Here is a 56317-nt window from a genome sequence, read left to right on the forward strand (position 1 = left end):
CTTGACCCGAGGACCCATGCCGGTTCCGGTGATGCCGTCCGATCCTTCGACGGAAGATCCCCTATCCACAAAACACACCGCAGCAGAGCATCGCGCTGCCCTCAGCGCACGACCGCGCCGGTCGACGGCGACGGACCGTGGCGGTTGGCGGCGTCGCTGGGCTGGACGGCGAAGTAGAGGAATACCAGCCAGCCGATCAGCGGCACCAGATTGACGAGGAACCACCAGCCGCTGCGGCCGGTGTCGTGCAGGCGGCGCACCGAGACGGCCAGCGACGGGATGAAGATCGCCAGCGAGAAGATCGAACCGAGCGGCTGGTAGCCCTCGCCCGAAAAGGGCGCGAGGCCCATGGCCGGGCCGACGAGGATCGCATCGAAGATGCCAAGGACGAAATTGCCGAGCAGCGTGAACAGCGCGAACCACCAGAATTCCGAGCGTGGCGCCCGGCCCCGGAAGGTCGCGTAATTTGCAAAGACCGAACGGATGGCTTCGGTGAACGACATGGCGTGCCCCCTTGCGTCTGCCGGCCGCTTGCCGGCGGCGCCAGCCTGCCCGATCGAGACGCTGGACGCCACCTGTGCCGCTGGGTTGGTCTTCGAGGGAGTGGTCACGGAGGCGCGGAGGCATGGGTCCTCGGGCCGAGCCCGAGGATGACGCGCGTTGGGGGTGGGGGAGCCTCGGATAGGGCGTCACGCGGTAGGTAACGTCGCGCGGGTGGTAGCGTCGAGCAACCGCCAACCTCGGCGGAAGGGCCACTCCATCAAACAAGATCGTCATCCTTGTCTGTTGACGGCCTCTTGCAATTGGAGAGGCTGATCGGCGGGCAGCGCACCGTGTCATCCTTGGTCGTTGGAGACCGTGCCCGAGCAAGGTTCGCCGCCCGCCTTTCGTCATCCACCCCGAACAGTTGCCGGGGCCGGCGTGACAGCGCCGAGCCCGCAGGACAAGGATGGGACCTATGATGATAGACCGGACCGTGCTGGGTATCGATATCTCTGGAGCGCATCTCGACGTCTTTGCTCATCCCGAAGGACGGGCCAGACGCCTGACCAACGATGCCGACGGCATCGCTGCCGTGACGGCCTTGGCGGCAAGGCGGCAGGCTTTCGTCGTGATCGAGGCCACCGCGCCGTTCGACCAGCCGCTGATCCGTGCCCTGGAGGCGGCGGGCCTGGTGTTCCACCGGGCCAATCCCCGCCGCGCCCGCGACTTCGCCCGGTCGGCCGGCCTTCTGGCCAAGACCGATGCGGTCGATGCCCGCATGCTGGCCCTTTACGGCACGGCTCTGGCGCTGCGGCCGACGGAGAAGGTGGCGCCCGCGCGGCTGGCGCTGCAGGGCTTGGTCAGCCGCCGCGACCAGCTCGTCGCAATGCGCAAGGCCGAGCGGGTGCGGTTGCGGACCATGAGCGAGCCGTGCATCGCCGAAGTCACCTCGCGGTGATCGCCCTCCTCGACGCGCAGATCCGCACCATCGAGCGCCGCATCGAGGCGACGGTCGCGGCCGATGCCGCTTTGGCCCGCCAGCGCCGCGTGCTGCGCGCAGCTCCCGGCATCGGACCGGTCGCCGCTTCGGTGCTGCTGGCCAGCCTGCCCGAACTCGGCCGCGTCAGCCGCCGGGCGATCGCCGCCCTGGCGGGGCTTGCCCCCATTGCCCGGGACTCCGGCCTGCTGCGCGGCAGACGCTGCGTCCAGGGTGGCCGCAAGCGCGTGCGCGACGCCCTCTACATGGCGGCGCTCGCCGCCGTGCGAACAACGCCGTGGAAGGCCCTCTTCGCCACCATGACGACCGCCGGCAAACCAGCAAAGCTCAGCCTGATCGCCATCGCCCGCAAGCTCCTCGTCACGCTCAACGTGGCAATCCGAACCGGAGAATATCAGCCGCGCCCAGCCCCCCCCTTGACGCATACTCACACAGTTGCTTGGGCTTGACCCGAGGACCGATGCCGTTTCCGTTGGTGCAGCCCCATCCTCCGACGGAGTGGTCACCGAAGCGCAGAGGCATGGGTCCTCGGGTCAGCCCGAGGATGACGCGCGTCGGGGGTGGGGCACGCGTGTGAAACGTCGTGCGGGTTGCGGGCGGCGCATCTGCCGAACGTGCCGCAGAGCTGTCACCGCGAACGGCCGTTCGCGTCATTCCCAGCAGCAGCGTCAGCGATGCGTGGCGGCGCCTTCATCATCAGCCGCCGGACACGCCGAGATCCGCACCGGGGCGGCGGCGGTTTCGCCGAGGGTGAGGCAGGCGTCGGTGTCCGGGACGCCCATCGCGTCGCCTAATGGGCAGAGCGTCCAGCCGGAGCCGGTGGCGCCGGAGGCGGCGAGGACGAGTTCGGGGATCGGCGCCAGATGCGGCGTGTAGACATAGGCGCCGTCGCGCAGGACGGCGTCCGGCGGCGGCTCCATGCCGGCGCCCGAGCCCTCGACGCGGCCCTCGACGACCGTCAGCCCCTGCGGCCCCGCCAGCCAGCGCTCCTCCCAGCGGGTCTTCTCGACCGAATGGGTCCAGGACAGCGAGAAGGCGGTGGCGGCCAGGGTCAGCGTCTTGGCGCCGGCGGCGATGCAGATCATTCGGCCGGCGACACCGTCTCGTCGCGGGGCGCGGCACCGGTCGCGGTGGTGCTGCTGCCGCCGCCGGTGCGGTTGACCACTTCGGGCACGCCGTGCCGGCGGATTTGCAACGCATGCCAGCCGATGATCAGCGCCGCGAGAGCGAAGCCGATCTCGTCGGTAATCGGCATTGCGGCGATCAGCGTGAAGGCGGCGACGGTCGCCACCGCCCGTTCCCACCATTTGAGCGGTGCGACCAGATAGCCGATCGCCGCGGCACCCCACAGCCCGATGGCGAGGCACGCCTTGAAGACGATGTAGACGACGGCAGGCCAGTAGCCGATGGCTTCGGCCAGCGGACCGCCATCCTGCAGCATCAAAGCGGGCGTATAGACGGCCATGAAGGGGATGACGAAGCCGGCGAGTGCGACCTTGACCGCCTCGAAGGAGATTCTCAGCCCCGGCGCCTTGGCGATGGGCGCGGCCGCGAAGCAGGCCAGTGCCACCGGCGGCGTCAGGTCGGCGAGAATGCCGAAATAGAAGACGAACATGTGGCTGACGATCAGCGGCACGCCGAGGGCGAGCAGCGCCGGGCCGGCGATCGACGAGGTGATGATGTAGTTCGGGATCGTGGGGATGCCCATGCCCAGGATCAGGCAGGTGATCATGGTCAGCACCAGCGACAGGAACAGCGAGGTGTCACCGACCGCCACGATGAACTGGCCGAAGGTGTTGGCGACGCCGGTCAGCGTCATCGTGCCGACGATGATGCCGACGATGGCGCAGGCGATACCGACCGGCAGCGCCGTCTTGGCACCCTCGGCGAGCGCGTCGCGGGTCAGGAGCAGCGTCTCGCGGCCGCCCCGGAACAGGGCGCAGAGGGCAATCAGCACGGCCAGCGCGATGACCACCGGCAGGATGCCGTATTCGAAAAAGGCGGCAGCCGAGATGCCGAGACCGATCCAGAAGACGTAGCGCAGCGCCTGCACCGAGATCCGGCGGGCCAGCGGCGCGCCGAGGATCAGCAAAGCCGTCAATGCGAGGCCGATCGTGCCGGCATAGAGCGGCGTGTAGCCGGTGAACAGCAGGTAGACGAGCACGCCCAGCGGCAGGAGCAGGTACCAGCCCTTCTTCAGCGCGTTCAGCGCCGAGGGCAGCTCGCCCTTCTTCAGGCCGATCAGGCCGCGCTTGCCGGCTTCCAGATGCACCATCCAGAACACCGAGCCGAAATACAGCACCGCGGGAATGACCGCGGCCTGGACGACGGCGGCATAGGGCACGTTCAGCGTCTCGGCCATGATGAAGGCGACGGCGCCCATCACCGGCGGCATGATCTGGCCGCCCATGGAGGCGGTCGACTCGACGCCGCCGGCAAAGGCGGCGCGGTAGCCGAAGCGCTTCATCAGGGGAATGGTGAACTGGCCGGTGGTCACCACATTGGCGACGCCCGAGCCGGAGATCGTGCCCATCAGGCCTGAGGAGATGACAGCGACCTTGGCGGCGCCCCCCTTCGCCCCGCCGACAAGCCCGAGCGAGATGTCGGTGAACAGCTTGATCATGCCGGCCCGCTCCAGGAAGGAGCCGAACAGGATGAACAGGAAGATGTAGGAGGACGAGACGTAGGTCGGGATGCCGTAGATGCCCTCGGTGCCGAAGGACATGTGATCGACGATCTGGCTGAACGGGTAGTAGCGGATCACGAAGGGCGACGGCAGGTAGCGGCCGAACAGGCAGTAGGCCAGGAACAGGCCGGCGATGATCGGCAAAGCCGGTCCCATGATCCGCCAGGTGGCGATGAAGAGCACGGCCAGCGCGGCGACGCCGACGATCGTGTCGGCCAGCGACGGCATGCCGGCCCTGAAGATCAGCGCCTCGTATTCCCACCATTGATAGACGGCGACGCCCATGCCGGCGAGGCCGAGCAGCCAGAACAGCGCCCTCAGGCCGGCATTCTCGCCCTTGATCGCGGCGACCAGCGGCAGGCCGAGCAGGCAAAGGAAGCCAACATGGACGGCCCGCACGATCTGGCTCGGCAGGTCCCACAGATGCGCCGCCGTGGCGAGCTGGAAGATCGAGAAGGCGAAGGCGATCCAGAACAGGATCCGCCCTTCCGTGCCGAGCGGGAAGCCCGAGGACAAGGGATCGTGGTGGCTCACGGGCTCGCCGTCCGGCGCCAGCTCGTGATGCTTCTCCAGTTCTCCCGGCGTACCCTGACTCATCTACGGCTCCTCCCAGAGGCCTGTCACGGCCGGGACATTACATCATCGACCTCGAAAGGCGATCGCCCTTTCCGGCACGATGGCCTCCCCCGTCAAGGCCTGCCGTAGATCCGGGCGATCTCGTCCACCACCGGCGCCGAGCCGAAGCGCACCGGATCGGTGGCCGGCAGGCCATGTTCCTCGGCCAGTTCGGCCAGCAGCGCCCGCGCCGCCTCCTCATCCAGCTTGGCGGTGTTGACGCAGAGACCGACGCAGCGAATATCCGGATTGGTCAGCCGGCCCATGGCGATGGTCGCCTCGATCACCGCCGCGATAGTCGGCAGCGGCGTCGCCACGCCGCGCATCGTGGTGCGGGTCGGCTCGTGGCAGACGACGAAGGCATCGGGCTGCGAACCGTGCAGCAGACCGAGGGTCACGCCGGCAAAGGACGGATGGAACAGCGAGCCCTGCCCCTCGACGACGTCCCAGTGGTCGTCCGCGGCGTCGGGCGTCAGCCATTCGGCCGCGCCGGCGATGAAATCGGCAACCACGGCGTCCAGCGGCACACCGCGACCGGCGATCAGGACGCCGGTCTGGCCGGTGGCGCGGAACTCGGCGTCGAAGCCGGCGGCCTGCATGTCGCGCTCCAGGCAGAGGGCGGCGTATTTCTTACCGACCGAACAATCGGTGCCGACCGCCAGCAGGCGCTTGCCGGTGCGCTTGTGGCCCTTGCCGGTGGCATAGCTGCGATCGGGCTGGCGCAGGTCGGTCAGCTTGCGGCCGTTCGCTTCGGCCGCCGCCGCGATGCGCGCAATCGAACCGAGGCGCACATGCAGGCCGCTGGCCACGTCCAGCCCGGCTTCGAGCGCCGTCACGATGGTGTCGATCCAGTGCTCGGGCAGAACACCGCCGGCATTGACGACGCCGACCACCAAGGTCTTCGCGCCGGCCGCGACCGCCTCGGGCACCGTCATCTCGTCGAGGCCGAGATCGGCGCCGCAGCCCGGCAGCCGCAACTGGGCAAGACACCAGTCCCGACGCCAGTCGACGACGCCCTGTGCGGTCTTGGCGGCCAGCGCGTCCGGCACGTCGCCGAGGAACATGAGATAGGGAGGGGTGACGTTCATGGCGCGACTTTCGGGAAGGGGATCTTCTGCCCGCAGACTGACCGAGTTGGCACGGCTTGTGAAGCGGGGCGACGGCCGCGAATGCGGCAGTGCACATCTGTCTGTGACGATGGACGACAGCGGGTTGTCCGGCTTGCCCGGGCAAACGCGAGCGGCTTGTGGTCTGCGCGGATGCTGGCCCGCTTCGGCAGCTCAAGCCCAGACGGAATGCCGCGAGCGCCGGCGTTCGCCTCACGGCGATTTCCCCCAGTGCAGCGGACGGCGATCCACTTTCATTTTGCAAGTGGTTGCCCGTCAAGTAACTTCGGTGCGGATGGAGGAGGAGCAGCGAATGGGGCAGGATGGCCGAAGTGACACGACGCGAGAGCATTTTCGCTCGCGCTGCTCGATCGCCCGCACGCTCGACATCTTCGGAGACAAGTGGACGCTGCTGATCGTCCGCGACCTGCTCTGGCACGGCAAGCACACATTCGGCGCCCTGCACGAAAGCGCCGAGCGCATTCCGACCAACATCCTCAGCGACCGGCTGCGCCGGCTCGAGACCTGGGGGCTGGTCGAGCGGCGCCCCTATGCCGACCGGCCGCTGCGGCACGAATATCACCTGACGGCGCGTGGTCGCTCGCTGGAGGATGCGCTCCTCGGCGTCATGGCCTGGGGTCATGCCCATCTGGACGGCGGCTTCTTCGATCCGCGAACCGGCTGGAGCACACCGCCCCGCAGCCGGGTTTCCAACGACGGCAACGCCTGACGGCGGTAGGCCGAGGCCACCGCGCCGCTCAGAACGCCGAAGACCTTTGGCCTCGCCGGCGAAATCCGGTAGAGCCAAGCAGACATTTTCCCCTGAGCGAAGGCGATCCATGACCATCCGCGTCCACAAAGGCGATCTTCCCGACATCTCCCGCTACACCGGCCCGGTGGCGATCGACACCGAGACCCTCGGCCTCGACACCCGCCGCGACCGGCTCTGCGTCGTCCAGCTGTCGCCGGGCGACGGCACTGCCGACGTCGTCCAGATCGCCAAGGGCCAGAGCGAGGCGCCGAACATCACGGCGCTCCTCAAGGACCCGGCCAAGACCAAGATCTTCCACTATGCCCGCTTCGACGTGGCGGCGCTCTACCATGCCTTCGGCGTGATGACCGACGGCATCTTCTGCACCAAGATCGCCTCGCGCCTGACCCGCACCTACACCGACCGGCACGGTCTGAAGGATCTCGCCCGCGAGATGGTCGGCGTCGACATCTCCAAGCAGCAGCAATCGTCGGACTGGGCCGCCGAGACCCTGTCGCAGGCGCAGGTCGAATACGCCGCCTCGGACGTCCTCTATCTGCACGACATCATGGGCGGTCTCTACAAGCGGCTGGAGCGCGAGGATCGCATGGAACTAGCCAAGGCCTGCTTCACCTTCCTGCCGACCCGGGCCAAGCTCGACCTCGCCGGCTGGGACGACGAGGACATCTTCTCCCACTCGGCCTGAGGGTCTCTAGATGGTGTTCGAGGGCTGCCGCATGGGCGGCCCTCAGCCCTTGTCAGGCAGGCGATTGACGGCGTTGCTTGCGGGAAACTGACGACGCTCGACAGAATGTCTCTGGCGCGGCATGGCGTGTCGCAAAACGGACTGGATCGACCCCTTCGTCCAACGCATATGCCCGGCATCAGCAACGCGCTCGACGAAAGGCGCACACCATGACCCGCAGCCCTCTCATGCAGTCCCTCGCCGTCTCCGGCATGCTTACCGTCGCGCTGCTTGCGACCGTCGCGTTGCTGAAGCTCGTCGGCTAATTCCCGCCTCCCGGCGTCGCGCTGAGAACAGCCAGCCGGATGGGCGACACAGGCCGACGCAAACGCGTCGGCACACAGACATGCAAGAAGCGCGGCGCACCTTGAGGTTCGCCGCGCTTCTTTCGTTTGGGATGACCTGCCCGGAGACGGATGGGCGTCCCATCTTGCGCCGCCCGTCAGGCGGCGACAGGCTGCCCCTGGCTGGGTTCCTCGTCCGGCCGGCGCCGGCGCTGGGCCCAGACGATCAGGCCGAGCACCGCCAGTGCCGGAATGAACATCCAGTATTTTGACGGCTGGTCGGTGGGCGTGCGCACCAGAGTGATCTCCTGGTCCCAGTCGAGCCCGGCCTTTTCGGCCGCCGAGCCGAAGGCGACATTGTCGATGATCTTCTTGCCGTCGCGGTCGACCAGTTCCAGCCCGGCATTCTGCAACCGTTCCTCGCCGGTGGCCCCGGCCGGCAGATTGAGCTCCACCGAACGCTGTGACGGCTCGCCGAAGGCGTCGAGATAGTCGATGCGCAGGCGCAGCGGCTCGTTCGCCGGCGTCTCAGCCGCCGCCTCGGCGACCTCGCTGCCCGGCCGCTCGGAATAGGGCGCGACCAGCATGTCCATCCAGAAGCCCGGCCGGAACAGGGTGAAGGCGATCAGCAGCAGCGCGACGGATTCGTAGATGCGGTTGCGGGTCAGGAACCAGCCCTGCGTCGCCGCCGCGAACAAGAGCATGGCGACCGTCGCCACGATGGCGATGAAGATGCCGTGCGGAATGTCGACATTGATCAGCAGGAGGTCGGTGTTGAAGATGAACAGGAAGGGCAGCGCCGCGGTGCGCAGCGAGTAGAAGAAGGCGATGGCGCCGGTCTTGATCGGATCGCCGCCCGAAACGGCTGCCGCCGCGAAGGAGGCAAGGCCGACCGGCGGCGTCACATCGGCCATGATGCCGAAATAGAAGACGAAGAGATGCACCGCGATCAGCGGCACGATCAGGCCGTTGGCCTCGCCGAGCGTGACGATGACCGGGGCGAGCAGCGCCGAGACGACGATGTAGTTGGCGGTCGTCGGCAGGCCCATGCCGAGGATCAGCGACAGGACGGCGGTCAGAAGCAGGATCGCCATCAGATTGCCGCCGGAGAGCACCTCGACGACTTCCGCCAGCGCCGAGCCGACGCCGGTCTGCGACACGGCGCCGACGATGACGCCGGCCGTGGCCGTCGCGATGCCGATGCCGATCATGTTGCGGGCGCCGGTGATCAGGCCGTCGATCAGGTCGAGGAAGCCACGGGTGGTCTGGAACCCGTAGTCGCCGGTGCCGCGGAAGAAGGCGGTGATCGGGTGCTGGGTGATCAGGATGAAGATCATGAAGGCGGCCGCCCAGAAGGCCGACAGGCCCGGCGACAGGCGATCCACCATCAGCGCCCAGACGAGGACGACCACCGGCAGGATGAAGTGCAGGCCGGATTTCACCGTCGGGCCGGGACGCGGCAGTTCGGTGATCGGCTTGTCCGGATCGTCCATCTTCGGCGCCGGGTATTTCGCGCCGTACCACAGAAGGCCGACATAGACCGCGACGAGCAGCGCGAAGACCACCCAGCCGGCATTGTCGCCGAAAGCCGGGCGGATCCAGCCCATGCCGTAATAGACGCCGAAGGACAGGGCGCACAGGACGAGAATGCCGAAGACGACGCCGACCAGCCATTGCAGCCAAGGCTTGGGCTCGTAGGAGCGCGGAAGGCCCTGCATGCCGGCCTTCATCGCTTCCAGATGCACGATGTAGACCAGCGCGATGTAGGAGATGATCGCCGGCAGGAAGGCGTGCTTGACCACGTCGAAATACGGGATGCCGACATATTCGACCATCAGGAACGCCGCAGCGCCCATCACCGGCGGCATGATCTGGCCGTTGACGGAGGATGCCGTCTCGACGGCGCCGGCCTTTTCGGCCGAGAAGCCGACGCGCTTCATGAGCGGAATGGTGAAGGTGCCGGTGGTCACCACATTGGCGATGGACGAGCCGGAGATCAGGCCGGTCATGGCCGAGGAGACGACGGCGGCCTTGGCCGGTCCGCCGCGCATGTGGCCCATCAGCGAGAAGGCGACGTTGATGAAGTAGCTGCCGGCCCCGGCCTTGTCGAGCAGCGAGCCGAACAGCACGAACAGGAAGACGAAGGAGGTCGAGACGCCGAGCGCGATGCCGAAGACGCCCTCGGTGGTGATCCACTGGTGGTTGACCACCTCCGACAGCGAGTTGCCCTTGTGGGCGATGATCGACGGCATGTAGGGGCCGAGGAAGGTGTAGACGAGGAAGACGGTCGCGACGACCATCAGCGCGGGTCCGAGCGCCCGGCGCGTGCCTTCCAGCAGCACCATGAGGCCGACCGTGCCGACCATGAAGTCGGTCATGTTGGGCGCGCCGACGCGGCCCGAAATCGAGGTATAGGCGAAAAACAGGTAGGAGGCGGTCGCCGCGCCGGCGATCGCCAGCACCCATTCATGGGGCAGGACGCGGCGCGACGGCGAGGGCAGCAGCGCGAAGACGACCATCGTCACCGTGATGACGGGAATGTACCAGCCGGGCAGGACGCCGGTGGCCCCTTCCAGGAAGAGATAGCCGAGCAGCAGCGGCACGCCGGCGCCCAGCACGAGCTGGGGGATCGAGCGCGAGGCCGGGAAGGCGAGAAACGCCAGGAACAGCGCGAAGGCGAGATGGATCGAGCGCGTCTCGGTGTCGTTGAAGACGCCGAAGCCGACCATGAAGGGGATCGGCGAGGCGATCCAGAGCTGGAACAGCGACCAGACCAGCGCGACGCCGGAGATCAGATAGGCAACGGGTCTGGCGGGGCTGCGTCCGCCGGTGTCGGAGGAGGCGACGAGCTCGTCGAGCTTCTCCTGCCGGGAGGTGGCGGATTCGACGTCGACGGAATCGATGGTGCGGTCGCGCTCGTCGTCGAGGCTGTCGGAATGACGTGGGTCTCGGGCCATCGCAGCTGGTCACTCCGCCTGTCTGATACGCGACTACAGGAACATTCTGGCACGACCGGCGGCGGGTCGCACGACCGGCCTCTCGTCGTCGCCGACGCCCCGCATGGGCGGGGCGCAAGGGAGCCGGCCGACGGACATCTGCCGCCGGCCGGCTGGATGGCGGGCCTTACAGGAGGCCGGCTTCCTTGTAGTAGCGCTCGGCGCCCGGATGCAGCGGCGCGGAATTGCCGGCCGAGATCATCTCTTCCTTGGTCAGGTTCTCGAAGGCCGGATGCAGCTTCTTGAACCGGTCGAAGTTCTCGAACACGGCCTTGACCACCTGGTAGATGGTCTCCTCGTCGACCTGGTCGGACGAGACCATCGTGGCGCGCACGCCGAAGGTCTCGGTGTCCTCGGCATTGCCCTCATAGAGGCCGCCCGGGATGGTCGCCTTGGAATAGTACGGGTTCTCGTCGACCAGCTTGTCGATTTCCGCGCCGGTCACCGGGACCAGCTTGGAAGCGCAGGAGGTGGTGGCCTCCTGGATCGAGCCGTTCGGATGGCCGACAGTGTAGATGATGGCGTCGACCTTGTTGTCGCACAGGGCCTGCGACTGCTCGGCGGCCTTCAGCTCGGAGGCCAGCGAGAAATCGCCCATCGACCAGCCCTTGCGGTCCATGATGATTTCCATCGTGGCGCGCGAGCCGGAGCCCGGGTTGCCGATGTTGACGCGCTTGCCCTTCAGGTCGTCGAAGCTCTCGATGCCGGCATCGGCGCGGGCAACGACCGTGATCGGCTCGGGATGGATGGAGAAGACCGCACGCTCACCAGCGAAGGGATCGCCCTTCCAGGGGTCCTGGCCCTCGAGCGCGTTGTACTGCATGTCCGACTGGGCGACGCCCATGGTCTGGTCGCCGGCCTTGATGGCATTGATGTTGGCGACCGATGCGCCGGTCGACGGGGCCGTGCAGCGCAGGCCGTTCTTCTCGCTCTCGCGATTGACCAGGCGGCAGATGGACTGTCCAACGACGTAGTACACGCCGGTCTGACCACCGGTGCCGATGGTGATGAACTTTTCCTGCGCGGTGGCCGCGCCGGTCGACATGGCAAGGGCAGCAAGCCCGGCTGCGACCCATCCGGTTTTCTTCATTGGGAGCTTCCTCTCTAGGTTCGGTCAGACCCTCAATCCTAGCGGAGAGTTCGGTCGGGCCAAGTGCCGGCAGTAAGACAACTTTCCCCCTCATGCGCAAGATGGCGGTCCGCAGCCGGCCCCGAACGCCGTCCGGGCGGTGCGGGTGGTTGCCAAGGTCCGGCGGCGCCCTTTCTTCGACCACGCAGATGGTGGAAGAGGACCCCATGACACGCTGGACACGCACAGGACGCGGCATGGGCCTGGCCGCGCTGACGACGGCCCTCTGCGGGATCGTCGCCGGCGGACCGTCCGTCGCCGCGGCGGCGCCTGACGGGGCCGTGCCGCCCATCGTCTTCGTGCATGGCGACAGCGATTCCGCCGCCTTCTGGATGCCGGTCCTGTGGCGCTTCGAAAGCAACGGCGTGCCGGCCGGGCGCCTGTTCGCCGTCGATATCGACCACCCGGCGGCGCGGCTCGACGACCAGGTGGCGCAGGAGAACCGCTCCTCGACCGAGGACGCCGCCCGCGCCGTTGCGGCAACGGTCGATCGGGCGGTCGCCGAGACCGGCGCCGACAAGGTCGCCATCGTCGGTCACTCCCGCGGCTGCCAGAGCGCCCGCAACTACGTGAAGAATTTCGGCGGGGCGGCCCGGACGGCGACGATGGTGCTGGCCGGCTGCGTCCACCACGGCGTCTATGTGAACCCGGAAGAGCGGACCGGATCGGAATATAATGGCGCCGGAGCGTTCCTGACCGCCCTCAACTCGCCGCCCGCCATTCCCGACGGCATTGATACGACGATCCTGCGGTCCGACCGCTTCGATCTCTACGCCCAGCCCAACGGCCGGTTTCTCGGCCTGCCCGAGCAGGAGACCGGGATTTCCTACGACGCGCCGGAACTGGACGGCGCGCCGACGGTGGTGCTCGACGGCGCCGACCATCGCGAGACGGCCTCTTCGCCCGAAGCCTTCATCGCCATGTACACGGCGATCACCGGCAGGCCGCCGGCCCGGCTGGAGATCACGTCGGAAGAGCGGCCGCAGATCGGCGGGGAAATCTCCGGCTTTGCCAGCGGCGCCCCCACCAACCGCCCCCTCGCCGGCGCCACGCTCGACATCTTCGCGGTGGACGCACGGACCGGCGAACGCCTTGGCGACGCCGTGTTCAGCCAGACGGTCGGCGAGGACGGGCGCTACGGGCCGTTCCGCGCCGCGCCGGACGCGGCCTACGAATTCGTGATCGCCGCGAAGGACTATCCGCTGACGCGGATCTACCGCGCGCCCTTCCCCCGCTCCACGGCGCTCGCCCATCTGCGGCTGTATCCGGCACCGGACCTGTCGGCCCCCGGCGAGATCGTCGGCATGATGCGGCCGCGCGGCTATTTCGGCATCGACGACAACGCCACACTGGATGCCTTGCCGATCGCCGGCCGCCCGGAAAACGAGCCGGTTCCCTCGGTCTGGAGGGCCGCCGTCGCGATCCCCGGCGACGCGCCGCAGACGGTGACCGGCGGTTTCGACGGCGAGGTCATCGCGGCCCGAACCTCGCCCGACGACCCGAACGATGTCGTCTGGATCGAGCTGACCGACTGACGCAACGGGTCCCGGAGAGGTCTCAGTCGACATTTGTGCCGCAGCCATTGTTCGGCGGCACAACCCCCTTACTCTTGCGATGACAGGGGGTAGACGGCTACTTCCGTTCCATGACCTTCGAAGAATGTGCCAGCGGCCCGTATCAGCATTGACCTCCCTCTCCCCCAACTACACCGAAGCCGAGCGCCTCGACGCCCTTGCGGCGTACGAGATCGTCGACACGCCCCGCGAGGAGGAGTTCGACGATCTCGCCCGGATCGCGTCGGAGGTCTGCGGCACGCCCATCGCGGTGGTCAATTTCGTCTCGGACACCCGCCAGTTCTTCAAGGCCGAGGTCGGGCTCGGGGTGCGCGAGACGCCGGTGGACATCTCCTTCTGCAAGCATGCGCTGCTGGCCGAAGACATGATGATAGTGCCCGACGCGACGCAGGATTCCCGCTTCGACAACAATCCGCTGGTCTATGGCGACCCGCCGCTGCGCTTCTATGCGGGCGTTCTCGTGCGCTCGGCCGAAGGCCTGCCGCTGGGCACCATGTGCGTCCTCGACCACACGCCGCGCGAGCTCGACGCCCATCAGATCCGCACGCTGCGCCTTCTCGCCCGGCAGGTCTCCATCCAGCTCGAGCTGCATCGCTCCCTGCGGCGCACCAAGGCCGCCCTCGGCGACGTGCGCCGGCTAGAATCGCAATACCGGCAGATCGTCGACAGCGCCGTGGACTTCGCGATCATCACCACCGATCTCGACGGCGGGATCACCTCCTGGAGCCCGGGCGCCCAGCAGATCTTCGGCTGGAGCGAGACCGAGACGCTGGGCCGGCCCGCCGCCCTGGTGTTCACGGCCGTGGATCGCGAGGCCGACCTTGCCGTCCGCGAGATGGCCACCGCGCGCGAGACCGGCCGCGGCATCGGCGAAGGCTGGTACCAGCGCAAGGACGGCAGCCGGTTCTGGGCGTCGGGCGAGATCATGCCGCTGATGGGCGAGGACGAGGTCCAGATCGGCTATCTGAAGATTCTGCGCGATCGCACGGTCGAGTATCAGGCCGAGGAACAGCGCAAGGAACTGACCCACGAATTGTCGCACCGGATGAAGAACGTCCTGGCGACCGTGCAGTCGATCGTCACCCAGAGCCTGCGCACCGCCGAATCCCTCGATGCGGGGCGCGACGCGATCTCCAGCCGGGTGCAGGCGCTGGCGCGGGCGCAGGACATCCTCACCCAGACGAGCTGGTCCGGTGCCGGAATCCGCCAGGTCGTGGACGAGGCGCTGGCGGCCCACCGTGCCGAGCAGGGCCGCATCGTGATTTCCGGTCCCGACGTCGTCCTCAGCCCGCAGCAGGTGCTCGGCCTGTCACTGGCGCTGCACGAGCTGGCGACGAACGCCGCCAAATACGGCTCGCTGTCGATGCCGTCCGGCAAGGTCGAGATCAGCTGGGACGTCGGGCCCGACAAGGACTTCCGCTTCGACTGGATCGAGCGCGATGGCCCCCATGTGAACGCGCCGAGCCGGCGGGGCTTCGGCTCGCGGCTGATCGAGCGGATCGTCGGGTCGTATTTCGACGGCGGCGGCCAGCTCGACTTTCCGCCATCCGGCGTCGTCTTCCGGCTGACGGGATCACTCGGTTGAGCCGGCAGCCGCGCCGCTGATGACCGGCCCGAACTCGCCCCTGCGCTGGTTCGCGAGCCTTCTTTGGCACAGTTTCTGGGGCCTGCCGGTCCTGATGATCGCAGCGGCGATCGGCATCGCCTATACCCTTCTGATGCTCGATGCCGGCGGCGCATCGGCCTGGATCGGCAGTTTCGGCTACCCCTTGGCCCTGTCGGGCGGCACGGCCCGTGAGCTGGCGAACACCTTCGCCGCGGTCCACGCCACCTTCGTCTCCCTGTATTTCTCGATCACGCTGCTGGTGCTGACACTCGCCGCCGGAAATCTCGGCGTAAGGCTGATCGACCGCTGGATCGGGCATGGCCGGGTCCGCTTCACCATCGGCCTCCTGCTCGGGTCGCTCGCCTGGGCACTGATCGCGCTGGCCGCCGTCGATGCCGGCGACGGCGAGGGCGGCTATGCGCGCCTGACCCTGTTCACGCTGCTCGTCGTCACGATCTTCGTCATCTCGTGGCTGGCCTTCGCCCTGCACGATCTCGGCCGCATCATCCATGTCGACACCGACATCACGGCACTCCGCATGGACGCGGTGGCCGACGCGACGCCGCTCCGCAGATTGGCGGCTGCCGCCCCGACGATCGACTGGGCCGCCGGCCGCGGGCTCGCCGCACCCAGCGACGGCTATGTCGAGACGGTCGACCGCCTGGCGCTGGCCGACGGGATGGGCGAGGCGGGCGGGCATCTGAAGCTCGTCGTGAGCGTCGGCGACTATGTGATGCAGGGCGAGCCGCTGGCCCTTCTCGCAGGCGACCCGCTGGGCGTCGGGCAGGCGACAGCTCTGACGCGCGCCTTCGGCATCGGCCGGTTTCGCAGCGGCGCGCAGGGCGCGCCGTTCCACGTGAATCTTCTGGTCGAGATCGCCGGCCGGGCCCTGTCGCCGGCGGTGAACGATTTCTACACGGCCTTTGCCTGCATCGACGGGCTCGGCCCGATCCTGGTCGCGCAGGGCCAGCTCCCACAGCACCCGCAATGGGTGGCCGACGCGGCCGGCACGGCCCGCGTCCTGGCGGTCGAGAAGCCCTTCATCCGCCTGTTCCGGATGCCGCTGGACGCTCTGCGGAACGCGGCAGCGCCCAATCCGCAGGTGGCCATCCGGCTGATCTCCATGATGCACCGTGCGTCCGGCATGATCGATGACGCCGGGATCCGGCACTTCCTGGCCGATCAGGCGCGCGCGCTTATCGATCAGGCGATGGCGAAAGCGGCAACCGATCGCGACCGCGCCGCGATCGCCGCGGCATGGGACGGGACGGCCGTCCTTCAGGATGGGTGACGGCGCGCCTGTCGGCTGCAACCGGCGGCGTGGCTCGCCGTTTCGTCAGCATGAGGCGCATGGTCCGATTGTCTCGCAACGCCGCGACGGCGATAGTCGCACAGAAGCGCCCGGCGGCGCGGGAGGAACGCAGGTGACATCCATCAGGCGAAGGCCGGCCATGAGCGACGCGGCAGCGATCGGCTCGGGCAATTCGCGGACGGTGGGCGCCGCGCTGTTCGGCGGTGCCATGGGGCTGGCCCTCGTTCTCGGGGCCCCGTCCGCACTGGCCGCCGACTGCAAGGCCTCGGCCGAGCCGGGGATCGACTGGAGCCATTGCGACCGCAGCAATCTCATGCTGTCGGGCGTCAGCCTGGCGGGCGCCGACCTGAGCGATACCGATTTCACCCTCACGGATTTGCGCAATGTGAATCTCGCGGAAGCCAATCTGGAGAAGGCGACGCTGGTGCGCGCATCGCTGGCCGGGGCACAGGCCGACGGGGCCAGCTTCCGCAAGGTCGAGGGCTACCGCGCCAATCTGTCCTATCTGGCGGCCAGGGACGCGGCCTTCGAGGGCGGCGAATTCCAGCGGGCGAGCTTCGACGCCGCCAAGCTGCCCGGCAGCCGCTTCGACAAGGCCGAGCTCGGCCGCGCCTCGTTTCGCGGCGCCGAGCTCACCGGGGCCCGCTTCAGTTTCGCCAATCTCGCCCGCGCCCAGTTCACCGGCGCGACCCTGACCGGACAGCTCGATTTTACCGGCGCCTATCTGTACCTGACCCGGTTCGACGGGCTGGATCTGTCAACGGCGACGGGTCTGGAACAGGCCCAGCTCGACCTCGCCTGCGGCGACGACGCGACGCGCCTGCCCGACGGCCTGCAGCATCCGGCCAACTGGCCATGTCCGGTGGAGTGAGGGCTGAGACTACGGCCGGCAGAGCCTGACTGAGGGCCGAGAAACAATCGCGCGACCGGCGCATGCCATGGCAAAGGCCAGGACAGGAGACAGCCAGCATGGCACGGGGACGGATCGCCCGGTGGCGCGCTGCTTATTCAGAATGGCGAGGGAAGAATTTGGTGGAGCCAAGCGGGGACACCACCAGTCTTTAAAACACGATAAAATTCAGATACTTGCCTATAAGCAACTAGGCTTGTGTGCCTGTTTTGTGTACCAACTCCGACAAGATTTTAAACCCCTCTGTACCCTGGTACATCCGCACAATCGCTGGATTCGGTTCCATGGGCGGTAGCAGCGACCTCTTCTTCCTTGGCTTAGTGTCGAGGATTCTCTCTAACGTGGCGCCTTGGGACACCAGCCTCGCAACCCGATCTTTGGAGAGATCAAATCGTCGATCTAAAAATTTGATTAAATCCCAAAGATCATTCGCGATTACCTTATCGCCGCCGAACACAATGTATCTATTGTCCCGTTTGTTACGAAGGTTTCTCCGCTGAGGCACGAGATTTATGTTATCGAACTCGTAGTTTCCATCATTATCTATACGATTTAGCTGGCCCGTTATCAGGTCATCATATTTGAATTTATCTAACCCCCATCTTACGAATTCGTCGCGTATAAAGCATACCTTGATACCTCTTCCCCCGTAATCCGCATAGGCCGTGTTATTTGGGTTTTCACATCTCTGCTTCATGGCATCAAACCGTTCACCCAAAAGGGAGGCGGTTTTATTCCTCAGTACTCCAACCGCCTCTCCTCCATTTTTTACGTGATTTACGCCCCGAGGGCCGCGGGATTTGCCGGATAACAAATTGTCGAGGAGCACCTCTCTCTCTTTTTGCGTAACGACACACCTACACTGGACGTAGGATCGGCTCCTTTCTCTCATTATGATCTCTTGACCGATCACCTCCCACGTCCCCCAGCGCTTCTCTTTCAAAGAAGCCAATAAGCCAACTCGGTTCTTCCACCTCGGGTGGTTTTCACCATTACCAAAACCAAATTCGTTTGGATTTCTGTCCATCTCTAAGCCTCGATTTCAGGTCACGGCGTGAATTTATCGAGGCTGCCAATAGTATTCAATATGGTATTTTCTAAACTGTAGACGGCAAGATAGTGAACGGCGGTCTAGTGACAGGCTCCCCTTTTTGACGTTGGGGCTTGAGGTACTTGGCGACGGTGGCGGAGTTGCACTCGCCTGCCACCAACGGCGCAAGGTACTCTTGCGCGCCGTAGAAGTCCTGCACGACGTCCGCAAGGATGGCGTCGGAATTCTTGTGCTGTGCGAAAAACTCGTCCGTCCAGCCGGCGGTTGCCGCGCCCGTCGAGGCGTGAATGTCACCGTCGGCCCGGTAGATGCGCAGCATTTCCGGCTCGTTCGCCATCCACGCGGCGATGCGCAGCTCGATCTGCGACAAGTCGGCCGAGACCAGCTTGTAGCCCGGCCGGGCCTTGAAGACCTTGTTGTAGGACTTGGCGAACCGGCCGCGCTTCGGGAAGTTCTGCCCGTTCGGGTTGTCCGATGCCGACCGGCCGGTGACCGTGGCGTGGAGCTTGTAAGACGGATAGATCGCGCCGTCCGGGGCGATATACTGCCAGAAGCCCGATTGCTTCTCCTCCGACCCGATATAGGTCGTGATGAGCTTCTGCTGTTTCAGGAAGTCGATGTAGCCCGTCACGAAGCGCCCGGCATTGCCCGGGGCGTCCTCGAAATAGGGCATGTGATCCTTGGTCGAGACCGACGGGACGCGCTGTGCCGGCGGGAGCTTGGCGGTCGACTTCGTGAAGACCTTGGGCGTCAGGCCGAAGCCCTTCTTGCCGAACAGGATGTCGCGCATGACGACGTCGCGGGTGAAGCTGATCTCCTCGCCCCTGCGCAGATAGTCGCGGCGGAGGGCCGGCGGGATGAGCCGGACGATCTCGTCATATTTCGCGTCGGTGTATTGCGCGACCTGATCGGCCAGCGAGCGCAGATGCTCCTTGTCGACGGACAGGCCGTAGCGTTCCACCACCTTGGCGAAGGCGATGATGGCCGGCATCTGGATGCGGCGGTAGCACTGATATTGGCGGGGGTCTTCGCGGAGGATTTTGTCGAGCCGCTGCGCGAGCCGCAGGCAGGCATCGGTGTCACCGCCGGCATAGTTGCGCATGCCGTACTGCACGACCTTGCCGTCCGCGTCGAGGATGTCATCCGGCGGGACGTCCATCATCTTGGACTTGTCGATCGCCATGTTGAAGTTGTCCGCGTAGCCGGCCATTTCCGGCACCCATACGCGTGTGCAGTCGTCGAGGCTCTTCGACATCATGTTCTCGTCGGCGAAGAACGCCATGAGCTGTGTGTCGTGGAGCCATCCCCGGACTTCGATACCCTCGCGAGCCGAGACCTGATGATCGAATTTCAGGTTGTGCGCGAGCTTGCGGACCCGTTCATCCTCAAGGAACCGCTTGACCTGCCCCTGCAAGGCTTCCGCCTTGGCGCCCGGGTTCGGATCGTTGAAGACCTTCTCGTAATAGAGCGGGTGCGTCGGCGCCATGAAGCTCTCGCCGGGCCGGTAGGAGAACTGGTTGAGGATGACGCGGGTGGAGCCCTTACACCAGACGAGGCCGGTGCCCTCCGCATCGAAGGCCATCACCGGCGTGCGGTTCTTCGCGAGCATCGCTTCGAGCGGATCGGTGAGCTCCGTGAGGTCGGACACGTACCGGTAGCTGGGCTCCGACGGCGCGATGGCCGCCACGTCGTAGTTCGCCTGCTTCAGCCGCGCGAGCGTGCCGATGTCGGCCCGGAAGGTTGGATCGTGCTCGGGGATGCGCCGAATGAAACCGGGTGCAAGATCATCCGTTTTTGAAACCAGGTGCAAACTGCGGCGTATCGGATAGCACAATGCAGCAAATACCATGACGACGATGTCAGGGTACGATCTTTCCTGGAATTCCGACGTTAAGGGCGCGAGCTTCGAAGCTCTCATTCGGCGTCGGTACGTCGTTGTGGCTTTGCACGCATCATTGGTTACCTCTGTGCGGGTGCGCACCACCCGATTTTTGCGCTTTGACTTCGTATCGGTTCGAAGCCGAGACTGGCCTAGCGGCTCTGGCTCCCTCATAGTCTTCGCGGGAGGGGCTACATGGATATTAAAGTTCAGACGCACGCTTACGATGAGGTGGTCCCACACAGCAGGGAGCCGAGTGGCGTGGAGGCAAGCTGGCATCCACCGCGGGAGCGGGTGGGGGCACCGGTTGTGCAGATCGACATCGCGGCGGTGGTAGGCGGGTTCCTCAAGGAGCTGTCGCCGATCGATGTCATCGTGGAGCTTATCCAGAACGAGCTTGATGCCGGCTCCACCTCCACCGAGATCGTGTTTGGCGACGAGGCCCTCGTCTGCACGGGCAACGGGAAAGGGATCGACGCGAAGGGTTGGAAGCGCCTCGTCTACGTCCTCGGAGCCGGCGGAGAGGTCGACGCTAAGGTCGATGGAATAGGGGCGAAAAACCACGGCATCCGCTCATGCTTCCTCCTCGGCGACGACATCGTCGTTCAATGCCACGGATATCGGGTGGAGCTAACGCTCCGCGGCGACATGCTAGACCGAGAACGCTTTTATCCCGCCGCCTGGCCAAGGGAGCCGGATGAGGCGGCGCCGCCCGCTGGCACTCGGGTGAGTGTTGGATATCGAGGCAAAACGAGGCCGGTGCCAAGCCATAACCCGCTGCTTCCCCCAGACAGCGCCGCACTTGATTCGCTCTTCGGCGAGGCGCTCGAGTCTTGCCCCAACCGGTTCCTTTTCGCATCCCCACCGGGGCGGTCTTGGGACTACGAGCTGGTCCTAGTCCGACGGGGGTCCCGCATTGCATTCCGTTACCAGGCCCGGCCGTGGGGCAAAGGTGGGCTTTACCTCCGTACCTGCACCCGGATCGAGGGGACGCGGAGCCGGCGGATCATCCAGCGGAAGTTGTGCTCCCCCTTCCTTCACCCGCTGGCGCCAAGCGACACGGCGAAGGTGCCCCGACTCTTCAGGAGACGGAATAAGGTCGCGGGCGAAATCGGCTGGCGCTGCGACGCCAAGGGCCTGCCGCTCCCCGGCAGCGGCGAGCTTCGCTATCCAATCGCCTTTCCGGCAGGCGACATTCGAAGCGCATCCGGTTTCGACATATCGGCTCCCTTCGTCGCTGGCCGAGCCCGGCACTCGCTCGGGGAGGATAGCCGCAACGAGGATCTTCTGAAGGCGGCGCGGGACACAATTGTACACGTCATCCGTGAGCAGCTCGCGCCGCAATCTGGGCCGGAGGCGCTCCGGCTCCTCAGCAACGAAACCTATCCCAACCCCGACGAGGTAGATTTACTCGTCCGCCGACTTAAAGAGGCCGGGGCGCTCCCGCTCGCCAAGGTAACGGGGGCCGGGCGCCGCTCGAGATTTTCTTTGTCCGCCGCGGACGCACCGCTGCTGCTCGCAGTGCCAAGTTTTTCCGGAGGAGCGGCCGATCGAGCTCTCGCTGATCTGGCATCCGGAGCAGGCCAAGTCCTCCACCCCGCCTGCCCGCGCATCGTGTTCGACTCGCTTCAGAGGGCGGGGAAGGCATTCGGCCAACTATTCGACGAGATGGACGCGGGTCGGATGGTGTTCGACGAGAACGCTCCTGCGCAGGGACTGAGCGACAGCAGCTGGCTTCGCCAATGCCTCTCAACCGTGAAGCTGCTCGAGCTCGCACGGCTGCACGAAACGCTTGCCGGGGCGGCGCTCAAGGCGCTTAAGGAAAAAGGTCGCCTACCCGCGACTGACGGAAGCGCCGTCGCCTGGAAGCGCATCAAGCGCGCGAGGCACGCCCCCCCGCCGGTTCCCGGCGTGAAAGCTCCCCCCCTGCTCCACCGCACGCTCATGGCGACACCTATCTTCAGGGACGGTCCCGGCGCAGTCGACCGATTCAGCATCGACCGCTACTTGTCCAATCTCAACTTCGTATCCGCTTCGGTAAGCTCGAAGGCTGCTTTCTTCAATTGGCTCCGCAAGTCGCATAAAGACCTTCATCAGAAGACTTTGGCGGCCACCGGACGCTACCCGATTTGGCCGGGCGCGGACGGCATATACCGACCACTCGACGACTATTGCTGGCCGCGCGCCGCGTACCTGCGCGAAATTCTCATTACCGTAGGCGCAGCGCCCGCCGAAAGCGTGATTTCCTTCCCAGCGCTCGGCGCGTCGTCCACGTCCTCTCTGCGGCTCAGGCGCACGCCGCGCGTCGAGGAGCTGAAGGCGTGGCACGCTGCAGAGATGAAGAAGGTGGAGGCGCTCAGAGAGGGAGGCCAAGAGGAGGCCGCGCACGCGATCGCTGAAGTAGAGGCGCGACTCGACCGAATGAGAACTGAAAAGTTTCCGATCCGCGAAGTCGCGCTCGCACATCTCAGCTTGAACCGGGCCGGCTCGGTCCGCCCTATAGGCGAGCTCCATATTGAGAGCGCTGCGGTACTTGCTTGTGACCTGAGCGAAAGGGATGTCGCGGGCCCACGATACAGGGCGCTCTATCTTGCCCTCGACGCCCGCGCCCATCCATCCCCAGCAGCCATTCTCGAGGCGCTTCGTTCGAAACCGGACGAGGCGCGTCTGCTGCCGCGGCTCGCTGCCTGGCGGGCAAGCGAACGCCCGTTGTCGGACATTTCAGGGGAAGAGATCATCCCGCTCGACGGCGAGCTGCTGCGCCCCGACCAGCTCGCCTTCCCTTCGACGACCGACCTCTGGGGCGGATGGAAGCGCAGGCTTCCCTTCGCCGATCGTACCCCTGACGCAGTCCGGCTGCTGGAAGAGGTCGGGATCATCCGCGCTTCGCTTCGAGAGGTGCATTCCCGTGGCTTCTTCGCTTGGCTGAGCGATCAGCCGGTCGCGCGCCAGCAGGCGCATTTAGAGCAGATTGTCCGCCATTGGATCGATGGCCGGGCCGGCCCGCAGCGTTGGATTCAGTCGATCCCCACGCTGCCGGCGATCCCTGCGCGCGACGGCGCTAAGCGCTTCGGGCTATTGCCGCTCACCGAGGCTACCCGGGCGAGGCCGACCGTGCTCCTTGCCGATTTCCCGGAGATACAGGAGAGCGTTCTTGCGGACCAACCCCGGGTAAAGCTGGCGATCAGCGACCATAAGGAAGTGGACGGGTCGAGCCTCGACGCGTTGCGCGCCAGCGGGGTGCGTTCACTTCGCCTTGAAGCCGGGCCGCCGCGGCAGCTGACGATCGAGGGCGAATCGTGGGCGAGTGCAGAGCTCGAGGCGGAGCTGACGAAGCTGAGGTCGCGCACGACGCTCAACCTGCTTCCGAAAATCCTTCCCCGTCATGAGGTGAGGGCTGACCGTTTGAACCGGTCCTGGCGCCGGCTGCTAAAGGAGATACGCGGCGTTCGGGTCGCAGAGGGAGTACTGGCGATCTACGGCCTCCTGCGCCGGGAATATCAGGCGCCCGTCGCGAGCGGCTGGGACACGGCGACGGCACAGATTTGCGTCTCCGACCGCTCAAACCACCTAATGAGCTTCTATGAGGCGGTGGCGGAGCGGATATTCGAGCCTGGCAGCCCTGTGGCTTATACCTACGGTCTCTACCGGGCGGTGAACGATCCGGCCCCGGGGGACATGTTCGCGAGCCTGGAGCGTGAGGATGACGAGGTGGATGCTAATCCGGCTCCGGTTCTGCTTGGAGGCAGTGACGACTCAAGCACCACCGAACTCGGAGAGCGAAGGAAGGGGCATGGCCTCCCGTCTGATGCGGAGCCGTTCGCGCCGACCCCCAAGCCGCTTGACCGGCTCAATTCGCTCACTTTCCCCAAGTCAGGATCGAAGCCTCCCAAGTCGCGGGGGTCAGTCACAACAGACGCGCAGCGGCACAGCATCGAGGAAGATGAGCAGATACGGGAGCTCAAGAACAACCACTATGCTGTGCACTGCCAAGCATGCATTGGCGCCCGAGACATCGAAGAGGCCGTGCCGCCCGAGACGTATGTCTATTCGCCGCACTTCCGCCGGTCGCTCATCCACGCCCACCATGTCGAACATCTTCAGAACCAGTCCGGTGGGCAAGGAGCTCAGAACCTGCTGATCCTCTGCCGCTACCACCACGCGCAGCTTGGCGACCAGCTGACCCGCGAAAAGTTGATATCCGCGCTGAAGGCGGCGCCTCAGCTGTGCAGGAACTTCCCGTCAAGCGATCCGGGGGCCGTAGTCAAACGGCAAGGGCTTGCCGCAACGGTGGCGCTTGCCCAAGCACCTCACCAAATCACTTTTTACTTCACAAAGGAGCATGCTGAGGCTTGGTTGCGTCCCTAATACATGGTGGGTTCATCGGTGCCCGTTCGCCTGAATGCCGCCGCCCAGTGTTGCTCGTCCCGCTTGCTCGGCGAGATGCAGGTCGGGTCTGCATCGTTGATTTTGCACCCAGTTGCAAATCCCTAGAACTCCCACCGGCACTTTTGGCGTCTGTGCATCGCAGACTCTGGCTCATCCATCGGTCGTTGCGAATCCAGACAATTTACATGCTCTAGAAATCTTCGCTATCGTCGCGCGGCTAGCATTTGTAGCGTCGTGGATTTGGCTGTAGGACATGCCGCTGGAAAGCATCCGAGCGATGCCGGCGTTCCGCTTTTCGTTTGCCGGACGTCCCTTGTAACGACCTTCCGCCTTGGCTTTAGCTTGTCCCTGCGCTTGGCGCCGGCGGCGATCCTCATAGTCCTTCCTGGCGACGGCCGCGAGCATGTCGAGGAGCATCGAGTTGATTGCTTCCGCCATCCGGGCGGTGAAGCTCTCCCGATCCTCATCGGCCAGCATGTGCGAGGTCGGCAGATCGAGCGCAACGATGCGAACTTGGCGGTCGGTGATCTCTTTGCGAAGCTTCGACCAGTCTCCGGAGGTAAGGCGCGACAGGCGATCCACCTGCTCGATCAACAAGACGTCTCCTGGCCGTGAGTCACTGAGAAGCCGAAACAATTCGGGCCGTTCGAGCTTTGTCCCGCTTTCGTTCTCCGAATAGTAGCCAACGATTGGAAGGCCACGCTCGGCGACAAACGCGTCGAGATCAGCTCGGCCGCGGCCGGCGTCCTGATCACCGGTAGATGCGCGGAGATAGGCGCGGATGTGCATAACGGACCTTCCGGTTTAATTAGGATGGTCTACCATAGAACGGTTTAGTTTGCATAGGCTACAGATATTTTTGAACCAATGTCCGTACGGTTCAAGATAGGCATACCCATACTGGACCATCACCGGCTGCCATATTTGGTTATGACCAAGTGCACCCGAGCCAACATCCGACTTTCACCGGGAAGGGGAGCTTTCGCAGAGCGAACTGCCAATCGGCGGTCCGGTGCAGCTACGGCGCGAAGATAAGGAGGTGCTACGGTCTAAGGCTCAACATTTGAGTTAAACGAGGCGGCCAAGGAAACGGTAAGTCGTACGCGAGGCTTTCGACGTCGTTCGCCCCGTATTCATTTAACGCCGAGGTTCTCCTGATCGGCCACGGCTGCGGCTTCTTCCCACCAACGGTCGCGTTTCTTGTTCGTGGCGAACTTGAACCCCAAATCAGCACCGGTGCACGGGACACGAGTCGGAAGATAGCTAGCTCCGCGTCATCCGGCTGATGCGAAACTTGACTGTCTTGGCGAAGCTGCGACAACGGCTAAGTCCTAAGATCGAGCGACGGCCTTGTCGCCAGCTATTCTGAGGTGCTCGTGGTCCACCATTCGTCTCTCCACGCTTTGCGGTTATGCCTGTCATGAAGACGTCGATCCACAGCCATTGCTGTGGCGCCGAACGCGTCCCCGTTAATATTCAGGAGGACGTCATCGCCGCGGTGGCGGCCATCAACGTTCGCCTCGAACGCGGCGCCGCTAGAAGCATCCGCAATCAGTTTGTCGCCGAGTTGCGCTCGCGCGGTTGGTCCAGCGAAGTGACGGTAGCGCGCGAATCCGACATGAGCATTACCTCTATGAGAGCGGGCATTGGGCTGTGCTTTCAGACCGGCAACATGGCGCGGATGTATGCTGACCTAATCAAGCTGCAAACGCTCTATCTCGACAACGCCGTCGAGGCCGCGGTTCTGGTGCTGCCTTCTCAGCCTGTCGCCTTGGCAATCGGCGACAACATTGCCCAAGCGGCGCGTCTAGAGCGTGAGCTCGAGATTTTTCGCAAAGCCTTTTATGTCCCGACACTGGTCGTATCCTTGGAGTGAGCATGCAGGACACCGCTTTCCCGAATACCCCAAAGGGCTCCCGGTTCGGTTGGCCAAGGCCCGCGCGGCTGGAGGAGTTCAAAACGCGGTTAGAGGCCGAAGATTTGCCTACAAACCGGGTGGTGTTTCAGGGCCTGAACCAAGACTTGCCGATCATTCGGGTCCCGATCGACCTGCCTAAATATCGGATGGCTAACGGTCGTACGGCCTCCCTGCAGGTTGAACACCTGGCACTGAACCCGGACTTGCGATCCGACCTGTTTACGGGCGACCCGGAGTTGTGGGACGCTCAGGAGGTCCAGCATGAGCTCCTGCTAAAGCTAGGCCGCGCCTCTGACCTAAATGGCTATTTCCAGGACCCGGCCCACCAACAAGTCGATCCTTTGTTGCTTGATGAGAATGGCTTTATCGTCAACGGCAACCGGCGCCTGTCGACGTGGCGCCAACTTCTCCACGACGAGCCAGAGAAATATGGCCACTTCGAACATATCGAAGTGGTCGTCCTCCCGCACGCAACGGAGAAGGACCTCAATCGACTTGAGGCGCAGCTCCAGATCGATAAGGACATTCGGGCCGATTACAGCTGGGACGCTCAAGCCAACATGCTGGTCGCCAAGATGGAGCGTGACGGCATCAAGGCCGAAGAGTTGTGCAAGCTCTACCGAATGAAGGACGCCGAGTTCGCGCAGCTCCTCGATATGCGAGCCTACGCCGACGAATATCTCCGGTCGCGCGAAAAGGCCAACATGTGGTCGGAGGTTTCCGGACAAGAGCACACCTTCCAGCGCCTAGTGCAGCACCGTTCCAAGCTGTCCGGTGTTGGTCGCAAAGAAGTCTTCAAGGAAGCCGCCTTCGCGCTCATCGACGAACCAACTGCAGTCGGCCGGCTGTACATAGCCATTCCGGATCTCGCCGCGAACTTGGATAAGGTGGTAGACCGGCTTGCAGCCAAACTCGAAGGGGAGGCCACGACATCGGACGACGGGCTCGACGAGCTCTTCGGCACTGGAAAGACCGATGATAACACCGGTGCCAAGGAAGCCGGCTTGATTAATGCCCTGAAGGATTCGGCGCAACGCTCTCGCGCCCGAGAGGAGATCGCTGACGTCCTTGAAGCGGAGCGACAACTCAAGAAGGACGTCAAAAAGGCTGGCTTTCTGCTTGACCAGTGCGCGAAAGCGAACAGCTATTTGACAGCGGCGGCGAAGGACGGCCTGCGGGCGGAGACAAAACTCACCGGTGTGTCGAAGCAGCTTGACGAGATCGAGGCGCGCGTCGCCACTATCCGCGCCTACCTGGTTTAGCATGCTTAGCATCGACTACCGGGCCGGGGACCGGCGGGCCGTCTTCACCTGGGATGCAGGGGAAAGCTCCTCGTCGTGGGCGGCAATGCTGAAGCGCGTCGCCTCAGACACAAGTCGCGAAGCCGTACTGGAGGGGGTTGCGGGCGTCTCTCTGCCCTGGTGGGGGTTTGTAGGAGCGCGCGATCAGTTCCTACAGGTGTTTCGGGCCGGCGGCCTGAAGGTTGGTGCGGGTCTATCCATTAGCCCGCGAGCTACGACCCTGCTCCAGCAATCCCGGCGCGCGGCAGAAAGTTATTGGGCCGCAGCCGAAGCCCCGCCGCTTGGGCAGGTAGAGCTCCTGGCCTCCCTAAAGGCTGCGGGTTTCGGGCGCGACCTTTCCCAGCAGCAGACCCCTAATGTGGCCCGGCTCGCTGCCTTGCCGTCAGCGGCGACCTTCTCTGTTCCTGGGGCCGGCAAGACCACAGAGGCGCTGGCGTTCTTTACCCTGCGGGCCGTGCCGGGCGATCGTCTGCTCGTCATCGCGCCCAAGAACGCCTTTGCGGCTTGGGACGAACAAATCCGCGAATGCCTCCCGCTAACCGAAGCCACCTTCGAGCGCCTTCGCGGCGGCCGTGATCGCATCGCAGCCGCCTTGGGGAACGACCCCGGCCTGATGCTAATGACCTATCAGCAGCTACCGAGGGTTCAGGACTTGATCGCCAAGCATCTGGCGCAATACCGCACCTTTGTCTTCCTCGACGAAAGCCACCGCATCAAAGCTGGCGTAACAGGGGCCAGCGGTCGCTCTGTGATCGAGCTGGCTCACCTTCCGGTCGGCAAGCTCGTCATGAGCGGCACGCCCATGCCGCAGGCGGTCAGCGACCTCATTCCGCAGTTCCAGTTTCTCTATCCGGAGATTTCAGCGGAAGAGGACACGGTCGTCGATCTGATGCGCCCGATCCACGTGCGGACGAACAAGAAGCAACTCGATCTGCCGGAAGTTACCCGAAACCTGGTGTCGTTGCCAATGGCGCCGGTCCAAGGGGAGCTCTACGAGTTGATGCGTCTGGAAGTTGCCCGCGAAGCCTCCGCCTTGCTAGACATTCAAGGGCGCCAGACGTTCCGCGCTCTGGGTCGGTCAGTCTCTAGGCTGCTCCAGTTCGTCTCCAACCCGTCCCTCCTCGCCGCGCAAATCGGCTTTGCGCACCACGACCTCTTGGCAGCAGTGCTGGCCGAAGGCGAAGGCCCGAAGCTTCAATACGTTCTCAAGCGCGCGCGGCAGCTCTCACGTGAGGGTCACAAGGTCCTGATCTGGTCCTCGTTCGTCCGCAATGTCGAATACATGGCCTCACGACTGGCCGACCTTGGCGCCGTCTACATTCATGGTGGCGTTGACGCTGGCGATGAGGACGACGCCGATACCCGCGAAGGCAAGATCAAAGCCTTCCACGACGACGAAAACGTCCGTGTCATGGTTGCCAATCCCGCAGCCGCTAGTGAAGGCATTAGTCTGCACCGCGTCTGTCATCATGCCATTTATCTGGACCGCACTTTCAATGCCGCCCACTACCTTCAATCAGAGGACCGAATTCACCGGTTTGGCCTGCCGCGCGACCAGAAGACCATCATCGAGATCGTCGAATGTACCCGAACTGTCGACGAGACGGTCCGCAGCCGACTTGGCTTCAAAATTGGTGAGATGGCCAGAGCCCTCAATGACTCTTCGCTCGCGCCGGATCCGATCCAGATCGATCCGATCGATGTCGAGGCGGAAGATTTCGAGGAGTACACCACCGGCCTTCAGCTTGACGATGTTCGGGCACTCGTCGAGCTAGGCCGCTCGTCGTGACCCTGCTGCTCTCGCCTGGCCTGGCACAGGCGGGCATTGCTCTGCTCGAAATCCTGCAGCGACGTTCGCTGACGGCCCAAGAAGTCCTGACGGGCTTGCCGAAGGTGGGCGCCATGCCAGCCAGCGCCGTGCTTTCACTCGCCGAGGCCTTAGGCTGGCTCGACATCACCGATACGGGGCTGCTCCAGGCCTCGGCGGCGGGATTGAACGTCCAGGGCGCGGGTGGTTACGAACTCGCCTTGCGCTGCATCCTTATCAATTATGTCGAGGCTCATAAGCCTGACTGGCTGCAGAACGCGACCTACGGGCGATCACGGGTCCTAAGCTTCTGTCCGGTTGGTGTGAGGCAAGTCTTCGTTGAAGCCGGCCTGGCAGGTCCGCCCACGGGCGACCTTGTCGACTTCTGGGATCGGCTCGCAGGGATCGCCCGCGGCCTCCAGAAGGATCACCTGATTGCCATCGGTCGCGAAGGCGAAAGGCTGACGCTCGCCTATGAGGAAGCACGAACCGGATCAATACCGTATTGGGCTGCGATCGACAGCAACCAGGACGGCTACGACGTTCTTTCCATCAGGAGCGCGGAGAACCGCGCCCTTCTATCGATCGAGGTAAAAGCGAGCCGGAGCGGAAAAGACGGCGCGCTGCACCTAACACGTCACGAATGGGAGATAGCGATCGAGCGCACCGCTCACGTCTTCCACCTCTGGGACTTGAGGGTAGCTCCCCCCCAGTTAGCGGCCGTCAGTATGGGAGCAATGCTCAAACACATTCCAACGGACGCGGGCGCGGGCGGCTGGGAGGTGGTCAAAGTGCCCTTCGCCGCCTTCGCGGATTTGTTCGGGCCGACAGGCCATTAGTCAGGCTGCTGCCTTTTGTTGGCGATGCCAAGGTAGGGTGTTGAACCAGGCTCCGACCAGAAGACCACTCAATATGGCCAGCGCGTGGGTAGTGAGCTTCTTCGACCCCGGGATGTAGTCCCCCTCCTCCTCTTCAGCCGCCGCCGCCATAACGTAGCCGATCACCGCATGCTGGTCGTCGACTGCCAGAAACTGCAACCGCCGATGAACTTTGATGCCCAGCTCGCCCAGAAGGTCCGCCACCTCGAATGGCCGCATGCCTTCAGCGCGATGCGACCAGGCGGCCTGAAGCCCGGCAGGCGTCGTCCCTTGCAGCCTCTGCTCCGCCATGGCGAACTCCACGCCCGCCGCCATCATGAGCGTCTTAATCAGAGGCGAGGTCCGGAGCTGTCGCAACAAGTTCTGATCGAGCTCGATCTGCCTAATATCGACCGATGGCCCGAAGAAGAACCGAACTTGCCAGTCCCGTTCCTGCCCGCGCCCATTGGCGAGCTCAAACCTCATGCCACTCTTAAAGCGCAGACCCGGCAAAGCTGCGCGGAAACTGCGGCCGGCCGGATAGGTGCGCCCTTCCGTGGTTGGCGGTGTGACAATCGCCGCCTTTCTCGGAAGCCTCAAATCTACGCCCGCTTCGCTATACGGGACCAATGCCCCGGGCGAGATACCCTTGGCGGCTTGCGCTACCAAATAGGCGAAGGTCGGCGGAATAGCGTTACCAACCATCCTCACCTTTTCCGGGAACGACTTCGCGTAAAATTGGTAGGTTATGGGGAAGCCCTGAAGGCAGGCGCGTTCCCGAATGCTCAGGCGACGGAAACGGTTAGCGCCATCCTGTATAACAATGCTTTCCCGGGACACTCGGGTGCATGTGGCGGTAACCGTGCGGCCAGGCAAATCCATTGCATCTGGGAAGGCCATGTTGTTGTAGACGGGGTGGTAAGTTTTGGCCTCGCGGTTCATGCGGAGCTCTTCCGCATTTAGGGCGCCTTCGGTTTGGCGTTCAGTCAAGGTGGCGGCAGGTAGCACGCAACCCCACACCGGATCCACGACTTCATCGCTCGATGCGATCGCCGCGACGACGTCTCCGAGCGTCCGCCGCGGAAGGCGCGACTGATACGATGCGATCGCATCGAACGGGATATTACCCGCAATGCAACGCCGGCGGGACTGAGGTGTCCCGTAATCAGAGAAGTTTATGATCTTGATCTGCATCTCAAGATGGCGAAACCGGTAAAGCGGATGCCGGGCGTCCGCCATGCCCCGTTCCAATACCTGAGCTACACGCGGCACGTTTTCCAGCGCCCAAAACTTCGGCCTCAGGTGGTCGATAACTTCCATGAACCGGACCAAATCCTTCAGCCCTTCATCGAGATCGCCACCCCCACCTCTATTCGAATAGGAAAACTCAGTGCAGGGCGGGCTGCCGACGACCAGGTCAATATTGGGCGGTAGATCATGGAGGTGCAGCTGGCGAACATCTACAGGCTTGAGATCGCCCCCATGATTGCCATTGTGGGTGTCGACCGCCGCCTGCCACCACTCATAGGACGCCACGACCTCTACACCGGCCAAGCGAAGACCAAGGCTCCACCCACCAATTCCGGCATATAGATCAATCGCACGCATCAGCGTCCTCCCGCGCGCCTCATGCGCATATCTTCAGCTACCCGAGCTTTTACCTGAGCGGCGCGAAGTCGCAAGATTCGTGCAGTCTTCGATCCACAGTGCGCTGAGATCAATCGCCGGATAAGAAATTTTCTCGATTTCTCTGGCGAGTGTGGCCGGTCGCAAGCCGCTTCCATACGTCTCTTCCGTTCGCCCCGACGTCCATCCGCCGAGTGCGCGAACACGTTCGGCTGAAATGTCCGCCTCCCGCAAGGCATCCCGATAAGTGTGACGGAAAGAGTGAAAGACTTTCCGGCGGTCATCAATCCCGACATGCTGGAGGAAGCGCGCGAAGAATTTCGAGAACAGGTTAGACCGATATTCCGTCGAGCCGAGAGGCAATTCCGGGAACACAGGTGCATTCGCCGGCCGGGTCGCGCGCTGCTGTTCGACGTGCTTGAGAAGCCCTATCGCTCTCAGCTCAGGGTGGACCGGTACGAAGCGTTGTCCGGCTTCTGTTTTCACCCGCTTTTTCTCATCGTCGCTACTTCGGATCAAAATCACGTCTGTCCCGTCTACGACCGCAAAATCATCGAGCGTGAGCTGGCAAATCTCGTTGAGACGCATCCCGGTGTATAGCGAGATCAGCGGCACCCAGAAGCGGCCTCGCCGGACGATATGGGGGCCGGGCCGGGAATAGCCCGCGCCATCGTTCTTGCATCCCCGGTAGAGCGGTGCCGCAAAAATCCGCTGAAGGTCGTCTCCGGTAAACGGGAAGCGCCTGTCCTTTGCCGCGATCTTGGACCGTCTGAAGAGTAGGCCGGCCGCGGGGTCTGAGCTAATTATGCCCTCGTGAAGAGCGAACCGAGTTAAGGCGCCGAGCTGACGAAGGTAACCGTTCGCGGTCTCTGGCGAAAGTTTTGGCAAGCCGTGCGCTTTCGTCAGTTCGACGACTCTAAGCGGATCGAGGCCGGGAAAGTGCTTAGAGGCATTACTGGGATAGCGCTCAAGGAAACGCATGAAGGCCCGTACTTTCTCGCGGCTGATGTCGCTGACTAGCGTCTCGCTACCGAAAAAAGCTTCTAACATCCGCCACTGCGCCTGCCGCTTGGCCAGCGTCTTGCCGCGCAGTTGGGGGCGGGACAGGTCGGCTTGGAAGTTCTCGATCAGAGTGGAGAGCCGCGTTTTTGCAACCAGATGCAATTGCGCCGACTGCGGCGTGCTGAAGTAGGGATCGAGTGCGATTGGCGCGGAGGGGAAGTCTCGCAGAACGCGCCTTCGCTCAAGTTCTAAGTGGCCGGCATGAAGGGTTTCCTGGAGGCAGAGGAATGCAGGCTCGTTTTCGTCAGCCTCAAGCCCATTTTCATCCAGAAGCTCTTGGGCATCCCCAAACAGCTGCGGCGCCATCAAATCCCACGAGGCGGCTTCCTGTAGTTCTCGTATAGCGGCATCGTAAGTCGTTGGCGCGTCCGCCTCGCCGGCCTGCTGCTCGATGGCGCTCGGGTCAGATCGCTGAACGAACCAGTTTGCAACCAGTTGCAAAACGTCGCCTTTGCGGAGCGGCTGCTTCTTGTCTAAGCCGGCCTTCCGCCTCAACGCGTCCCACTCCGCGTCCAGTGTCACCCTTTCCAATCGGGCGAAACTGCAGGCCTCCTTGTAGTCGCCAGTCCGCAGCGATCGTCGGACTTCGCCTTTTCCAACGACCTCACGAAGAGCATCAGGCACGCGAACGCGAAGCCAGTAAGTGCTGCCGCGAAGCTTGATACCGTTTTGCCGAGCCATGCTGTGACGTGCCTGTGTACCACATTTGTGTACCACACAGGCACGCAAAACCCCTGCAAAGCAAGGACTTCCAGCTAATTCAATTAGATATAAAAAATTGGTGGAGCCAAGCGGGATCGAACCGCTGACCTCTACAATGCCATTGTAGCGCTCTCCCAGCTGAGCTATGGCCCCACGCCGCCGGTTGGCCGGCGAATATCGGAGCCCGTCTGGTGGTCGGGCTCGCGTTGTGTGGGCGGGGTTTAATCAAGCCCGCCGCGAGGGTCAAGTGGTTTTCCCTCGTCAGGATGCGATGCCGACGAATTTTCCGGAACCGCCTGTTTTCGCAGGGTCCCGCCGGCCGGTCGGCCGACGGTTATGCGCCTTGAAGACCGGATCAGTCCTCGTCGTCGTCGCGGCCGCCGCCGATGATGTCGGAGACGTCGTCGTCGTCATCCTCGTCGTCCGGCAGGTAGGCGGCGTCGTCATCGTCGTCGTCGGCGGTGGCGTCTTCGTCGTCGGTCTCGTCGACATCCGTTTTGGCCTTGGCCTTGGCGGTCCCCTCTTCTTCCTCGACGTCGTTGAGCGAGACGGTGTTGTCGGTCTGCTCGATCTCCACCGTATCGTCCTCATCCTCCTCTTCTTCCTCGTCGGCCGCCTGCTTGGCGGCCGCCGCCTTGGCTTTTGCCTTGGCGGCTGCGGCGGAGGAGCGCGAAACCTCGACGGTCTCGAAGAACGACAGCGGATAGGTCTTGCCGGTGAAGGGCGAGACGATCGGATCGCGGTTCAGGTCGTAGAACTTCTTCCCGGTCTCGGGATCGGTCCGCTTGGTGCCAAGTTCGGATTTCGCCATTATCGCCTCGTGATGATCGGGATGGTCGCCTGACGCGTCCAACTGGTTGATCGGGGTCCGGGTTGCATGCGGTGGTCGGTCCCTGCCGATCCGCGGCACGGGCCGGAACAGGCAGACCGGGCCGCCGAGCGCTGCGACGAAGCCGCCGACCCCGCCGCGGCAAGCCCGTGACGCGGCCGGTATCTGGCGCTTTCGCGACGCTGTGCCGGTCCGTTGAAAATCGGTTGGTCCCATACGGCCTAGACCGGCCCTTGTCAAAGCCCGATTCGGGCGACAGAAAGGGCCGCCGTCCCGGCCGCCGGTTTCCACCCCGGCAGGCGGAACGAAAGGGTGGCCACAGCGCTGCCCAAATGCCGCCGGCCGGGCCGTTCGTCCGCCGCGCCACGACGCCAGGCCACCCGTGCGGGGCCAGAGAGAACCGGGAAGAACGTCACATGCATGGAAGCGCAGCCAACCCCCGGCCGATCGCCGCTCGCCATTCGGCCGCGCTGACCGGGACGGTCACGGTTCCCGGCGACAAGTCGATCTCGCATCGCGCCTTCCTGTTCGGCGGCATCGCCGCCGGAACGACCCGCGTCACCGGGCTTCTGGAAGGCGAGGACGTGATCGCCACCGGCAATGCCATGCGCGCCATGGGCGCGCAGATCCGCAAGGACGGCGAGACCTGGGTGGTCGAGGGCGTCGGCAATGGCTGCCTGCTGGAGCCCGAAGGCATCATCGATTTCGGCAATGCCGGCACCGGCGTGCGGCTGACCATGGGCCTCGTCGGCTCCTATGATTTCGGCGCCACCTTCGTCGGCGATGCGTCCCTGTCCAAGCGCCCGATGGGCCGGGTCCTCGATCCGCTGCGGCTGATGGGCACCCAGGTCGTGGCGCGTTCGGGCGACCGGCTGCCGCTATCGCTGCACGGACCGCGGGTCGCCGCGCCGATCGAATACCGGGTGCCGATGGCGTCGGCGCAGGTGAAATCTGCGGTGCTGCTCGCCGGCCTCAACGCCCCCGGCATCACCACCGTCATCGAGCCGGTGATGACCCGCGACCACACCGAGAAGATGCTGCAGGGCTTCGGCGCGGCACTCGAGGTCGAGACCGACGCCGAGGGCGTGCGCCATATCCGGCTTCAGGGCCAGGGCGACCTCAGGGGCGTCGCCGACTTCACCGTGCCGGGCGATCCCTCCTCGGCGGGCTTCCCGGTCGTCGCCGCGCTGATCGTGCCGGGCTCCGACGTGACGGTGGAGAACGTCCTGATGAACCCGACCCGCAGCGGCCTCGTCGAGACGCTGATCGAGATGGGCGGGTCGATCGAGATCCTGAACCGGCGCGTGGCCGGCGGCGAGGACGTCGCGGATCTGCGCGTGCGCCATTCGGAACTGACGGCAATCGAGGTGCCGGCCGAGCGCGCGCCCTCGATGATCGACGAATATCCGGTGCTGGCTATGGCCGCCGCCTTCGCCAGGGGCACCACGGTGATGCGCGGTCTCGACGAGCTGCGGGTCAAGGAGAGCGACCGTCTCGCCGCCGTTGCCGCCGGGCTCGCGGCCAACGGCATCGTCCACGAGGAGGGCGCCGACTGGCTGACCGTGACCGGCAACCCGGACGGTCGCGGCCTGGACGGCGCCTATGGCGGCGGCACGGTGGCCACCCATCTCGACCACCGCATTGCCATGAGCTTCCTGGTGCTGGGCATGGCCTGCGAGCGTGCCGTCACCGTCGACGACGGCCGGATGATCGCGACCAGCTTCCCGGCGTTCCAGGCAATGATGGCCGGCCTTGGTGCCGATCTGTCCGACGGAGCATGACTTGACGGCGTTCCTGGCGCTCCTGTTCTTCTCGCCGCTGGCCTTCATCTACGGGCGCTACCGCGCCCGAAAGCTGCGGACGATGCCGGGAACCCTGAAGGGCCGCCTCGCCGCGCTGCTGCCCATGCCGCTCTTCGTCGCCGGCTGCGTCGTCCTCGCCATTCTCCAGGCCAATGCGCCGCTCGGCGCGGGCGATGCGGTGCTGGCCACCGGGAACGGCGTCCTCGACTTCGTCATCGGCGCCGCCCGCAAGATCGGCGAACTGGCGCTGATCCTGTTCATGGTGGCAATTCCCTATCTCCTCGGCGCGGTGATCGCCGCCGTGCTCCTGGTTCTCGACGCCCGCGGTGTCGCCACCCTCGCCACCCCGACGCCCGAACCGGATGCGTCGGCTAATACGGATTGACCCCATGACGACGGCGCTCACCATCGCGATCGACGGCCCCGCGGCGGCTGGCAAGGGCACGCTGGCCAAGCGCGTCGCGGCCCATTACGGCCTGCCCTATCTCGACACCGGGCTGCTCTACCGAGCCGTCGGCAAGCTCGCCGACGATCGCGGCGTCGACCTCGACGATGCGGAAGCCACTGGGGCGATCGCCACCGAGCTCGACACCAGCCATCTCGACGACGGGTCGCTGCGCGGCCGCGAAGCGGGGGAACTGGCTTCGCGCGTCGCCGTGCACGGCGCAGTCCGCACCGCGCTTACCGAATTCCAGCGCAGCTTCGCCGCCCGCGCCGAGGGTGCGGTGCTCGATGGCCGCGACATCGGCACGGTGATCTGCCCGCAGGCGCGGGTGAAGATCTTCGTCACGGCTTCTGCCGAAGTGCGGGCGCGTCGGCGCACCGACGAACTCGCCGCCAAGGGCCGCGACGTGGATTACGAGCGGATTCTCGCCGAAGTGCGCGAGCGCGACGCCCGCGATGCCGGCCGCGCCATCGCGCCCCTGCGGCCGGCGCCGGATGCACACTTGCTGGACACCAGCGAATTGGGTATAGAAGCGGCGTTCCAGGCGGCCTGCGCGGTCATCGATCGCGCCATGGCCTGACGGAACGGAGTTTGCGGGGCGGGTTCAGAACTGGACCACGTCCTTTTCGGCTATCGGCCTGCGCGTATCTGCCGGCCCTGCCCAGAGCTTCGATATCACCTGTCCGGCCGCGGTCCCGCGCGCCGCACGAATGCCGACCCGCCCCGACGGCGGTCGTCCTTCGGGCCCCTCCCCGCCGTCAACGCCGGGATGGGCCGGACCGCGATCCCGGACGTTTGCAACGTCTGACCCGGGGCCTCGCCCCACGGCGCGCTGCTCTCTCGACCAGACCGAGAGAGTCCCCAAGGAGTAGGAATGTCCAACGTATCCCCGCGCGAAGATTTCGCCTCACTGCTCGAAGCCTCGTTCCATGAGCAGGACGTCGCCGAAGGCATGGTCGTCAAGGGCACTGTCGTCGCGATCGAGAAAGACATGGCCGTCATCGACGCCGGCCTGAAGGTCGAGGGCCGCGTCGCCCTCAAGGAATTCGGCGCCAAGGGCGCAGAGGGTGGTCTCCAGGTCGGCGACGTCGTCGAGATCTATGTCGAGCGCATCGAGAACGCCCTCGGCGAAGCCGTCCTGTCGCGCGACAAGGCGCGCCGCGAGGAGAGCTGGGTTCGCCTCGAGGAGAAGTTCAACAACAACGAGAAGGTCGAAGGCCAGATCTTCAACCAGGTCAAGGGCGGCTTCACGGTCGACCTCGACGGGGCCGTGGCCTTCCTGCCGCGCTCGCAGGTCGACATCCGTCCGATCCGCGACGTCGGCCCGTTGATGAACACGCCGCAGCCGTTCCAGATCCTGAAGATGGACAAGCGTCGCGGCAACATCGTCGTGTCGCGCCGGACCGTGCTCGAGGAGAGCCGTGCGGAGCAGCGCTCGGAGATCGTCCAGAACCTCGAAGAGGGTCAGGTCGTCGACGGTATCGTCAAGAACATCACCGACTACGGCGCCTTCGTCGACCTCGGTGGCATCGACGGTCTGCTGCACGTGACCGACATGGCATGGCGCCGCGTCAACCATCCGACCGAGATCCTGCAGATCGGTCAGACGGTGAAGGTCCAGATCATCCGCATCAACCAGGAGACGCATCGCATCTCGCTGGGCATGAAGCAGCTCGAGGCTGATCCGTGGGACGGCATCGGCGTCAAGTACCCGATGGGCGTCAAGGTCACCGGCCGCGTCACGAACATCACCGACTACGGTGCGTTCGTCGAGCTGGAGCCGGGCATCGAAGGCCTCATCCACGTCTCCGAGATGTCCTGGACGAAGAAGAACGTCCATCCGGGCAAGATCCTCTCCACCTCCCAGGAGGTCGAGGTCGTCGTTCTCGAGGTCGACCCGAACAAGCGCCGCATCTCGCTGGGTCTCAAGCAGACGCTCGCCAATCCGTGGGAGAGCTTCCGCGACCAGTTCCCGATCGGCACGATCGTCGAGGGCGAGGTCAAGAACAAGACCGAGTTCGGCCTGTTCATCGGTCTGGACGGCGACGTGGACGGCATGGTCCATCTGTCGGATCTCGACTGGAACCGTCCGGGCGAGCAGGTCATCGAGGAGTTCAACAAGGGCGACCTCGTCAAGGCCCAGGTGCTCGACGTCGACATCGACAAGGAGCGCATCTCGCTCGGCATGAAGCAGGTCGGCGGCGATCCGTTCGTCGAGGCGGCTGAAGCCGGTGACGTGCGCCGCGGCGCCGTGGTCACCTGCGAGGTCACGGAAGTGAAGGATGGCGGCCTGGAAGTGAAGATCGTCGATACCGATCTGACCTCCTTCATCCGTCGCTCCGACATTGCCCGCGATCGCGACGAGCAGCGCCCCGAGCGTTACTCGGTCGGCCAGAAGATCGACGCCCGCGTTACGCAGTTCGACAAGAAGGCGCGCCGCGTCGGCGTGTCGATCAAGGCGCTGCAGATCGCCGAAGAGAAGGAAGCCGTCGCACAGTTCGGTTCGTCCGACTCCGGCGCATCGCTGGGCGACATCCTCGGCGCGGCCCTGAAGGGTCGTGGCGACGAAGAATAGGCCCTAGGGCCTTCGCATTCCGCGCCGCTTCAGGTGGCGCGGAATGTTTCACGTGAATCATAAAGGCCCGCGGCGAGAGCTCTCCGCGGGCCTTTTCTCGTCAACTTCTCCAGACACAGAGCGCAGCGCCATGCAGCTTCCCGACGGCTTCACCGCCATCCCGCCCGGCAAGATCGCCGCCATCGCCACGGTGCTGGAGATGACCGCGCCGCCGGCCGGGCTCGAACAGCTGCCGGGCGAGGCGAACTGGCAGTTCCAGCGCGTCGCCGAGCCGGACCCGGCCTGGTACGAAGCGCTGTATCGCCGCATCGGCGGCAATCATCTGTGGTATTCGCGGCTGGCGCTGCCCGCCGAGGAGCTGGCCGCGACGATCCGGCATCCGGATGTGGCGATCCACACGCTGGACGTGGACGGGGTGCCGCAAGGGCTGGTGGAGCTGGATTTCCGCGAGGACGGCGCATGCGAACTGGTGTTCTTCGGCGTGACCGAGGCGTTGATCGGCACCCGCGCGGCGCGGTTCATGATGGGCCGCGCCATCGCGGCCGCCTTCGCCCGGCCGATCGACAAGCTGTGGCTACACACCAACACGATGGATCATCCCAAGGCGATGGCCTTCTACCGGCGCTCGGGCTTCACGCCCGTGCGCCAGATGGTCGAGGTCGCCGACGATCCGCGGCTCACCGGCCTGTTCGACCGACAGGCCGCGCCGCATTTCCCGATGATCGGTGAGCGCGCGGCGGGCTGATCCGGGATCGGCCTGCGGGCGTTGATCGCCGGTCTCTCAGACACTTGAAGGCAGAACGGGGGCGCCTCGCGGCAGCCCCGATTTGTCACGCGGTCTCGTCGAGGCTTTCCACGACGACATTGTCGTTGGTGTAGATGCAGATCTCGCCGGCGATCTTCATGGCGCGGCGGGCGATCTCCTCGGCGTCGTAATCCGTATCCGCGAGGGCACGCGCCGCGGCCAGGGCGTAATTGCCGCCGGAGCCGATGGCGATGACGCCATGCTCGGGCTCCAGCACGTCGCCATTGCCGGTGAGCGTCAGCGTCACCTGCCGGTCGGCGACGATCATCATCGCCTCCAGACGGCGCAGATAGCGGTCGGTGCGCCAGTCCTTAGCGAGCTCGACGCAGGCGCGCATGAGCTGGTCGGGATATTGCTCGAGCTTGGCCTCGAGCCGCTCCAGAAGGGTGAAGGCGTCGGCGGTCGCACCCGCGAAGCCGGCGATGACATCGCCCTTCTTGCCGATCCGGCGCACCTTGCGGGCATTGCCCTTCATCACCGTATTGCCGAGCGACACCTGCCCGTCACCGGCGATGACCACCTTGCCGCCCTTGCGCACGGTGACGATGGTGGTGCCGTAGATCGTGGCGGGGTCGTGGTTTTCCATGCTCATCGCACTGTCCTTTTCCATCCAGCAGGCCGCTGCGCCGTTCGAGGCCGCAGGAACCGCCGATCCGGGCCCCATGTGGGCCTTCGGGCCGGCCTTGCCAAGGAATCGGCCTGCGAGGTGACATCTGCCATGGGGCGGTGGTAAGAGCGCCGGGACATTCCCCGCGAAGGTGACAGCGATGGGCCAGACTGCCGGGCGGCGTGATGCCGTCGTCGAAAGACAGACCAACGAGACCGCGATCCGCGTGCGCGTCGACCTCGACGGCAGCGGCCGTTCGACCATCGACACCGGCGTCGGCTTCTTCGACCACATGCTCGAACAGCTCTCGCGCCATTCGCTGATCGACATGGACATCTCGGCCAAGGGCGATCACCACATCGACGACCACCACACCGTCGAGGACACCGGCATCGCGCTCGGCCAGGCGATCCGCCAGGCCCTTGGCGAGCGCCGCGGCATCCGTCGCTACGCCTCGCTCGACCTCGCCATGGACGAGTGCCTGACCCGCGCCGCGATCGACGTGTCGGGCCGGCCGTTCCTCGTCTTCAACGCCGAGTTCTCGCGCCACAAGATCGGCAGCTTCGACACGGAACTGGTGCAGGAGTTCTTCCAGGCGCTGGCGCAGAATGCCGGCGTGACGCTGCATCTGACCAATCTCTACGGCAGCAACGCTCACCATGTCGCCGAGACCTGCTTCAAGGCGGTGGCGCGGGTGCTGGGCGACGCCGTGGCGATCGATCCGCGCCAGGCCGACCTCGTGCCCTCCACCAAGGGCACGCTGGCGTGACCGGGCGGCCGGCAGGACGGCCATGGGCCTGAAGCGCTTCATCGCCTTCGAGCCCGGCGAGACCGCCGTCGGGGCGCGCTCCGACGGCGTGGTCTTCGTGCGCGACGGCTTTTCCTTCTGGGCGTTCCTGTTCACCGTTCTGTGGCTGTGGCGCTACCGGCTCTGGCTGGAAGGTCTCGCAACGCTGCTCGTGCTCGTCGCCATCACCCTGGGGGGTGAGGCCAGCGGTCATTCCTTCGCGGCGTCGCTTCTCCAGCTGCTCGTCGGCCTGCTCGTCGCTCTGGAAGGCCCGAGCCTGCGGGCCTGGCGCTATCGCCGCAAGGGATGGCGCGAGAGCGCCGCCTTCCTGGCCAGCGACCGGGCCGAGGCCGAGCTGACCTATTTTTCCACGGACGGGCGCGCCGCCGATGCCGCGAGCGCCGCCGCACCGCCGCCGGGACCGATGTCGCGCCGACGCGGAACCTCGACCCGCAGCGCCGGGTTCTTCGGTGCCATGGAGCAACGATAGACACATGCAGACCGTCGCCATCGTCGATTACGGCTCGGGCAATCTGCGCTCGGCCACCAAGGCCTTCGAGCGCGCCGCCCGCGAGAGCAATGCCAATGCCGAGATCGTCCTCACCGACGATCCGCAGGTCGTGCTGGCCGCCGACCGCATCGTCCTGCCGGGCGTCGGCGCCTATGCCGATTGCCGCGCCGGGCTCGACGCCGTCCCCGGCATGACCGAGGCGCTGCGCGAAGCTGTCGAGACCAGGGCCCGTCCCTTCCTCGGCATCTGCGTCGGCATGCAGCTGATGTCGTCCTGTGGACGCGAGAAGGCGGTCACGGAGGGCCTTGGCTGGATCCCCGGCGACGTCGTTCGGATCGAGCCGTCGGACCCGATGCTGAAGGTGCCGCAGATCGGCTGGAACACCATTCACGTGAATCACGACCACGCGCTTCTGGCCGGCATCCCCACCGAGGAAGGCGGGCTGCACGCCTATTTCGTGCACTCCTACCATCTGGTGGCGCGTAACCCGGACGACGTCGTCGCCACCGCCGATTACGGCGGGCCGGTCACGGCGATCGTCGCCAATGGCAACAAGGCCGGCACCCAGTTCCATCCGGAAAAGAGCCAGACGCTGGGGCTCGGCCTGATCGCCAACTTCCTGTCGTGGAACCCCTGATCCGGCCGCACGCGGCCGCCTGAAAGCCCTGGACGCCATGCCCATTCTCTTCCCCGCCATCGACCTCAAGGACGGCGCCTGCGTGCGCCTGAAGCTCGGCCTGATGGACCAGGCAACGGTCTACAATGCCGACCCGGCCGCCCAGGCGCGCGAGTTCCGCGACGCCGGCTTCGACCATCTGCATGTGGTCGACCTCAACGGCGCCTTTGCCGGCCGGGCGGTCAACGACGCCGCCGTGGATGCCATTCTCGCGGCGGTCGGCTCGCAGATGAAGGTGCAGCTCGGTGGCGGCATCCGCTCCATGGAGGACATCGAGCGCTGGCTGGACAAGGGTCTGGCACGGGTCATCCTCGGCACGGTCGCCGTGCGCGATCCCGACCTCGTTCGCGCGGCGGCGCGGCGGTTCCCCGGCCAGATCGCCGTCGGCATCGATGCCAAGGGTGGTAAGGTCGCCGTCGAGGGTTGGGCCGAGACCTCCGAGCTGACCGTGGTGGACCTTGCCCGCCAGTTCGAGGACGCCGGCGTGGCGGCGGTCATCTACACCGATGTCGATCGCGACGGCATTCTGACCGGCATCAACTGGGACGCCACCATCGATCTGGCCGAACAGGTCTCGATCCCGGTGATCGCCTCGGGGGGCCTCGCCTCGCTGGCCGATGTCGTGCGGCTGACCATGCCCGACGCGAAACGCCTCGAAGGCGCGATCTCCGGCCGGGCGCTCTATGACGGCCGCATCGACCCGAAGGAAGCGCTGGACGTTTTGTCCGGCAGGGGCTGACACAGATGGCGGGGTGAATCTTGCCCTCACCCTCGAAGGGCTTGGAATCACGCTGGCTCTTGCCCACCTCTATCGCGGCATCGCATAAGGCGGAAAATTCGCCGTTTCCGCCCATCCGGACATTGCCCGTGCCCTCCCGACCGATCCCCTGCCCCGCCGACGAGAAGGCCGCCCGTCCATGAGCCTCAAGGCCCGCATCATTCCCTGCCTCGACGTCAAGGACGGCCGGGTGGTCAAGGGCGTCAATTTCGAGGGTCTGGTCGACGCCGGCGATCCGGTGGAAGCCGCGCGCGCCTATGACAGCGCCGGTGCGGACGAGCTCTGCTTCCTCGACATCACCGCCTCGTCGGACGACCGCGACACGATCTTCGACGTCGTCGCGCGCACCGCCGAGCAGTGCTTCATGCCGGTGACCGTCGGCGGCGGCGTGCGCACGGTCGCCGACGTTCGCAAGCTGCTTCTGGCCGGTGCCGACAAGGTGTCGATCAACACAGCGGCGGTGAAGCGGCCGGAATTCGTCGCGGAAGCCGCCGACAAGTTCGGCGACCAGTGCATCGTCGTCGCCATCGACGCGCGCCGCGTGGCCGAGGACGGTGCCGCGCCGCGCTGGGAGATATTCACCCATGGCGGCCGCACCGCGACCGGCATCGATGCCGTCGACTTCGCCCGCCAGGTCGTGGGGCTGGGCGCCGGCGAGATCCTGCTGACCTCCATGGACAGGGACGGCACCAAGTCTGGCTTCGACATCGAGCTGACCCGGGCGGTCGCCGATGCCGTCCATGTGCCGGTGATCGCGTCGGGCGGCGTCGGCACGCTGGATCACCTCGTTGCCGGCGTGCGCGACGGCCACGCGACGGCGGTTCTGGCCGCCTCGATTTTTCACTTCGGCACTTATACGATCGCGGAAGCCAAGGGCCATATGGCCGCCGCCGGCATCCCGATGCGGCTCGACCCGCCGGACTGACCGAAGCCTCGGCGGATCCGCGCAGCGAGCGCCGGCCTACGAAAGGGCATCATGACCGATTTCACGCTTGCCGACCTGGAGACCATCGTCGCCGCCCGCGCGACCTCCGACGACGCCGGCTCCTACACCGCGTCGCTCGCGGCCAAGGGCATTGCCCATGTCGCCAAGAAGCTCGGCGAGGAAGCGACGGAGACGGTGATCGCTGCCGTCTCCCAGGACGATGCGCGGGTGACCAGCGAGGCCGCCGACCTTCTCTACCACCTTCTCGTGACGCTTCATCTGCGCCACGTGCCGGTGTCGGCGGTGATGGCCGAGCTCGGCAGGCGCACGGCCCAGACCGGCCTGCAGGAAAAGGCGGGGCGGCCCGACAGTTCGGCCGGATGATGGACCAGCTCGCCCCGTCGCGTTTCTCGCCCTACCGCATCTTTCCGGCGGCCGAATGGGCGAAGTTTCGCGCCGACGCGCCGCTGACGCTGACCGCCGACGAGGTTCGCCGGCTCCGTTCGATCGGCGACCCCGTCGATCTCGACGAGGTGGCGCGGATCTATCTCGCCGTCTCGCGCCTGCTCTACGCCCATGTCGAGGCTTCGCAGCTGCTGTTCGGGCAGCGCCAGAGCTTTCTTGCCGAGGATTCGGGGCAGAAGACGCCCTTCATCATCGGCATCGCCGGCTCGGTCGCGGTCGGCAAGTCGACCACGGCGCGTGTTCTGAAGGAACTGCTCGCCCGCTGGCCGTCCTCGCCCAAGGTGGATCTGATCACCACCGACGGGTTTCTCTATCCGAACGCGGTGCTGCAGGCCGAGGGGCTGATGCAGCGCAAGGGGTTTCCCGAGAGCTACGACATCGGCGCGATCCTGCGCTTCCTGTCAGAGATCAAGGCCGGCGTGCCGCGGGTCGAGGCCCCGGTCTATTCGCATTTCTACTATGACGTGGTGCCTGGCCAGAAGGTCACGATCGACCGGCCGGACATCCTGATCTTCGAGGGCCTGAACGTCCTGCAGGTGCGCGACATGCCGGCCGACGGCACGGCGGTGCCCTTCGTGTCGGACTTCTTCGACCATTCGATCTACATCGATGCCGACGAGGCCGACATCAAGCGCTGGTATATCGAGCGCTTCATGCGGCTGCGCGAAACGGCGTTCCGCGAGACCGGCTCGTTCTTCCACCGCTACTCGCAGATCTCGCCCGAGGAAGCGCTGACCATCGCCCAGGGCCTGTGGTCGAACATCAACGAGATCAATCTCCACGCCAACATCCTGCCGACGCGGCCGCGCGCCGACCTGATCCTGCGCAAGGGTCCGGATCACCTCATCGAGCAGGTCGCGCTGCGCAAGCTCTGAGCCGGGTACGGTGGCACAGACGGTTCAGGCCGCAGTCACACGGCGCAGGGTCAGATTGATCCGGCCGCCCTTCTTCAGGAGCGTCGAGGTCGCGGGGTAGATCCGATCGACGCCGTGATAGGCCAGACGTCCCTCGCCGCCGAGAACGACCACGTCGCCCGAATGCAGCCGGATCGAGGTCGTGCGGCCGCCGCGGGTGGTCTCCCCGACGCGGAACAGGCAGTCGTCGCCGAGCGAGACAGAGACGACCGGCGCCGACAGATCCGTCTCGTCCTTGTCCTGGTGCAGGCCCATCTTCGCGGTGTCCTCGTAGAAATTGACGAGGCAGGCCTGCGGCGGATGATCGTAGGCGGCGAGCTCCTGCCAGATTTCCAGGAGCTTCGGGGGGATCGCCGGCCAGGGCGTGCGGGTGACCGGGTGCACCGGCTGGTAGCGATAACCGGACCGGTCCGTCACCCAACCCAGCTCGCCGCAATTGGTCATGCGCACCGAGAGGGGTTTTCCGGTCCGCGGCATTTCCGGCCGGTACAACGGCGCGGCGGCCACCACCTCGCGCACCGCATCGACCAGTGCGACCTGTTCGTCACGGGAGAGATGGCCCGGAATGTGCCGGACGCCTTTGGGCAGGACGTTCATGGGCGGTCATCTAGAGCAGCGTCGAGGATTCCCAGCTCCCGCTCGAACGGACCCTGGACGAGCGCGGCTTGACGCGCTGCCGGCCGTTTCAGGACAGATAGCCGAGCTGGGCGGCGAGGGCGACGGCGTGGGTGCGGTTGGACGCGTCGAGCTTGCGCTGGGCGGCCGTCAGATACTGCGAGATGGTGTATTCCGACAGGCTGAGGATGATGCCGATCTCGGACGACGTCTTGCCGAGCATGGCGAGCTTCAGGCAGTCGCGCTCGCGCACCGACAGGGGATTGTTGCGCCGGTTCTCCTCGAAGCGAGCCGCCGCCAGCATGCCGAACAGGGCAAAGGCGAAGAGATGCAGCTCGCGGATCGCCTCCGCCGGGAGGGCGCAGCTGCGCCCGGCGAAGGACAGGGCGCCGTTGAAGGCGGTGAGCCCGTGCACCGGGAAGAAGGCGCCAGCGAGGTATTCCGCCTCCATGAGCATGCGGGCCGCCGGCGACGGATCGGGCTCGTCGGCGCCGTAGAGCGTGTCGATGTCCCAGACGAAGGGCATGGGATCGGTCTTTAGGGCGCCCACGACCAGCTTGGAACGGTGCAGCCCGAGCTGTTCATAGGCCTGGCCGAAGCTCTCAGACCAGTTGGACAGGAGGAGCCGCGTCGCCGTCCCGCCATCGTCCGTCGAGGGGACCGACAGGACCGCGGCGTGGGAGAAGCCGAAATCCGTCGCCACGTCGCCGAGAAGCTGGGTCAGCGCGATCTCGTCCCAGGGCGGGGCGAGCCGGTTGAGACGGTCGAGCGCGCCGCTCATGGCGCCCGGCACGGCCGCGCCGACATCCGCCTGGCCGCTTGCGCCGGGCAGTCTGTCGCTCAGGGCCGGGGCGCCCGCGGGGGCGCTCGTCGAACCGTTCGAAGATGGCATGATGGCACAGCCTCTCGCGATCTCTGAGGTCCGCCTCGCGCGCCTCCGCCGCGAATCGGACAAGGCTCATACTGGCCCCTCCGGGCCGAGGATTGAAGTCTTGACATGACGATCGGATGGTTTGCGTTTCCGGCTGCCGCGGGCGACCCGTCGCCAAGGGTGGCAGGATGGCGCCGCCACCCCCATCTAGCGGCGAGTTGCCATGGTGGCCGGCCCGGCCGACCCCCATCGATGCCAGCGTGTGTCGGCGCGGCCCGCCGGCCTGGAAAGAGATATCCATGACAGATTTTTCCCCCCGCGAGATCGTCTCCGAGCTCGACCGCCACATCATCGGCCAGAAGGATGCCAAGCGCGCCGTCGCCGTCGCGCTGCGCAATCGCTGGCGGCGCCAGCAGCTCGAGGGGAGCCTGCGCGAAGAGGTGATGCCCAAGAACATCCTGATGATCGGACCCACCGGCGTCGGCAAGACCGAGATATCGCGCCGCCTGGCGCGGCTCGCCGGCGCGCCCTTCATCAAGGTCGAGGCCACCAAGTTCACCGAGGTCGGCTATGTCGGCCGCGACGTCGAGCAGATCATCCGCGACCTCGTCGAGATCGGCATCGGACTGGTGCGCGAGAAGAAACGCGAAGAGGTGAAGGCCAAGGCGCATCAGGGCGCCGAGGACCGGGTGCTGAACGCCCTGGTCGGCAAAACGGCGTCGCCGGCGACGCGCGATTCCTTCCGCAAGAAACTGCGCGCCGGTGAGCTCGACGACAAGGAGATCGACGTCGAGGTCTCCGACACGTCCAACCCGATGGGCGGCATGGACATTCCCGGCATGCCGGGTGCCAATATCGGCGTCCTCAATCTGTCGGAGATGTTCGGCAAGATGGGCCAGCGCACCAAGCAGCGCCGGACGTCGGTGCGCGAGAGCTACGATCTGCTGATCGGCGAGGAATCCGACAAGCTGCTGGATCAGGAGCAGCTGGTGCGCGAGGCGATCTCGTCGGTCGAGAACAACGGCATCGTCTTCCTCGACGAGATCGACAAGGTCGCCAACAAAGACGGCCAGAGCGGCGCCGGCGTCTCTCGCGAGGGCGTGCAGCGCGACCTGCTGCCGCTGGTCGAGGGCACCACGGTGGCGACCAAGCACGGCTCGGTGAAGACCGACCACATTCTGTTCATCGCCTCGGGCGCCTTCCATGTGTCGAAGCCGTCGGACCTACTGCCGGAGTTGCAGGGCCGGCTGCCGATCCGCGTCGAGCTGCGGGCGCTGACCAAGGAAGATTTCCGCCGCATCCTGACGGAAACCGAAGCCTCGCTGATCAAGCAGTATATCGCGCTGATGAAGACCGAGAATGTTGATCTGGTGATCACCGACGATGCCATCGACGCGCTGGCGGACACGGCCGTGGCGCTGAACGGCTCGATCGAGAATATCGGCGCACGGCGGCTGCAGACGGTCATGGAGCGCGTCCTCGACGACATCTCCTTCGAGGCGCCGGACAAGTCCGGCGAGAGCTGCACGGTCGATGCCGCCTATGTGCACAAGGCGCTGGACGGCATTGCCGGCGACACCGACCTGTCGCGCTTTATCCTCTAGCCGAGGCGATCAGGCGGCGGCACGGTCGGCCAAGCGGGGACAGAACGCCCGGCTGCGCATCGTGCCGTTGCGGCTGATCATCAGAACCGTGTCCGCGCTGACCATCGTCCAGCGCTCGGCATCGTCGCAGGGCTCCGAGGCGATGACGACGCCCGCGCCTTCCCTGCGCCAGTAGAGCGAGGGCGGCGGGCCGTCGCTGGCCCAGCGATAGGCCCACAGCGTTTCGCCATCGGTGTGGATCGCGGCGAAGCGGACCGGTGCGATTTCGCCGGTGCGCGCGGCCGTCGCCTCGATCTCGGCCAGCGTCGCGGCGATGGCGCCGACCGGATCGGTTGCGAGACCCCGCCCGAGGGCAGACAAGAAGATCGCCTCGGAATCGCTGGTGCCCCGACGCCGCGGATAGAGCGCGTCCGGAATGAGGGCGTCGATCTGACGGCGCAGACGGGCGTAGCCGCCGATCTGGCCATTGTGCAGGAACAGGTGCCGGCCATCCGAAAAGGGATGGCAATTGGCCGTCGAGACCTCGCCATAGGTCGCCGAGCGCACATGGGCGACGAAGAGCGGCGCGCGGATCTGCCGGCACAGGGAAACGAGATTGGCATCCGACCAGGCCGGCAGGATGGCGCGATAGACGCCGGGCTCCGGCCGCTCGCCATACCAGCCGATGCCGCAACCATCGCCGTTGACGACGGTCTTGGCTTCGCGGGCGGCCAGCGACTGCGAGATCAGCGAGGCACGCGGCTCGATCAGCAGGCGATCGAGAAAGACCGGCGGACCGGCATAGGCGAGAAGGCGGCACATCGGACGGCGACACCACTGAAACGGGCGCCGCAGCAGCGCCTTCGCCCGCAGTCTCCGGCCGGTATGGTAAACAAAGGCTTAAAGCCGATGCCCACCCTGTTTCACGTGAGTCTTCCCCGGGTGCCTGCGTTCAGCGGCGGCGGCGACGGGCCCGCAGGGCGTCTTCGGCCCGGGTGGCGGCCTCTTCCAGCTCGGCGCGCAGGCGCTTCAGATCCGCTTCGGGCAGGATGGCGATGGTTTCGGCCAGCCGGTTGGCCAGTGCCGTCGCATCGGGGCCGAGGCCGGCCGTTTCGACCGTGACCTTGGGATGCGAGAGTTCGGCCAGACGCTCCAGCTCCTCGGCGTCGTCCCAGATGACGTTGAGATAGCCGATGATCCGCTGCAGCAGATCCCAGGTCGGTCGGCCACGGCGGCCGTGCTCCAGCGCCGAGAGATAGGCGCTGGAAACCCCGAGCGCCGCCGCCATCTGGCTCTGGGTGACACCGCGCTCCTTGCGGAATGCCCGGACCTTTTCGCCGAAGGGGGTCATCCGAACCGCCTGACGCGCACATAGAGCGCACCATCGCCGCCATGATGGCGCTCGGCGCTGTCGAAGCCGGAGACGAGCGGGCGGAATTCCGGACTGCCGAACCACATGGGCACGACCCGGCGCAGGACGCCGCGCGAGCCGAAATGCCCGCCCGATCCGCCCCGTCCGGTGATCACCAGCACATGGCGCAGGCCCATGGCCTGGGACTGGCGCAGGAAGCTCACCAGCGCGTCATGGGCGACGCCCTGGGTCATCTCGTGCAGATCGATCCGCGCCTCGATGGGCAGCCGCCCCTTGGAGATCTTGCGGCGGGTCGGACGCTCGAACGGGTGCTGCGTCAGTCGCGGCTGTGGCGGCGGCTGCCGGATCGGCGCCGGCAGGGCGGGAGCTGCCGTCTTCGAACCCTTGCGACCGACCGGTGGCGGCGCAGCCGGGAGTTCCGGTGCGTCCTCGGGCGGCATCTGCGGATGCGACTTGCCCTTCAGCGGCACCGCCGAGCGGGCGACGCTGGCCCACAGGCGCGCATCCTCGACGCTGAGCGTGCGACGACGGCGCTTCATCGGACGAGGCGAGCCGCCAGCGCCGGCGGCACGAGAATGGTGAAGTCGGCGGCATGGCGAATTCGCCCGGCGATCCGACCGGCCGCATCGCCCGAGCCGACGAAGATGTCGGCCCGGGCCGGGCCGAGAATGGCCGAGCCGGTGTCCTGCGCCACCATCAGGCGGCGGAACGGTACGCCGTCGATGGCAAGATCCGGCGCCGCGATAAAGTAGGGCACGCCGAAGGTCGCCAGTTCGCGGTCGACGGCGATGGAGGCCAGCGGCGTCAGCGGCACCTTGGCGGCGCCGACGGGACCCAGCACGGGATCCTCCACCGGCGTCTCGCGGAAGAAGATGAAGGAGCGGTTGCGGTCGAACAGGCTGCGCACGCGATCCGGATGCGCCGCCAGCCACGCCCTGATGCCGTCCATGTCGGCTTCGGCGAGGGTCAGCTCGCCCTCGTCCACCAGGATACGGCCGATGGCGGTGAAGCGGTGCCCAGTCTTGGCGGCATAACCGACGCGGACCTGCCGGCCATCCTCATAGGCAAGGCGCGCCGAGCCCTGGATATGGATGAAGAACGCGTCGACCGGGTCGGCCAGCCAGGCGATCTCGAGGCCCATGCCGTCCAGCGCGCCCGCCTCGATGGCGGCGCGGTCGGCATATTCCTCCAGAAGGCCGCAAGGCTTGCGGCGGGCGAAGCGGAAATAGGGATCGAGACCGGGCGGCCGCGAAACGTCGTCGATCTTCACGAGATCCGGCGGCGGGGCATACAGGGGAAAGCGGTAGCGTTCGGTGCGCACCGGCGAGCCGGCGACGACGGGCTCGTAATAGCCGGTGACGAAGCCGGATTGAGCCGCTTCCGCTTCGTCGGGACGGATATGCAGCGGCTCGAAGTGGCGTTCGAAGAAGGCGCGGGCCTCGGCCTGGCCCAACGCGCCGGTCACTTGCAGCGCGGCGCGGGCGGCCTCGGCAAACGCATCGGCGTCGATCCCGAGCGACCCGGTGGGAAAGCTGCCCTGTTCGAGCCGGGCCGCACTGGCGCGAAAGGCCGACAGCGCCGATGCATGATCAGCGCCGTCCCAGCCCTCCAGATCCGACCATTGCCGGCGAACGAATGCCGTCATCGTCGCCGCTCCGGCTCACGCGTCTTCGGACTCGGTCCCGGCCAGCTTCCAGTTCGGATCGCGCGAGCGCGTGTCGCGGGCGAAGGTCCACACGTCCTTGACCTCGACGACCGTTTCCAGATCGCCGTCGACCACGGTCTCGTCGGGCTTCACGACGGCCGAAATGACCTGCGCGACGATGCGCAGGGTGACCATCGCCTCGCGGTCCTTCTGCTCGGCCCCGACAATCGTGGCGTCGTCGATGCCGACGAAGGAGAACTGCATGCGCTCGTCGCGCTGCTCGCGCTCGCTGATCGCCTGCTCGAAGCCCTGGTAGACATCCGGGGACAGGAGGTTCTTGAGAAGCTTGCGGTCGCCATCGGCAAAGGCGGTCACGATCATTTCATAGGCGACCTTGGCACCGTCCAGGAATTCCTTCGGGTCGAAGGACGGATCGGCGTCGCGGATCCGGCGCAACTCGGCATTCACCGGTGTGCCCGGCTTGGCGACCTTGTCGATCGCCTCATAGGGGGTGGCCGCCGGTGCCGCCTCGCCTTCGATCTCGGTGCCGCCGCGGCGGTTCGGCAGGGTCACGACATTGTCGTTGCGCGCCGCGTCGTCGCGCGGCGCATCCCGGCGCGAATAGGGGTCGAAGGGCGGGCGCTCGTTGCCCGTACGCTTGCCCAGAACGCTTCGCAGCTGAAACAGGACGATCGCCGCAACAATGATAAAGAAGATCGTCCCAAAACTCATTGCGCGTCGTCACCCCTAGTGGCCGGTCAAGTCATCCGCCGTCATATAGAGACGAGGGGCGACGCATTCAAATTTGTTTCCGCAGTTCCTATGTCCTGATGCGGCGGCCAAACCGCACATGTCCGGCCGCGGGCCCGCAAAGGCGGGCCTCGGCCATCGAACGGCCGCGCAAGGAGAAGACGGACCATGCCCTTCGCCCTGATACCCTTTCTGCTGCTCGCCATCCCGATCCTGGAGATCGCGGTGTTCATCCTGGTGGGCAATGCCATCGGCCTGTGGCCGACGCTGGGTCTCGTCATCCTGACCGCCGTGATCGGCTCGATCCTGTTGAAACAGCAGGGCATTTCGACGCTGGCCCGTATCCAGACCGAGATCGGCGCCGGCCGCGTGCCGGGCCGCGATCTCGTCAGCGGCGTGATGATCGCCATGGCCGGCGTCCTCCTGCTGACCCCGGGCCTCGTCACCGACGCGCTCGGCTTCCTGCTGTTCGTGCCGGGCGTTCGCTCGCGCATCTTCGACTTCCTGAAATCCCGCGTCGTCGTCGTCGGCCAGAACAGCTTCGGGTCAGGCATGGGCGGGCAGCCGCGCCGCGAACCGCCCTATGCGGCCGGTCCCGACGTCGTCGATCTGTCAGGCGAGGAATTTCGCCGCGGGCCCGATCCGGCATCGCCCTGGCACGAGCCGGAGGATGGCGATGGCGGGACCAACGGTCGCCGCCTGCATTGAGCGGGTGACGCGGATGCCGGGCCGCTTGCGCCCGGCCGCGGATCGTCTTGTTCTGATGCCCCCCGCGTGATAGCGCTCGCCCCCGTGTTTTTCCTGCCGGACGGACCGTCGGCCCCTCCGGCTCTTCACCCGGCACGAGCGCGCGAACAGGCGCCGGCCCTGCCGGGTCATCAGCGATACGGGAGCAGACCATGTCCGAGACCAACGATCTGAATGCGACGAATGGCGGCAACGGCGCCGGCGGCGACGAGAACGCCAACCCGCCCCGCATCAACATCCTGACGCAGTATATTCGCGACCTCTCCTTCGAGAGCCCGAACGCACCGGGTGTCCTGCGCGGCCAGACCAAGGCGCCGAACATCAATATCGGCGTCAATGTCGGTGCCAACCCGATCCAGGGTTCGGACGGCGACTACGACGTGCGCCTGACGCTGAACGCCAAGGCCGGCGAAGGCGAAGACATGATGTTCGCCGTCGAGCTGGAATATGGCGGCGTCTTCAAGCTGCAGAACTTCCCGCAGGAGCATCTCCTGCCGGTGCTGTTCATCGAGTGCCCGCGCCTGCTGTTCCCCTTCGCGCGCCAGGTGATGGCCGACATCACCCGCAATGGCGGCTTCCCGCCGCTGATGATCGACCCGATCGACTTCGCCCAGCTGTTCCAGCAGCGCATGGCCGAAGAGCGCGCTCGCCAGCAGGTTCAGCCCAGCTAAGCTGCGGTCTCAGAACACAAGAGGACGCCGGCAGCCCATCGGGTTTGCCGGCGTTTTTCATGGTGCGCCTGTCTGGTGAATGCGGCCGGGCTCAGCCCGGGGACGCCTCGGCCTCCGGCCGCTCCAGATAGTTCCACCAGATCGCCTCGTCGCCAAGGGTGGAGACGAAGGCACGGTGCCGCACGATCTCGTCCTGCGACAGGCGCGACGGCAGCGGCACGGGCCGCGGCGCGATCCGCCAGACATTGCCGTCGGCATCCTCGTGGGCATCTTCCTCGACAGCCAGGCCCAGTGCCGCCTGCCGGCCGCCGATCAGCTCGATATAGACTTCCGCCAGAAGCTCGGAATCGAGCAGGGCGCCATGCTTGTCTCGGCGCGAGGTGTCGACCGAAAAGCGCGAGCAGAGTGCGTCGAGCGTTGCCGGCGCCATGGGGAACTTGCGCCGCGCCATGGGCAGGGTGTCGATCACGACGCTCGGATCGATCGGCGGCTGGTCGATGCGCTTCAGTTCGGCATTGAGGAAGCGGACGTCGAAGGCGGCGTTATGGGCGATCAGCTTGGCACCGGAAAAGAACTCCAGGAACTCGTCCGCGATCTCGGAGAACAGCGGCTTGTCGGCCAGGAAGTCGTCGGAAATACCATGCACGTCGAAGGCGGCCGGGTCGACCTTGCGGCCCGCCGGACGGATGAAGGCGTGGTAGTTCTTGCCGGTCGGAATGTGGTTCCACAATTCCACCCCGCCGATCTCGATGACCCGCTCGACATCCGGATCAAGGCCGGTGGTTTCGGTATCGAAGACGATTTCGCGCATGAGGGCTCCCGCTGACGGCCCCTTTTCCGTGACCGGAAGACGCGAGACAAGAGCTTGCCGGCATCCGCTCGAAGTATCCCCGAGCTTCGATGCATGTTCACTTTATGTTCTTACAGAGTATCGCGTGAGTGCTGGCGTTCTCTGCATGATGTTCGCCAGTTCCCGTTACGGGCTCGTCGCATGACCCAGGGCAAGCACATCGGCCCGGCGTCAGTGGAAGAATTCTGTTGGGGGCATGGCGACGGCGCCGTCTGATCGCAGGCTTCGCGATGCGATGGCGCAGGATGCTATCGGACTCGTGAACCGCGAGCCTTGCCGGGCCAGGCGCGCGCGCAACCGTCGGGCTGTGCATTTCCTTGCGTCCGAAGCCGGCCCGTCCTGATCGCGGCCGCCTGACGGAGCGGCGACCGCGAACGGCGTCAGCCGGCGGCGTGGCGCATGATGATGGCGGTCACGGCGAGGCGCGCGGCCTCCATGCCATTTCCGGTGTCGATGACATAGTCGGCGCGTTCGCGCTTGTCGGCATCGGGCATCTGGCGGGCCATCAGCGACGCGAACTTCGCCTCGCTCATCTCCGGTCGAGCGAGCACGCGCTCACGCTGGATCTCCGGGCTGGCGGTCACAACCAGCGTCTTGTCGCATCGCTTGTCGGCGCCGGTTTCGAACAGCAGCGGAATGTCGAGAACCGCCAGCGCTGCTCCGGACCGGCGGGCGCTATTCAGGAAGGTGCGCTCCTCTTCGCCGACCAGCGGATGGACGATCGCCTCCAGGCGGCGCATCGCGCCCGGATCGTCGACGACCCTTGCCGACAGCGCCTTGCGATCGACCACACCGTCGACGACGGTGCCGGGAAAGGCAGCCTCGATCAGCGGCGCGGCGCGTCCGGCATAGAGGCGATGGACGGCGGCGTCGGCATCGTGGACGGGCACGCCCCGTTCCGCGAACATCGCCGCGGTGGTGGACTTGCCCATGCCGATGGAGCCGGTGAGGCCGAGCACGATCATCGGCTGCACCACAGGCCCGCGAAATCGCGCGTCAGGCAATGTGTATGAATCGCAGAATTTCTGCTCATACGCCGTTTTCGATGTCGGTGACGATCTTGGCCCGCAGGGTCTCGGACACCTCGGGCCGCTGGCCGAACCAGCGTTCGAAACCAGGCACCGCCTGATGCAGCAGCATGCCGAGACCGTCGCAATGGCGCAACCCCCGCTCCGCCGCGGCGGCGAGAATCGGAGTCATCAGAGGCACATAGACGATATCGGTCACAAAAGCACCGACGCGGAGGGCCGAGAGATCCGGCAGCCGCGGCTCGAACCAGTCGGGCGTCTCGTCGTCGGGATCGGGCGC

Annotated in this window: 51 protein-coding genes and 1 tRNA gene (1 of these 52 only partly in view); 28 read left to right on the forward strand and 24 right to left on the reverse strand. The window is 65.6% G+C overall.

Translation table 11 applies throughout. From position 1 onward, the window contains the following. Window positions 1–101 precede the first annotated feature (101 nt). A complete protein-coding gene (locus SI859A1_RS19220; RefSeq protein ID WP_040326044.1) occupies window positions 102–503 on the reverse strand; it encodes a DUF805 domain-containing protein in 402 nt (133 codons plus the stop codon). 455 nt (window positions 504–958) lie between these two features. Between SI859A1_RS19220 and SI859A1_RS22210 the strand changes: the two genes are divergently transcribed. Both SI859A1_RS22210 and SI859A1_RS22215 read left to right on the forward strand, forming a co-directional pair. Then, window positions 959–1441 carry an IS110 family transposase gene (locus tag SI859A1_RS22210; protein WP_050767616.1) on the forward strand — a complete coding sequence of 161 codons (483 nt, stop codon included), beginning with the start codon at window positions 959–961 and terminating at the stop codon, window positions 1439–1441. Beyond that, a complete protein-coding gene (locus SI859A1_RS22215; RefSeq protein ID WP_244401088.1) occupies window positions 1414–1929 on the forward strand; it encodes a transposase in 516 nt (171 codons plus the stop codon). The genes SI859A1_RS22210 and SI859A1_RS22215 overlap by 28 nt, the downstream gene beginning before the upstream one ends. 219 nt (window positions 1930–2148) lie before the next feature. Here the strand turns inward: SI859A1_RS22215 and SI859A1_RS19230 are convergent, their stop codons facing one another. The 3 genes from SI859A1_RS19230 to dgcN form a co-directional block, all read right to left on the reverse strand. Next, window positions 2149–2565 carry a DUF1850 domain-containing protein gene (locus SI859A1_RS19230; RefSeq protein WP_050767623.1) on the reverse strand — a complete coding sequence of 139 codons (417 nt, stop codon included), beginning with the start codon at window positions 2563–2565 and terminating at the stop codon, window positions 2149–2151. Continuing rightward, window positions 2562–4763, reverse strand: a complete 2202-nt coding sequence (locus SI859A1_RS19235) for a TRAP transporter permease (protein WP_009211335.1) — start codon at window positions 4761–4763, stop codon at window positions 2562–2564. Before SI859A1_RS19235 ends, SI859A1_RS19230 begins: the two co-directional genes overlap by 4 nt. A gap of 92 nt (window positions 4764–4855) precedes the next feature. After that, window positions 4856–5869 (reverse strand): N-acetyltransferase DgcN, encoded by a 1014-nt coding sequence (dgcN, locus tag SI859A1_RS19240; RefSeq protein ID WP_009211336.1) that lies wholly within the window; start codon window positions 5867–5869, stop codon window positions 4856–4858. 331 nt (window positions 5870–6200) lie between these two features. Here dgcN and SI859A1_RS19245 point away from each other — a divergent pair, with 331 nt between their 5' ends. Continuing rightward, a complete protein-coding gene (locus SI859A1_RS19245) occupies window positions 6201–6617 on the forward strand; it encodes a winged helix-turn-helix transcriptional regulator (RefSeq protein ID WP_050767624.1) in 417 nt (138 codons plus the stop codon). Window positions 6618–6726: 109 nt separating this feature from the next. Then, the gene (locus SI859A1_RS19250; RefSeq protein ID WP_009211338.1) at window positions 6727–7344 is read left to right on the forward strand and encodes a ribonuclease D; all 618 of its coding nucleotides are present in this window, start codon (window positions 6727–6729) and stop codon (window positions 7342–7344) included. A 481-nt stretch (window positions 7345–7825) separates the two neighbouring features. Here the strand turns inward: SI859A1_RS19250 and SI859A1_RS19255 are convergent, their stop codons facing one another. Both SI859A1_RS19255 and SI859A1_RS19260 read right to left on the reverse strand, forming a co-directional pair. Then, on the reverse strand, window positions 7826–10624 hold the full coding sequence (locus SI859A1_RS19255; protein ID WP_009211339.1) for a TRAP transporter permease: 2799 nt from the start codon (window positions 10622–10624) through the stop codon (window positions 7826–7828). Window positions 10625–10790: 166 nt separating this feature from the next. After that, window positions 10791–11753, reverse strand: coding sequence for a TAXI family TRAP transporter solute-binding subunit (locus tag SI859A1_RS19260; RefSeq protein ID WP_009211340.1), 963 nt, complete (start codon window positions 11751–11753; stop codon window positions 10791–10793). A gap of 206 nt (window positions 11754–11959) precedes the next feature. Here SI859A1_RS19260 and SI859A1_RS19265 point away from each other — a divergent pair, with 206 nt between their 5' ends. The 4 genes from SI859A1_RS19265 to SI859A1_RS19280 all read left to right on the forward strand — a co-directional run bounded on the left by SI859A1_RS19265 (window position 11960) and on the right by SI859A1_RS19280 (window position 17155). After that, window positions 11960–13327, forward strand: a complete 1368-nt coding sequence (locus SI859A1_RS19265) for a hypothetical protein (RefSeq protein WP_040326791.1) — start codon at window positions 11960–11962, stop codon at window positions 13325–13327. A 148-nt stretch (window positions 13328–13475) separates the two neighbouring features. Continuing rightward, entirely contained in the window at window positions 13476–14951 is a 1476-nt protein-coding gene (locus SI859A1_RS19270) for a sensor histidine kinase (protein ID WP_202797873.1), read from the forward strand. A 19-nt stretch (window positions 14952–14970) separates the two neighbouring features. Further along, complete coding sequence (locus SI859A1_RS19275) at window positions 14971–16263, forward strand: DUF2254 family protein (RefSeq protein WP_040326046.1); 1293 nt, start codon at window positions 14971–14973, stop codon at window positions 16261–16263. A gap of 160 nt (window positions 16264–16423) precedes the next feature. Continuing rightward, entirely contained in the window at window positions 16424–17155 is a 732-nt protein-coding gene (locus tag SI859A1_RS19280; RefSeq protein WP_009211344.1) for a pentapeptide repeat-containing protein, read from the forward strand. A 229-nt stretch (window positions 17156–17384) separates the two neighbouring features. On the opposite strand, the gene SI859A1_RS21535 is transcribed toward SI859A1_RS19280, so the two are convergent. Then, the gene (locus SI859A1_RS21535) at window positions 17385–18221 is read right to left on the reverse strand and encodes a hypothetical protein (RefSeq protein WP_009211345.1); all 837 of its coding nucleotides are present in this window, start codon (window positions 18219–18221) and stop codon (window positions 17385–17387) included. A gap of 70 nt (window positions 18222–18291) precedes the next feature. Next, entirely contained in the window at window positions 18292–20163 is a 1872-nt protein-coding gene (locus tag SI859A1_RS19290) for a DNA polymerase (protein WP_161600146.1), read from the reverse strand. Window positions 20164–20319: 156 nt separating this feature from the next. On the opposite strand from SI859A1_RS19290, the gene SI859A1_RS19295 reads away from it, so the two are divergent. Next, window positions 20320–24492, forward strand: a complete 4173-nt coding sequence (locus SI859A1_RS19295) for a hypothetical protein (RefSeq protein WP_040326048.1) — start codon at window positions 20320–20322, stop codon at window positions 24490–24492. A gap of 171 nt (window positions 24493–24663) precedes the next feature. Here the strand turns inward: SI859A1_RS19295 and SI859A1_RS19300 are convergent, their stop codons facing one another. Continuing rightward, window positions 24664–25302: a recombinase family protein gene (locus SI859A1_RS19300; protein ID WP_009211347.1), complete on the reverse strand. Its 639-nt coding sequence runs from the start codon at window positions 25300–25302 to the stop codon at window positions 24664–24666. Between the two features lie 631 nt (window positions 25303–25933). Here SI859A1_RS19300 and SI859A1_RS20535 point away from each other — a divergent pair. From SI859A1_RS20535 to SI859A1_RS19320, 4 genes are read left to right on the forward strand one after another with little or no spacing between them, the layout of a single operon-like run. After that, window positions 25934–26389, forward strand: coding sequence for a BglII/BstYI family type II restriction endonuclease (locus SI859A1_RS20535; RefSeq protein ID WP_161600147.1), 456 nt, complete (start codon window positions 25934–25936; stop codon window positions 26387–26389). 2 nt (window positions 26390–26391) lie between these two features. Continuing rightward, complete coding sequence (locus SI859A1_RS19310; RefSeq protein WP_040326049.1) at window positions 26392–27693, forward strand: hypothetical protein; 1302 nt, start codon at window positions 26392–26394, stop codon at window positions 27691–27693. Between the two features lies 1 nt (window position 27694). Further along, window positions 27695–29521: an SNF2-related protein gene (locus SI859A1_RS19315; RefSeq protein ID WP_040326050.1), complete on the forward strand. Its 1827-nt coding sequence runs from the start codon at window positions 27695–27697 to the stop codon at window positions 29519–29521. Beyond that, window positions 29518–30378, forward strand: a complete 861-nt coding sequence (locus SI859A1_RS19320) for a protein NO VEIN domain-containing protein (protein WP_040326051.1) — start codon at window positions 29518–29520, stop codon at window positions 30376–30378. The genes SI859A1_RS19315 and SI859A1_RS19320 overlap by 4 nt, the downstream gene beginning before the upstream one ends. Here the strand turns inward: SI859A1_RS19320 and SI859A1_RS19325 are convergent, their stop codons facing one another. The 4 genes from SI859A1_RS19325 to SI859A1_RS19340 all read right to left on the reverse strand — a co-directional run bounded on the left by SI859A1_RS19325 (window position 30379) and on the right by SI859A1_RS19340 (window position 34597). Continuing rightward, window positions 30379–32004, reverse strand: coding sequence for a DNA cytosine methyltransferase (locus SI859A1_RS19325; RefSeq protein WP_009211351.1), 1626 nt, complete (start codon window positions 32002–32004; stop codon window positions 30379–30381). A 33-nt stretch (window positions 32005–32037) separates the two neighbouring features. Next, entirely contained in the window at window positions 32038–33765 is a 1728-nt protein-coding gene (locus tag SI859A1_RS20540) for a site-specific integrase (RefSeq protein ID WP_081451446.1), read from the reverse strand. 98 nt (window positions 33766–33863) lie between these two features. Then, window positions 33864–33939: transfer RNA gene (locus tag SI859A1_RS19335), tRNA-Ala, on the reverse strand. Between the two features lie 202 nt (window positions 33940–34141). Continuing rightward, the gene (locus tag SI859A1_RS19340) at window positions 34142–34597 is read right to left on the reverse strand and encodes a TIGR02300 family protein (protein ID WP_040326052.1); all 456 of its coding nucleotides are present in this window, start codon (window positions 34595–34597) and stop codon (window positions 34142–34144) included. A gap of 434 nt (window positions 34598–35031) precedes the next feature. Here SI859A1_RS19340 and aroA point away from each other — a divergent pair, with 434 nt between their 5' ends. From aroA to SI859A1_RS19365, 5 genes are all read left to right on the forward strand, one after another. Further along, the gene (gene aroA / locus SI859A1_RS19345; protein WP_040326053.1) at window positions 35032–36396 is read left to right on the forward strand and encodes a 3-phosphoshikimate 1-carboxyvinyltransferase; all 1365 of its coding nucleotides are present in this window, start codon (window positions 35032–35034) and stop codon (window positions 36394–36396) included. A 1-nt stretch (window position 36397) separates the two neighbouring features. After that, window positions 36398–36802, forward strand: coding sequence for a hypothetical protein (locus tag SI859A1_RS19350; RefSeq protein ID WP_040326054.1), 405 nt, complete (start codon window positions 36398–36400; stop codon window positions 36800–36802). A gap of 4 nt (window positions 36803–36806) precedes the next feature. Continuing rightward, window positions 36807–37442 (forward strand): (d)CMP kinase, encoded by a 636-nt coding sequence (gene cmk, locus SI859A1_RS19355; RefSeq protein ID WP_040326055.1) that lies wholly within the window; start codon window positions 36807–36809, stop codon window positions 37440–37442. 294 nt (window positions 37443–37736) lie between these two features. After that, window positions 37737–39437 (forward strand): 30S ribosomal protein S1, encoded by a 1701-nt coding sequence (gene rpsA, locus SI859A1_RS19360; protein WP_009211356.1) that lies wholly within the window; start codon window positions 37737–37739, stop codon window positions 39435–39437. A gap of 130 nt (window positions 39438–39567) precedes the next feature. Continuing rightward, window positions 39568–40182 (forward strand): GNAT family N-acetyltransferase, encoded by a 615-nt coding sequence (locus SI859A1_RS19365; RefSeq protein ID WP_009211357.1) that lies wholly within the window; start codon window positions 39568–39570, stop codon window positions 40180–40182. An 85-nt stretch (window positions 40183–40267) separates the two neighbouring features. Here the strand turns inward: SI859A1_RS19365 and hslV are convergent, their stop codons facing one another. Continuing rightward, a complete protein-coding gene (gene hslV / locus SI859A1_RS19370; RefSeq protein WP_024352245.1) occupies window positions 40268–40828 on the reverse strand; it encodes an ATP-dependent protease subunit HslV in 561 nt (186 codons plus the stop codon). A 181-nt stretch (window positions 40829–41009) separates the two neighbouring features. Here hslV and hisB point away from each other — a divergent pair, with 181 nt between their 5' ends. The 7 genes from hisB (at window position 41010) to coaA (ending at window position 45866) form a co-directional block, all read left to right on the forward strand. Then, a complete protein-coding gene (gene hisB / locus SI859A1_RS19375; protein WP_040326056.1) occupies window positions 41010–41618 on the forward strand; it encodes an imidazoleglycerol-phosphate dehydratase HisB in 609 nt (202 codons plus the stop codon). A 22-nt stretch (window positions 41619–41640) separates the two neighbouring features. Next, the gene (locus SI859A1_RS19380) at window positions 41641–42126 is read left to right on the forward strand and encodes a DUF2628 domain-containing protein (RefSeq protein WP_050767631.1); all 486 of its coding nucleotides are present in this window, start codon (window positions 41641–41643) and stop codon (window positions 42124–42126) included. A 4-nt stretch (window positions 42127–42130) separates the two neighbouring features. Next, window positions 42131–42784 carry an imidazole glycerol phosphate synthase subunit HisH gene (gene hisH / locus SI859A1_RS19385; RefSeq protein WP_009211360.1) on the forward strand — a complete coding sequence of 218 codons (654 nt, stop codon included), beginning with the start codon at window positions 42131–42133 and terminating at the stop codon, window positions 42782–42784. A gap of 37 nt (window positions 42785–42821) precedes the next feature. Then, window positions 42822–43562 carry a 1-(5-phosphoribosyl)-5-[(5-phosphoribosylamino)methylideneamino]imidazole-4-carboxamide isomerase gene (gene hisA / locus SI859A1_RS19390; protein WP_009211361.1) on the forward strand — a complete coding sequence of 247 codons (741 nt, stop codon included), beginning with the start codon at window positions 42822–42824 and terminating at the stop codon, window positions 43560–43562. A 178-nt stretch (window positions 43563–43740) separates the two neighbouring features. Continuing rightward, the gene (gene hisF / locus SI859A1_RS19395; protein ID WP_009211362.1) at window positions 43741–44526 is read left to right on the forward strand and encodes an imidazole glycerol phosphate synthase subunit HisF; all 786 of its coding nucleotides are present in this window, start codon (window positions 43741–43743) and stop codon (window positions 44524–44526) included. 51 nt (window positions 44527–44577) lie between these two features. Continuing rightward, the gene (locus tag SI859A1_RS19400) at window positions 44578–44910 is read left to right on the forward strand and encodes a phosphoribosyl-ATP diphosphatase (protein WP_040326057.1); all 333 of its coding nucleotides are present in this window, start codon (window positions 44578–44580) and stop codon (window positions 44908–44910) included. Beyond that, window positions 44910–45866 carry a type I pantothenate kinase gene (gene coaA / locus SI859A1_RS19405; protein ID WP_040326058.1) on the forward strand — a complete coding sequence of 319 codons (957 nt, stop codon included), beginning with the start codon at window positions 44910–44912 and terminating at the stop codon, window positions 45864–45866. The genes SI859A1_RS19400 and coaA overlap by 1 nt, the downstream gene beginning before the upstream one ends. Window positions 45867–45890: 24 nt before the next feature. Here the strand turns inward: coaA and SI859A1_RS19410 are convergent, their stop codons facing one another. Together SI859A1_RS19410 and SI859A1_RS19415 are read right to left on the reverse strand one after the other, a co-directional pair. Beyond that, on the reverse strand, window positions 45891–46502 hold the full coding sequence (locus SI859A1_RS19410) for an alpha-ketoglutarate-dependent dioxygenase AlkB family protein (protein WP_009211364.1): 612 nt from the start codon (window positions 46500–46502) through the stop codon (window positions 45891–45893). Between the two features lie 88 nt (window positions 46503–46590). Continuing rightward, on the reverse strand, window positions 46591–47412 hold the full coding sequence (locus SI859A1_RS19415) for a helix-turn-helix transcriptional regulator (RefSeq protein WP_244401090.1): 822 nt from the start codon (window positions 47410–47412) through the stop codon (window positions 46591–46593). Window positions 47413–47690: 278 nt separating this feature from the next. Here SI859A1_RS19415 and hslU point away from each other — a divergent pair, with 278 nt between their 5' ends. After that, window positions 47691–48995 carry an ATP-dependent protease ATPase subunit HslU gene (gene hslU / locus SI859A1_RS19420; protein WP_009211366.1) on the forward strand — a complete coding sequence of 435 codons (1305 nt, stop codon included), beginning with the start codon at window positions 47691–47693 and terminating at the stop codon, window positions 48993–48995. A gap of 9 nt (window positions 48996–49004) precedes the next feature. On the opposite strand, the gene SI859A1_RS19425 is transcribed toward hslU, so the two are convergent. The 5 genes from SI859A1_RS19425 to SI859A1_RS19445 form a co-directional block, all read right to left on the reverse strand. Then, window positions 49005–49796 carry a class II glutamine amidotransferase gene (locus SI859A1_RS19425; RefSeq protein WP_009211367.1) on the reverse strand — a complete coding sequence of 264 codons (792 nt, stop codon included), beginning with the start codon at window positions 49794–49796 and terminating at the stop codon, window positions 49005–49007. A 130-nt stretch (window positions 49797–49926) separates the two neighbouring features. Further along, complete coding sequence (locus SI859A1_RS19430) at window positions 49927–50325, reverse strand: type II toxin-antitoxin system RelB family anti-toxin (protein WP_009211368.1); 399 nt, start codon at window positions 50323–50325, stop codon at window positions 49927–49929. Next, window positions 50322–50885, reverse strand: coding sequence for a Smr/MutS family protein (locus SI859A1_RS19435; protein ID WP_009211369.1), 564 nt, complete (start codon window positions 50883–50885; stop codon window positions 50322–50324). Before SI859A1_RS19435 ends, SI859A1_RS19430 begins: the two co-directional genes overlap by 4 nt. Beyond that, on the reverse strand, window positions 50882–51991 hold the full coding sequence (gene mltA, locus SI859A1_RS19440) for a murein transglycosylase A (protein ID WP_009211370.1): 1110 nt from the start codon (window positions 51989–51991) through the stop codon (window positions 50882–50884). The genes SI859A1_RS19435 and mltA overlap by 4 nt, the downstream gene beginning before the upstream one ends. Before the next feature lie 15 nt (window positions 51992–52006). Further along, complete coding sequence (locus SI859A1_RS19445) at window positions 52007–52723, reverse strand: Tim44/TimA family putative adaptor protein (protein WP_009211371.1); 717 nt, start codon at window positions 52721–52723, stop codon at window positions 52007–52009. Window positions 52724–52909: 186 nt separating this feature from the next. On the opposite strand from SI859A1_RS19445, the gene SI859A1_RS19450 reads away from it, so the two are divergent. Further along, a complete protein-coding gene (locus SI859A1_RS19450; protein ID WP_009211372.1) occupies window positions 52910–53449 on the forward strand; it encodes an FxsA family protein in 540 nt (179 codons plus the stop codon). 191 nt (window positions 53450–53640) lie between these two features. Continuing rightward, the gene (gene secB / locus SI859A1_RS19455) at window positions 53641–54159 is read left to right on the forward strand and encodes a protein-export chaperone SecB (protein WP_009211373.1); all 519 of its coding nucleotides are present in this window, start codon (window positions 53641–53643) and stop codon (window positions 54157–54159) included. A 91-nt stretch (window positions 54160–54250) separates the two neighbouring features. Here the strand turns inward: secB and dnaQ are convergent, their stop codons facing one another. The 3 genes from dnaQ to SI859A1_RS19470 all read right to left on the reverse strand — a co-directional run. Then, complete coding sequence (gene dnaQ, locus SI859A1_RS19460) at window positions 54251–54970, reverse strand: DNA polymerase III subunit epsilon (RefSeq protein ID WP_009211374.1); 720 nt, start codon at window positions 54968–54970, stop codon at window positions 54251–54253. Between the two features lie 419 nt (window positions 54971–55389). Then, on the reverse strand, window positions 55390–55974 hold the full coding sequence (gene coaE / locus SI859A1_RS19465) for a dephospho-CoA kinase (protein ID WP_009211375.1): 585 nt from the start codon (window positions 55972–55974) through the stop codon (window positions 55390–55392). 64 nt (window positions 55975–56038) lie between these two features. Further along, a protein-coding gene (locus tag SI859A1_RS19470) for a shikimate dehydrogenase (RefSeq protein ID WP_009211376.1) crosses the window boundary here: on the reverse strand, window positions 56039–56317 show its 3' portion. The gene runs 600 nt beyond the window's last position; only the last 279 of its 879 coding nucleotides appear in the window; its start codon lies off the right edge, out of view — the gene reads right to left on this strand; its stop codon occupies window positions 56039–56041.

This window comes from Aurantimonas manganoxydans SI85-9A1 (genome assembly GCF_000153465.1).
Classification (GTDB): domain Bacteria; phylum Pseudomonadota; class Alphaproteobacteria; order Rhizobiales; family Rhizobiaceae; genus Aurantimonas; species Aurantimonas manganoxydans.

What these genes read in the sequence shown, in the direction of transcription:
- SI859A1_RS19410 (WP_009211364.1), bottom strand. Translation starts at nt 46,502, where the DNA reads ATGAACGTCCTGCCCAAAGGCGTCCGGCACATTCCGGGCCATCTCTCC.
- SI859A1_RS19445 (WP_009211371.1), bottom strand. Translation starts at nt 52,723, where the DNA reads ATGAGTTTTGGGACGATCTTCTTTATCATTGTTGCGGCGATCGTCCTG.
- aroA (WP_040326053.1), top strand. Translation starts at nt 35,032, where the DNA reads ATGCATGGAAGCGCAGCCAACCCCCGGCCGATCGCCGCTCGCCATTCG.
- SI859A1_RS19290 (WP_161600146.1), bottom strand. Translation starts at nt 20,163, where the DNA reads ATGAGAGCTTCGAAGCTCGCGCCCTTAACGTCGGAATTCCAGGAAAGA.
- SI859A1_RS19435 (WP_009211369.1), bottom strand. Translation starts at nt 50,885, where the DNA reads ATGAAGCGCCGTCGTCGCACGCTCAGCGTCGAGGATGCGCGCCTGTGG.
- dnaQ (WP_009211374.1), bottom strand. Translation starts at nt 54,970, where the DNA reads ATGCGCGAAATCGTCTTCGATACCGAAACCACCGGCCTTGATCCGGAT.
- SI859A1_RS19325 (WP_009211351.1), bottom strand. Translation starts at nt 32,004, where the DNA reads ATGCGTGCGATTGATCTATATGCCGGAATTGGTGGGTGGAGCCTTGGT.
- SI859A1_RS21535 (WP_009211345.1), bottom strand. Translation starts at nt 18,221, where the DNA reads ATGGACAGAAATCCAAACGAATTTGGTTTTGGTAATGGTGAAAACCAC.
- SI859A1_RS19250 (WP_009211338.1), top strand. Translation starts at nt 6,727, where the DNA reads ATGACCATCCGCGTCCACAAAGGCGATCTTCCCGACATCTCCCGCTAC.
- SI859A1_RS19275 (WP_040326046.1), top strand. Translation starts at nt 14,971, where the DNA reads ATGACCGGCCCGAACTCGCCCCTGCGCTGGTTCGCGAGCCTTCTTTGG.
- SI859A1_RS19365 (WP_009211357.1), top strand. Translation starts at nt 39,568, where the DNA reads ATGCAGCTTCCCGACGGCTTCACCGCCATCCCGCCCGGCAAGATCGCC.
- secB (WP_009211373.1), top strand. Translation starts at nt 53,641, where the DNA reads ATGTCCGAGACCAACGATCTGAATGCGACGAATGGCGGCAACGGCGCC.
- SI859A1_RS20535 (WP_161600147.1), top strand. Translation starts at nt 25,934, where the DNA reads ATGAAGACGTCGATCCACAGCCATTGCTGTGGCGCCGAACGCGTCCCC.
- SI859A1_RS19280 (WP_009211344.1), top strand. Translation starts at nt 16,424, where the DNA reads ATGAGCGACGCGGCAGCGATCGGCTCGGGCAATTCGCGGACGGTGGGC.
- hslV (WP_024352245.1), bottom strand. Translation starts at nt 40,828, where the DNA reads ATGGAAAACCACGACCCCGCCACGATCTACGGCACCACCATCGTCACC.
- coaE (WP_009211375.1), bottom strand. Translation starts at nt 55,974, where the DNA reads ATGATCGTGCTCGGCCTCACCGGCTCCATCGGCATGGGCAAGTCCACC.
- mltA (WP_009211370.1), bottom strand. Translation starts at nt 51,991, where the DNA reads ATGACGGCATTCGTTCGCCGGCAATGGTCGGATCTGGAGGGCTGGGAC.
- hslU (WP_009211366.1), top strand. Translation starts at nt 47,691, where the DNA reads ATGACAGATTTTTCCCCCCGCGAGATCGTCTCCGAGCTCGACCGCCAC.
- SI859A1_RS19295 (WP_040326048.1), top strand. Translation starts at nt 20,320, where the DNA reads ATGGATATTAAAGTTCAGACGCACGCTTACGATGAGGTGGTCCCACAC.
- rpsA (WP_009211356.1), top strand. Translation starts at nt 37,737, where the DNA reads ATGTCCAACGTATCCCCGCGCGAAGATTTCGCCTCACTGCTCGAAGCC.
- SI859A1_RS19310 (WP_040326049.1), top strand. Translation starts at nt 26,392, where the DNA reads ATGCAGGACACCGCTTTCCCGAATACCCCAAAGGGCTCCCGGTTCGGT.
- SI859A1_RS19450 (WP_009211372.1), top strand. Translation starts at nt 52,910, where the DNA reads ATGCCCTTCGCCCTGATACCCTTTCTGCTGCTCGCCATCCCGATCCTG.
- cmk (WP_040326055.1), top strand. Translation starts at nt 36,807, where the DNA reads ATGACGACGGCGCTCACCATCGCGATCGACGGCCCCGCGGCGGCTGGC.
- hisB (WP_040326056.1), top strand. Translation starts at nt 41,010, where the DNA reads ATGGGCCAGACTGCCGGGCGGCGTGATGCCGTCGTCGAAAGACAGACC.
- SI859A1_RS19300 (WP_009211347.1), bottom strand. Translation starts at nt 25,302, where the DNA reads ATGCACATCCGCGCCTATCTCCGCGCATCTACCGGTGATCAGGACGCC.
- SI859A1_RS19315 (WP_040326050.1), top strand. Translation starts at nt 27,695, where the DNA reads ATGCTTAGCATCGACTACCGGGCCGGGGACCGGCGGGCCGTCTTCACC.
- hisH (WP_009211360.1), top strand. Translation starts at nt 42,131, where the DNA reads ATGCAGACCGTCGCCATCGTCGATTACGGCTCGGGCAATCTGCGCTCG.
- SI859A1_RS19260 (WP_009211340.1), bottom strand. Translation starts at nt 11,753, where the DNA reads ATGAAGAAAACCGGATGGGTCGCAGCCGGGCTTGCTGCCCTTGCCATG.
- SI859A1_RS19415 (WP_244401090.1), bottom strand. Translation starts at nt 47,412, where the DNA reads ATGCCATCTTCGAACGGTTCGACGAGCGCCCCCGCGGGCGCCCCGGCC.
- SI859A1_RS19425 (WP_009211367.1), bottom strand. Translation starts at nt 49,796, where the DNA reads ATGTGCCGCCTTCTCGCCTATGCCGGTCCGCCGGTCTTTCTCGATCGC.
- SI859A1_RS19235 (WP_009211335.1), bottom strand. Translation starts at nt 4,763, where the DNA reads ATGAGTCAGGGTACGCCGGGAGAACTGGAGAAGCATCACGAGCTGGCG.
- SI859A1_RS19340 (WP_040326052.1), bottom strand. Translation starts at nt 34,597, where the DNA reads ATGGCGAAATCCGAACTTGGCACCAAGCGGACCGATCCCGAGACCGGG.
- coaA (WP_040326058.1), top strand. Translation starts at nt 44,910, where the DNA reads ATGGACCAGCTCGCCCCGTCGCGTTTCTCGCCCTACCGCATCTTTCCG.
- SI859A1_RS19400 (WP_040326057.1), top strand. Translation starts at nt 44,578, where the DNA reads ATGACCGATTTCACGCTTGCCGACCTGGAGACCATCGTCGCCGCCCGC.
- SI859A1_RS19255 (WP_009211339.1), bottom strand. Translation starts at nt 10,624, where the DNA reads ATGGCCCGAGACCCACGTCATTCCGACAGCCTCGACGACGAGCGCGAC.
- hisA (WP_009211361.1), top strand. Translation starts at nt 42,822, where the DNA reads ATGCCCATTCTCTTCCCCGCCATCGACCTCAAGGACGGCGCCTGCGTG.
- hisF (WP_009211362.1), top strand. Translation starts at nt 43,741, where the DNA reads ATGAGCCTCAAGGCCCGCATCATTCCCTGCCTCGACGTCAAGGACGGC.
- SI859A1_RS19380 (WP_050767631.1), top strand. Translation starts at nt 41,641, where the DNA reads ATGGGCCTGAAGCGCTTCATCGCCTTCGAGCCCGGCGAGACCGCCGTC.
- SI859A1_RS19230 (WP_050767623.1), bottom strand. Translation starts at nt 2,565, where the DNA reads ATGATCTGCATCGCCGCCGGCGCCAAGACGCTGACCCTGGCCGCCACC.
- SI859A1_RS19245 (WP_050767624.1), top strand. Translation starts at nt 6,201, where the DNA reads ATGGGGCAGGATGGCCGAAGTGACACGACGCGAGAGCATTTTCGCTCG.
- SI859A1_RS20540 (WP_081451446.1), bottom strand. Translation starts at nt 33,765, where the DNA reads ATGGCTCGGCAAAACGGTATCAAGCTTCGCGGCAGCACTTACTGGCTT.
- SI859A1_RS19220 (WP_040326044.1), bottom strand. Translation starts at nt 503, where the DNA reads ATGTCGTTCACCGAAGCCATCCGTTCGGTCTTTGCAAATTACGCGACC.
- SI859A1_RS19265 (WP_040326791.1), top strand. Translation starts at nt 11,960, where the DNA reads ATGACACGCTGGACACGCACAGGACGCGGCATGGGCCTGGCCGCGCTG.
- SI859A1_RS19430 (WP_009211368.1), bottom strand. Translation starts at nt 50,325, where the DNA reads ATGACCCCCTTCGGCGAAAAGGTCCGGGCATTCCGCAAGGAGCGCGGT.
- dgcN (WP_009211336.1), bottom strand. Translation starts at nt 5,869, where the DNA reads ATGAACGTCACCCCTCCCTATCTCATGTTCCTCGGCGACGTGCCGGAC.
- SI859A1_RS22210 (WP_050767616.1), top strand. Translation starts at nt 959, where the DNA reads ATGATGATAGACCGGACCGTGCTGGGTATCGATATCTCTGGAGCGCAT.